This window comes from Geodermatophilus sp. SYSU D00815 (genome assembly GCF_054050035.1).
In genome coordinates this window covers 111,029-166,891 of the sequence record NZ_JBJGYO010000008.1, presented here as the reverse complement: position 1 = coordinate 166,891, position 55,863 = coordinate 111,029, and the positions used below count along the sequence as shown (strand labels likewise).

Below are 55,863 nucleotides of genomic sequence, written 5' to 3'. Positions count from 1 at the left end.
GTCAGCAGGTCGCGGCGGGTGGCCTTGAGGTCCTCCAGCTGGGTGGCGAGGAAGCCGTGCCGCTCCTCCAGCGCCGCGAACTCCTCCAGCGCCAGCGGGTTGACCTTGCCCAGGGTGGCCAGGTCGCGCTCGGCCTTCGCCGCGCGGCGCTCCTGGGCGGCGCGGTCGTAGGGGGTCGGGCCGGGCTCGGGCTGCCCCGCCGCCTCGGCCGCGGCGAGCCGCTCCGGCGTCGGCGGCACCGGCGCGGCGGGGCCGTACTCGGCGATCAGCGTGGGCAGGTCGACGCCGAACTCCTCGGCGGCCCGGGCCTCCAGCGCCTCGATCCGGTAGCGCTGCTCGGTGCGGGCGACCTCGTCGCGGTGCACCTCGTCGGTGAGCCGGTCCAGCTCCGCGGTGGCGGCGCGGACCTGCCCGCGCACCTCGAGCAGCTCGGCCTCGCGGGCGGAGCGGGCGGCGGCCAGCGCGTCGCGCTCGGTGGCGGCGCGGGCCAGCGAGATCTGCAGCGCGGCGAGGGCGGCCTCGGCGTCGGCGCGGACGCGGGCGGCCACGCGCGCGCCCCGCTCGCGGGCGGCCCGGGCGGCGGCGGCCCGCTCGCGGGCGGCGCGCTCCTGGCGGGCCTGCCGGCGCAGCGACTCGGCCCGCCCGGACAGCGCCCGCGCCCGCTCCTCGGCCGTGCGGACGGCGAGCCGCGCCTCGGTCTCGGACTGCCGGGCGGCGGCCACCTCGAGGCGCAGCCGGTCGCGCTCCTCGGTCGACGGCTCCTCCTCGACCGGCTCGGCCTCGGCGGCGGCCAGCCGCGCCTCGAGCTCGGCGAGCCGCGCGGCCGTCGTCTCCAGCGCCTGCTCGGCGCGCACGCGGGCGGCCGCGGAGCGCTCGGCCTCCGCGGCGGCGGACCGCGCGGCGGCGCCCAGCTCGGCGAGCGCGGCGGCCTCGGCCGACCGGCTCTTCTCGGCCGCCTGGCGCGCGGCCAGGGCGGCGTCGACGTCGGCCGAGCGCGCGGTGGCGACCTCGCGGGCCGCCGCCAGCTCCTCCGCCAGCTCGGCGGCGCGTGCCGCGGCGTGGTGGAGCTCGGCCTCCGCCTCGTCGACGCGGGCCCGCACCTCCAACCCCGACGGCGCGTCCTGCTGCCCGCCGACCGCCCAGTCGGCGCCGACCAGGTCGCCGCCGCGGGTGACCGCCCGGACCCGCGGGTGGGTGCGGACCAGCGTGACGGCGGCGTCCCGGGTCGGGACGACGGCGACCCGCTCGAGCGCCCGGGCCAGGGCGGGGCGCAGGTCCTCGGGCGCCTCGAGCAGGTCCAGCGCCCACCGGACGCCCTCGGGCAGCTCGGGCCACCCGTCCCGGGGCACCGGCGGCAGGCCGGCGGTGACCAGCAGGCCGGCGCGGCCGCCGGCCGTCTCCTCCAGGTGGGCCAGCGCGGCGGCGGCCTCGGCGACGCCGGCCACGACCACCGCCTCGGCCATCCCGCCCAGCGCGGCGGCGACGGCGACCTCCCAGCCGGGGGCCACCGACAGCTGCTCGGCCACCGGGCCCAGCACGCCGGGCAGGCCGGCGGCGAGGACGGCGGCGGCGCCGTCGACCGGGGCGAGCCCGAGGGCCAGCGCGTCGCGGCGGGCCTGCCAGGAGGCGCGGTCGCGCTCGGCGCCGCGCTCGGCCTCGGCCAGCTCGGTGACCGCCGCGGCGGCGGCCCGGTGCGCGGCCACGGCGTCCTCGTGCGCCGCGACCAGCGCGACGTCGGTGCCCTCCTGCTCGGCGACGGTGCTGCGCCGCTCGGCGAGCCGATCGGCCGCCACCTCGGCGCGGTCGGCGGCCTCCCCCGCGGCGAGGGCCAGGCGCTCGATCTCGGCCTCGCCGGCGCCGACCTTCGACCGCGCGGCGGCGACCTCGCCGGAGAGCCGCGCCAGCTTCTCGCGCCGGTCGGCGATCGCGCGGGCGGCGGCGACGACGGCGCGCTCGGCGTCGGTGAGCGCGGTCTCGAGCGCGGCGCGCTCGGCGACGACGGCCGCCAGCCGGCCGCGCTCGGCCTCGAGCTTCGCGGCGAGCTCGGCCTCGGTGGCGGCGACCCGGTCGGCCTCCGCCTCGAGCTGGTCGGGGTCGCGCCCGGTGCCGGCCACCGGCGGCGCGGCGGAGAGGTGGCGGTGGCGCTCGGCGGCCAGCTGGCCGATGCCGCGGAAGCGCTCGCCGAGGGCGGAGAGGCGGTACCAGGTGTCCTGGGCGGTCTGCAGCCGGGGCGCGTCGGCGGCGAGGGCGGACTCCAGCGCCGACTCGCGCCGGGACACCTCGGCCAGCTGCGCCTCGACGGCGCCGCGCCGGGCGCGGGCGGCGGCCTCGTCGGCGACGTCCTTGTCCAGCGCGTCGCGCAGCTGGACCAGGTCGTCGGCGAGCAGCCGCAGCCGGGCGTCGCGGAGGTCGGCCTGCACGCCGGCCGCCCGGCGGGCCACCTCGGCCTGCTTGCCCAGCGGCTTGAGCTGGCGGCGCAGCTCGGCGGTGAGGTCGGCGAGCCGGTCGAGGTTGGCCTGCATCCCGTCGAGCTTGCGGAGCGCCTTCTCCTTGCGCTTGCGGTGCTTGAGGACGCCGGCGGCCTCCTCGATGAAGGCGCGGCGGTCCTCGGGGCGGCCGGAGAGGACGGCGTCGAGCTGGCCCTGGCCGACGATGACGTGCATCTCCCGGCCGATGCCGGAGTCGCTGAGCAGCTCCTGGACGTCGAGCAGCCGGACCTTGTCGCCGTTGATCTCGTACTCGCTCTCGCCGGAGCGGTACATGCGGCGGGTGATCGACACCTCGGTGTAGTCGATCGGCAGGGCGCCGTCGGCGTTGTCGATCGTGAGCGTCACCTCGGCCCGGCCCAGCGGCGGGCGGCCGGCGGTGCCGGCGAAGATGACGTCCTCCATCTTGCCGCCGCGCAGGCTCTTGGCGCCCTGCTCGCCCAGGACCCAGGCGATGGCGTCGACGACGTTGGACTTGCCGGACCCGTTGGGCCCGACGACGGCGGTGATCCCCGGCTCGAGCCGCAGCGTGGTCGCCGACGCGAAGGACTTGAAGCCCTTCAGCGTGAGGCTCGACAGGTGCACGAGATCGGGATCTTAGCCGCGATCAGCCCTCCGACCTCGCTCTTCCGAGGGCGGAGGGTGCGGTGGTGCGACTGTGACGGACGGGTTCAGGCCAGCGCCGGCTCGGCGCTCTCACCCGCCAGCTTCATCAGTTCCTGGGCGATGTGCGCGTCGCGCTCGGCGCGCAGCTGAGCGACTTCCTGCTCCAGCCGGCGCACCTTGGCCCGCAGGACGGCGTTCTCCTCGACTACTCGGAGCTCCGCGGGTGCGACGACGTGACCGAACAGGGCCTTGGCCATGACTGGGGCGGCCTTTCCGCAGCGTGAAGACGGTCCCTGCGCCCCGGGAAGCGGTCGGCGCGGGAGTGGTGACTCCAGGGTGACAGGGCAGGACACGCAGGTCAACGCCCAGAATGCCTACTCACCGTGTCGTCGTGGTGTCACGTTTGTCACAGCACCGTGAAGCCGGAACTCCCCCGCACGGGCTCGCGCCGGACGTCGACGCGGGCCGGGCTGCCGGGCGCGCGCGGGCCGTCGAGCTGCGCGATCACGCCGCGCACCGTGTCGTCGGGACCCTCCAGGACCACCTCGACCCGCCCGTCGGGCAGGTTGGTCGCCGAGCCGGTCAGCCCGGCCTCCGCGGCCAGCCCGCGCACGAAGTAGCGGTAGCCCACGCCCTGCACGTGGCCGGAGACGACGGCGACCGCGCGGACGTCGGTCACCGGCGCGCGGCACGGGGCCGGGGCTGGCACCGCGGGCAGCTGTAGCTCGACCGGTTCATGAACGCCTCGCGCCGGATCGGTGTGCCGCAGCGCGGGCACGGGCGGTCGGCCTGCCCGTACACGGCCAGGAAGCGGGAGAAGTACCCGCTCTGCCCGTTGACGTCGACGTACAGGGAGTCGAACGACGTCCCGCCCTGGGCCAGGGCCTCGCCGAGCACGTCGCGGACGCCCTCGAGCAGGGCGGCCACCTGGGGGCGGGTCAGCTTGTCGGTGGGCCGGGCGCCGTGCAGCTGGGCGCGCCACAGCGCCTCGTCGGCGTAGATGTTGCCCACGCCGCCGATCAGCGTCTGGTCGAGCAGCGCGCGCTTGACCTCGGTGTGCCGGCGGCGCAGCCTCTCGCTGAACCCGGCCTCGTCGAACGACGGGTCCAGCGGGTCGATCGCGATGTGCGCCAGCCGCGCCGGGATCGTCTCGCCGTCGGACTCCTCCACCGCCAGCCCGCCGAACGTGCGCTGGTCGACGAAGCGCAGCTCGCGGCCGCCGTCGGTGAAGGTGAACCGGGCGCGCAGGTGGGTCTCGTCGGGCTGCGAGGGCTTCTCGACCAGCAGCTGCCCGCTCATGCCGAGGTGGCCGACGAGCGCGCGCCCGCTGGGCGTGCCGTCGGGCTCGGCCAGCGGGAGCCACAGGTACTTGCCGCGGCGGTGCGCCGCGGTCAGGGTGCGGCCGGTGAGCGCGGCCACGAAGTGGCCGGTGCCCTCCAGGTGCCGGCGGACGGCGCGCGGGTGGCGCACCTCGACGGTGGCCACGGTGCGCCCGGCGACCCACTGCTCCAGCCCGCGACGGACGACCTCGACCTCGGGCAGCTCGGGCACGGGATCAGCCCTCCGCGGAGATGGCCCGCCACGCGGCCTCGGCGGCCTCCTGCTCGGCGGCCTTCTTGGTGCGGCCGGAGCCCGTGCCGTACACGGTGCCGGCGAGGAGCACGGCGGCGGTGAACGTCTTGGCGTGGTCGGGTCCGTCGTCCTCGACGAGGTAGCTGGGCGGGCCGAGCCCGCGGGCGGCGCCGAGCTCCTGGAGGCTGGTCTTCCAGTCCAGGCCGGCGCCACGGGTGGCCGCCTGCACCAGCAGCGGGTCGAACAGCCGGTGCACGATGGCGCCCGCGGTGTCCAGGCCGCGGCCGAGGTGGATCGCGCCGATCAGCGCCTCGAGGGCGTCGGCGAGGATCGAGTCCTTCTCCCGGCCGCCGGTGGTCTCCTCGCCGCGGCCCAGCAGCAGGTGCGGGCCGATGCCGCCGTCGCCGAGCGAGCGCGCGACGCGGGCCAGGGAGGTCATGTTCACCACCGAGGCGCGCAGCTTGGCCAGCTGTCCCTCGGGCAGGTCGGGCTGGCTGCGGTACAGCTCGTCGGTGACCACCAGGCCCAGCACCGAGTCGCCGAGGAACTCCAGGCGCTCGTTGGTGGGCAGGCCGCCGTGCTCGTAGGCGTAGGACCGGTGGGTCAGCGCCAACGCGAGCAGGCCGCCGGGCAGCACGACCCCGAGGGCGTCGTGCAGCCAGGCGGCCGCGCGGTCGGCGTGCTCCCGCCCGGCCGGTGAGGTGCCGGCGTCGGCACCCGCGGGCGCGGACGGCTCGACGACGGGGCTCCCCACGGCGGGCGGGTTCAGCGGATCAGACCGACAGGACCTGACGGCCGGCGTACTGGCCGCAGTTCGGGCAGGCCACGTGCGGGGGCTTGAGCTCGCCGCAGGCCCGGTTCGGGCACGGGGTGAGGGACGGCGCGGAGGCCTTCCACTGCGAGCGCCGGGCGCGGGTGTTGGCGCGGGACATCTTCCGCTTCGGGACGGCCACGTCAGTTCTCCTCTGGGTTGTCCTCGCCGGGGGTGCCCGACGGGGAGGCGAATCGGTCGGCGAGCCCCGCCCAGCGGGGGTCGACGACCTCGTGCGAGTGGTCGGGGGGCAGCTCGTCGAGCCGCTGGCCGCAGTCGACGCACAGCCCCCGGCAGTCCTCGGAGCAGACCGGGGAGAGCGGCAGGGACAGCACGACGAGGTCGCGCACCATGGGCTCGAGGTCGATGCGGTCGTGCTCGACGAGGCGGACCTCGTCCTCCTCGCTCGTCTCCTCGGTCGTGGAGCCCTCGTAGGCGAACAGCTCCTGGACGTCGAGCTCGAGGGTGTCCTCGACCGGCTCGAGGCAGCGCGCGCAGGAACCGACGACCGGGACGTCGAGCTCGCCCGAGACCAGCACGCCCTCCATGACCGACTCGAGGCGCAGCCGCAGCTGGACCTCGGCGCCCTCGGGGACGCCGATCAGCTCGACCTTCCAGCCCTCCGGGGCGGGCAGCGTCTTCTCGAAGCGCAGCAGCGACCCGGCCCGGCGGCCGAGCTCGCGCAGCTCGACGACCCAGGGGTTGCCTGCGGGGCGCCGGGCGTCGGGGGACGCGGCGCCTGTGCGGTGCGGAACAGGGGCAGGCATGTCGGTACTCGCGGTCGGGATCGGGGAGGTCGGCCGGCCGGGCGGGGTGCCGCCGGCGCTCGGACCGGTCTACGAGACTACCTGACCGCGACGCATCGGAGCGGCCGCCCTCCAGGGGCCCTCCGTCAGTGCCGGAGGCTGCCCCGGGCCGCCTCGACCGAGCGGAGCATCCGCTCCAGGGTGCCCCCGAAGTCGGCCAGCCGGGTGTCGACGTACTCGTCGACCTCGGTGCGCATGCGGGTGACCTCGGCGACGGTCTGGGCGCCGAGCTCGTCGGCGCGGGCGACCGCGGTGCGGTAGACCTCGGTCTCGGTGACCAGCCGGTCGTGCTCGGCCTCGGCCGCGGCGATCATCTGCTCCTGCTGCTCGCGGGCCTGCCGCAGCAGCGCCTCCGCGGCGGCGCGCGCCTCCGCGACGATCCGCTCGGCCTCGGCGTCGGCCCGGGCCAGGACGTCCTCGGCCTCCGCCTGGGCCTCGGCGATCAGCTCGTCGCGCGACCGGCGGGCCATGCCCAGGACCTCGTCGCGGGTCTGCTCGGCGGAGGCGATCATCTCCTCGCTGTCGAGCCGCGTGCGCTCGGTCAGCCGCTCGGCCTCGGCCTGGGCCTGCTCGAGGATCTCGGTGCGCTGCTCGACGATCCGCCCGGCCCGCTGGACCTCGGCCGGCAGCGTCTCGCGCAGGTCGTCGAGCAGGTCGAGGAGATGGTCGCGGGGCACCATGCAGGAGCCCGACATGGGCACGCTGCGGGCGTTCTCGATGACCGTGGTCAGCTCGTCGACGGTCTCGTACAGCCGGTACACGACCTCGGTCGAGTGGCTCCTGGTCACGCCTCACCCCTGCCGGTGCGGTGCTGCACGAGGCGGTCGAGGACCGCCTTGGGCACGAGGCTGGAGACGTCGCCGCCGAACTGCGCGATCTGCTTGACCAGGCTCGAGGACAGGTGGCCCACCTGCGGGGCCGTGGGCACGAACAGCGTCTCCACGCCGGCGAGCTCACGGTTCATCTGCGCCATCTGCAGCTCGTACTCGAAGTCGCCGACCGCCCGCAGGCCCTTGACGATCACGGGGATGCCGTGGCTGCGGCAGTAGTCGACGAGCAGCCCGCGGAAGCTGTCGACGCGCACGTTGGGCATCTCGGACACCGCGTCCCGGAGCAGCTCCATGCGCTCGTCCACGGTGAACAGCCCCGCCTTGCCCGGGTTGACCAGCACCGCGACGACCAGCTCGTCGTACAGCGCGGCGGCCCGGGCGATGACGTCGACGTGGCCGTTGGTGACCGGGTCGAACGATCCGGGGCAGACGGCACGCCTCACGGCAAGCGACCGTACCGGAGCAACGCCTCCCCGTAGCGGCGGTCGCGCAGTCCCGTCAAGGGTGTCGGCCACTCCCAGGGCTGCTCGCGGGCCGACCGCTCGACCACGACGACGGCGCCGTCGGCCAGCCAGCCGCCGCCGACCAGCGCGCGGAGCACGCCGAGCACCTCGCCGGCGGGCGTGGCGTACGGCGGATCGGCGAGCACGAGGTCGAAGGCGGCCGGCGCCGGGCCGGTGACGACGGTCGGCACCGAACCGGCGAGGACGCGGGCGCCCGGCAGGCCGACCGCGGCCACGTTCGCCCGGAGCACCGGCAGCACCCGCGGGGCGGACTCGACGAGCACCACCTCGGCCGCGCCGCGGGAGAGCGCCTCGAGGCCCAGCGCCCCCGAGCCGGCGTAGAGGTCGAGGACCCTGGCGCCGTCGAGGTCGAGCAGCGAGCCGAGGGAGTTGAACAGCCCCTCGCGGGCGCGGTCGCCGGTGGGCCGGACGCCGGACGGCGGCACCTTGAGCCGCCGGCCGCCGGCCGCGCCGGCGATCACCCGCGTCATGCCTTCTCCAGCCACTCCGCGCGCTCGTCGGTGGCCAGCGCGGCCACCTCGGCGGCCAGGCCGGGGTGGTCGGCGAGACCGCGGTCGGTGGCGAGCAGGGCGTTCGCCTCGGCCCGGGCGGCGGCGATCAGCTCCTCGTCCTCCAGCAGCGAGAGGAGCCGGACCCCCGACCGGCTGCCGGACTGCGCGGCGCCCAGGATGTCGCCCTCGCGCCGGGTCTCGAGGTCGAGGCGGGCGAGCTCGAAGCCGTCGGAGGTGGCGGCGACCGCGGCCAGCCGCTGCCCGGTGCGCGACGACGTCGGCGCATCGCTGACCAGCAGGCACAGCCCCTGGTGCCGGCCCCGGGCGACGCGGCCGCGCAGCTGGTGCAGCTGGCTCACGCCGAACCGGTCGGCGTCCATGACGACCATCACGGTGGCGTTGGGGACGTCGACGCCGACCTCGACGACGGTGGTGGCGACCAGGACGTCGGTCTCCCCGGCGGCGAAGGCGCGCATCCGGGCGTCCTTCTCCTCGGGCGTGAGCCGGCCGTGCAGCACGTCGAGCCGCAACCCGGCGAGCGGGCCGCTGCGCAGCAGCTCGGCGACGTCCAGCACCGCCAGCGGGGGGCGGCGGTCGCCGCCCTGGCCCTCGTCGTCGGCGGGGGCGCCGTCGTCGGGGTCGGGCTCGTCGGCGTCGGCGCCGTCCTCGCCGATGCGCGGGCAGACGACGTAGGCCTGCCGGCCGGCGGCGACCTCCTCGCGCAGCCGCGCCCAGGCCCGGTCCAGCCACGCCGGCTTCTCGGCGGCCGGCACGACCGAGGAGGCGACGCCGCCGCGGCCGCTGGGCAGCTGCCGCAGGGTGGAGGTCTCCAGGTCGCCGTAGACGGTCATGGCCACGGTGCGCGGGATCGGCGTCGCCGTCATGACCAGCACGTGCGGTGGCCGGCTGCCCTTGGCCCGCAGCGCGTCGCGCTGCTCGACGCCGAAGCGGTGCTGCTCGTCGACGACGACCAGGCCGAGGTCGGCGAAGTCGACGCCCTCCTGCAGCAGCGCGTGGGTGCCGATCACGATGCCCGCGCTGCCGTCGGCGACCGCGGCCCGGGCCTCGCGGCGGGCGGCGGCCTTCTGCGAGCCGGTGAGGAGCACGACCCGCGTGCCGCCGGGGTCGCCGTCGAGCTCGCCGGCCCGGCCGAGCGGGCCGAGCAGCGCGGAGATGCCGCGGTGGTGCTGGGCGGCGAGCACCTCGGTGGGCGCCAGCAGCGCCGCCTGCCCGCCGGCGTCGACGACCTGCGCCATGGCGCGCAGCGCCACGACGGTCTTGCCGGAGCCGACCTCGCCCTGCAGCAGCCGGTGCATCGGCTGCTCGCGCTCGAGCTCGGTGGCCAGCTCCTCCCCCACGGCCCGCTGGCCGTCGGTGAGCGCGAACGGCAGCGCGGCGTCGACGGCGTCGAGCAGGCCGCCCTGCTTCCGCGGTCGGGCGACGCCCGGCTCCAGGGCCGCGGCGCGGCGGCGGGCGGCGAGGGTGAGCTGCAGGACCAGCGCCTCGTCGAACTTGAGCCGGTGCTCGGCGCGCTCGACGTCCTCCGCCGAGGTGGGGCGGTGGATGTCGAGCATCGCCGCGGCCAGCGGCAGCAGGCCGTGCCGCGCGCGGACGTCCTCGGGCAGCGGGTCGGTGACCAGCGCGCCGAGACCGCCCGGGGAGTCGAGCAGCATCTTGACCGAGCGCTGGATCACCCAGCTCGAGACGTCCTTGGTGGCCGCGTAGATCGGGATGAGCGCCCGCGCCCAGTCCTCGTCGTCGTCGCCGGTGAGCAGGTGGAAGTCCGGGTGGGCGAACTGCTTGGACCGCCGGTACTCCCCCACCGTGCCCGCGAACAGCCCCCAGTCGCCCGGCTTGAGCTGCCCGTGCCGGCGGTTGAAGAAGACCAGCTGCATGGAGTTCGCGCCGTCGCTGACGGTGACCTCGGTCATCGACCCGGGCCGGTTGCGCATCCTGCGGCTGTTCACCGTCTTCACCTGCGCCAGCACGGTGACCCGGTCGCCGACCTGGAGGTCCTCGAGCCGGGCGAGCTCCCCGCGGCGGGCGTACCGGCGCGGGTAGTGCCGCAGTAGGTCGCGCACCGTGCGCAGCTCCAGCGAGGACTCCATCGCCTCCGCCGTCTTCGGCCCGAGGACCTTCGACAGCGGGGTGTCCATGGTGATGCCGACCTTCACTCGACCCCCACGAGCAGCGGGACACCGGCCGGGGCGCCGTCGTAGCGGGCCACCTCGACGGTCGGGTGCACCGAGGCGAGGTGGGCGCAGACGGCGTCGCCGAGCGCCTGGTCCGGTCCGACGACGACGGTCGCCAGCTCGCCGCCGGCCGAGAGCAGCCGGTCCAGCAGCTCGCAGGCGACCGCGGGCAGCTCCGCCCCGACCACCACGACGTCGCCCTCGGCCGAGCCGAGCGCGTCGCCGGGCCGGCAGCGGCCGGCGGAGGTGAGCGCCTCCTGCTCGGCGACGGTCACCTCGGCCCACCGGGTGGCCGCGGCGGCCTCGGCCATGGCGATGACGTCGTCGCCGAAGCGGCGCCCCGGGTCGGCGACGGCGACGGCGGCCAACCCCTGCACCGGTGAGCGGGTGGGGACGACGGCGACGTCGCGGCCCTCCTCGCGGGCGCGCGCGGCGGCGCGGGAGGCCGCCGGGGTGAGGGCGGCGTCGTTGGGCAGGACGACGACGTCGGCGGCGGTGCAGCCGAGCACCTCGGTGAGGACGTCGTCCTCGGTGACGCCGTCGGGACCGCAGGTGAGCACCCGCACGCCCTCGGCGGAGAACAGCTCGGCCAGGCCGGGGCTGGGGACGATCGCGACGACGGCCCGGCTGCCCGGCACCGGCGCCGGCGGCCGCACCGGGGCGAGCGGGGTGACCGAGATCCGGTAGGGGCGGCCGGCCTCGATGCCCGCCTCGATGGCGGCCCCGACGTCGGCCACGTGCACGTGCACGTTCCACTCCCGGCCGGTGGGGGTGTCGACGCCGACCACCACCAGGCTGTCGCCGAGCGCCGCGAGCCGCTCGTGCAGCCGCGCCACGGCCTCCTCGTCGGCGCCGGCGAGCAGGTACTGCACCTCGCTGCCGGAGCCGGCCGGCGGCTGGTGCGGCGGGTCGTCGTGGGCGTGCGCGTGCGGGTGCGCCCGGCGGGCCAGCGGCGGACGGGCCGGCTCCACGCCGGTGACGGTGGTGACCAGGGCGTCGAGGACCAGGCACAGGCCGGCGCCGCCGGCGTCGACCACGCCGGCGTCGCGCAGCACGTCGAGCTGGTCGGTGGTGGCCTCGAGGGCCGCGCGGGCGCCGTCGGCGGCGGCCCGGACGACGTCGGCGAGCCCGGTGCGGCCCTCGTCCACGGCCGCCACCGCGGCCCGCGCCCCGCCGCGGGCGACGGTGAGGAAGGTGCCCTCCTCGGGATCGGCGACCGCGGTGTAGGCGGTGTCGGCGGCCTTCTGCAGGGCGAGGGCGAGCGTGGGCCCGTCGGCCGGTCCCTGGCCCGCGAGCTGGTCGGCCAGGCCGCGGAACAGCTGGGCGAGGATGGTGCCGGAGTTCCCGCGGGCCCCGAGGACGGCGCCGCGGGCGAGCACCGCCCACCGCGACTCGGGGGCGGGGTCGCCGGCCTCGTCGAGCGCGGCCAGCGCCGCCCGGGCGGTGAGCAGCAGGTTGGTGCCGGTGTCGCCGTCGGGCACGGGGAAGACGTTGAGGTCGTCGAGGCGGGCGCGGGCCTCGTACAGCGCGGCGCAGGCGGCCCGGCACCAGCGGCCGGCCGCCTCCTCGTCGAGCGCCGTCAGCACGGCCGGAGGGTACCCAGGGAGGACGACGGGGCCGCCGGATCGCGGGCGGCGGCGCCCGCTCGGGTGCCTGCGGCGACGTCCCCGGCGCGGAGCGGTTACACTGACCGGCGGACTTCTTCGCGGGCGCTCTCGCGCACCGCTGATCTGCAACGACCTCCTGGGAGTGATCCACCGTGGCTGCCAACTGCGACGTCTGCGGCAAGGGACCCGGTTTCGGCATGTCGGTGTCGCACTCGCACCGCCGCACGCCGCGCCGCTGGAATCCGAACATCCAGTCCGTGCGGGCGCTCGTCGCCCCCGGCAACCGCAAGCGCATCAACGCCTGCACCTCGTGCATCCGCGCGGGCAAGGTCGTCCGCGCCTGACGGAGGACCCGTCGTCCCCGGACGGGGACCGGGCCCGAGGACCCCGGAGGTCGGCGACCTCCGGGGTCCTCCGCGTTCGCGGGGCGGCCGCCGCGGGTCAGCGGGGGGCGATGCCCCGGCCCTGCGCGGCCTGCACGACGAGCTCCACCACCGTCTCCAGGGGCAGGGCGGTGCTGTCGACCACCAGGTGGTAGTGCCGGGCCGAGGCGGGGTCGCACCGGTAGAAGTGGCGCACGTAGGCCTCGCGGGTGCGGTCGGCGGCCTCCATCTCGCGCCGGACCTCCGCCTCCGGGCGGCCCGCGCGCGCCACCGCCGCGGCGAGCCGCCGCTCGGGCGGCCCGTCGAGCCGCACGTGCAGCGCGTCCGGCCGGTCGCCCAGCACCAGCGCGGCCGCCCGGCCGAGCACCACGCCGCCGGCGCCGTCGGCCACCTCGAGCAGCACCTTCTCCGTCTGCTGCCGGTACGCCCGCTCGTCGGGCAGCGACGACGAGGGCACCACGCCGCCCACCGGGTCGGGCATGGTGCCCAGCGAGGCGACCAGCCGCCACAGCCCGCGCACGACCGTCTCGTCGTTGGCCTCCGCCTCGGCCACCGGCACGCCGAGCCGGCCGGCGACCTGGGCGGGGATCGCCCGGTCGTGGAAGGGCAGCCCCAGCCGCTCGGCCACCGCCGGCGCCACCTCGGCGCCCGCGGCCCCGTACGGCGCGGAGATCGTCACGACGCCCACGGCTGCTCCTCCTCGCGCGGGTCGAGCGGCAGCTCCCGGCCGAGGAACACCGCGTCCGGCGCCCCGGCGTACACGCCGTACCCGGGCACCGGGCCGTACCCGGCCCCGGCGTAGAGCGCCAGGGCCTCCGGCTGCCGCTCCCCGGAGTTCAGCACCACCGCGCGGTGCCCGGCGCGGGCGGCGCTGCGCTCCAGCGCCGTCAGCAGCACGCGGGCCAGCCCGAGCCGGCGGAACCCCGGCTCGACGTACATCCGCTTGACCTCGACCACGCCGTCGGCGTGCACGCGCCAGGCGCCGCACCCCGCGGGGACGCCGTCGACCTCCGCCACCAGGAACACCCCGGCGGGCGCCAGGAACTCCGCCGGGTCCACGACGGCCTCGTCCGGCCCGCCGTAGCGCACCGTGTACTCCCGCTGCACCCGGGCGACCAGCTCGCGCGCGACCGGGTCGTCGTAGGGCACCGCCCGCAACCGCACCGGGCGGCCGTCGCGCAGCACCGCCTCGTCAGAAGTGGACATGCCCCGGCGCCTCCGCTCCGGCCGCCCGCGCGGCCTCGGCCGCCGGCTCTCCGCTCACCTGCACCGCCGGATCCTCCCCCGCCGCGTGCACCGCGCCCACGGCCACCCACCCCTCGGGCAGCTCCGCCTCCCCCGGGAAGGTGGCGAGCAGGGCGTGGTCCTCGCCCCCGGTGAGCACCCAGGCCATGGGATCGGCGCCGAGCGCGGCCGCCACCTGCTGCAGCGGGCCGGGCGGCTCGAGACAGGCCCGCACCAGCGCCGCGCGGTCGAGGTCGAGGACGACCCCGCTGGCCCGGGCGATGTGCCCGGCGTCGGCCAGCAGCCCGTCGCTGACGTCGCACATCGCGGTGGCGCCCGCGGCGGCCGCGGCGGGCCCCGCCGCGTACGGCGGCGCCGGCCGGCGGTGCGCGGCCACCGCCGCGAGCGGGCTGCTGAAGCCGCGGCGCAGCACCGCGAGGCCGCAGGCCGACCACCCGAGCCGCCCGGCCAGCGCCACAACGTCCCCCGGCCGCGCGCCCGACCGCAGCACCGGGGCCCGGCCGCCGAGGTCGCCCAGCGCGGTCACCGACAGCACGACGCCGCCGCTGTCGGGCGCGGAGGCCACCGTGTCGCCGCCGACCACGGCCGCGCCCAGCGGCGCGCACTCCTCGGCCAGGCCCGCGGCGACGCCCTCCAGCCAGGCCGTCGGGGTGTCCGGGGGGCAGGCCAGCCCGACCAGCAGCGCCGTCGCCACCCCGCCCATCGCCGCGACGTCGGCGAGGTTGGCCGCGGCGGCCTTGTGCCCGACGTCCTCGGCGGAGGACCAGTCGCGGCGGAAGTGCCGGCCCTCCACGAGGACGTCGGTGGTGGCCACCACACGGCCGTCCGGGGCGCGCAGCACCGCGGCGTCGTCCCCCGGCCCGACCTCGGCGGCGGCGGTGCTGCCCGACCGCGCGACGACGCGGGCGATCACGCCGAACTCCCCCACCACCCGGACGCTGTCGGCCGGATCGGTGCGCGGGACCAGCGGGCGCGGGCGACTCACCGGGTGACCCCCGTCGCTCCCGTAAGGTTGCGCAGCGGCCGGCGCACCGCCGGCCCCGCACCACCGCACGTCGCACGCTCGCTCGCTCGCACCGCCCCATGGCAGCGCTGCCCCAGGAAGGGTCTTCCGTGGTCCACGCCTACATCCTGATCCAGACCGAAGTCGGCAAGGCCGCGCAGGTCGCCTCGACCATCAGCGAGATCGACGGCGTCACCAAGGCCGAGGACGTGACCGGGCCCTACGACGTCATCGTCCGCGCCGAGGCCGAGACCGTCGACGAGCTCGGCCGGCTCGTGGTGGCGCGGGTGCAGTCGGTGGACGGCATCACCCGGACCCTGACCTGCCCGGTCGTCAACCTCTGACGTCCTGAGCACGCTGACCACGCCCGGCACCACCACCTCCCACGAGGACCGGCCGCGGGATCCCTTCCGCCGCCTGGCGCTGATCGCCACCGCCGTCCTCGTGCCGGTGGTGGTCGCCCTGGTGGTGCTGGTCAACGTCCTGGGCGGCCGCGGGTCCGACGACGTCGCGCAGGTCGAGGGCGCCCCCACGCAGCAGCGCGAGGACCTGCCCCCGCTGACCGTCGAGGCGCCCCCGGTGGCCCCCGAGGCCGAGGCCCCCTGCACCTCGCTGCTCGGCGCGCTGCCCCTGGAGCTGGCCGGTGAGCTGTCGCGGCCGGTGCGCTCGGAGTCCCCGTTCGTCTACGCGTGGGGCGAGCCGCCGGTGGTGCTGGCCTGCGGGGTCGACCGGCCTGCCGGGTTCGACGCGACGGCCAGCCTGATCCAGATCAACGCCGTGCAGTGGTTCGTCGACGACTCCGACCCCGACGTCGTCGTCTGGACCGCCGTCGACCGGCCGGTCCACGTGCGGGTGAGCATCCCCAGCTCGATCGACAGCGCGCCGGCCACCGCGCTGAGCACGATCATCGCCGCCACCCTGCCGTTCCAGGAGCCGCAGCCGGCGGGGTAGGTCAGGACGGCGGCAGCCGCTCCAGCTGGGCCGTGAGCACCGCGGCCACCTCGTCGGCCGCGGCGTCGACCGTCCCGGCCACCGCGGTCACCGAGACGCTGAAGACCCCCGACCCGCACCGGGCCAGCACCGCCGGCGCGGGCAGGCCGTCGGCGGGCTCGGTCACGGTGAGCATCCGGCAGCCCTCCGGCAGCCGGGGCGGGTCGGAGTGCAGCACGCCGCCGTACTTCTCGGCGTCGTTGCCGGCCAGGTCCTCGGCGTAGGCCGACGCGCCGTCACGCGTGTCGAACTGGTAGACGAGCACGCTGGTCACCGGCCCGTGCGCGGCGTCGGTGCCCCAGAAGCGCTCCCAGCCGAAGCGGAAGCCGTAGCCGGCCAGCGCCTGCCGCTCGTCGTCCGGGTCACGGGCGTACGCGGCGACGTCGGGCGGCCACTTCTCACCCGCGGGCGGCGAGAGGGCGTCGTCGGGCAGCCGCGGCAGCCCCGAGGGCACCGCGGTCACGACCAGCCGCTCGAGCTCCTCCGGCGCCGCGGGGACGGCGGTCGAGGCCTGCGAGGGCTGCGCGGCGGGCTCCCCGCTGCTCGCCTGCCCGCAGCCGCCCAGCGCGGGGACGGCGCCGACCAGCAGGGCGGCCAGCACCCCGGAGAGCCTGCCCCGGCCGCTCACCCGCTCAGGCCGCGTCGAGGGCGGCGGCGAGGTCGGCGACGAGGTCCGCGGTGTCCTCGATCCCGCAGGAGAACCGCACGAAGCCCGGGGCGACCGCGTCGCCGCCCCACTGCGCCCGGCGGTCGGCGGTGCTGTGCACGCCGCCGAAGCTGGTCGCCGCCGTCCACAGCCGGCTGGCCGCCAGCACCCGCCCCACGGCGTCCTCCGAGGCGAGGGTCGCCGAGACGACGCCGTTGGGCCGCAGCATCTGCCTCGCCGCGAGCGCCGCCGAGGGGTCGCCGGCCCGCCACGGCCAGCGCACCTCCGCGACGGCGGGGTGGGCGGCCAGCAGGTCGGCCACCGCCGCGGCGTTGGCCGCCTGGCGGGCCAGGCGCAGGTCCAGGGTGCTCATCGACCGGTGGCCGAGCCAGGCCTCGAACGGCCCGGGCACCGCCCCGGTCGCGTCCCGCCAGGCCTTCATCCGCGCGTGCAGGTCGTCGTCGGTGGTGCTCACGTGGCCGAGCAGCAGGTCGCTGTGCCCGGTCAGCGCCTTGGTGTCGCTGCCGATGGTGACGTCGGCGCCCAGCTGCAGCGGCCGCTGGCCGAGCGGGGTCGCCGTGGTGTTGTCCACGGCCAGCACCGCACCCGCCGCGCGGGTCGCCGCGGCGACGGCGGCGATGTCGCAGACGTCCAGCTGCGGGTTGCTCGGCGTCTCGAGCAGGACCAGCCGGGCACCCTCGAGGTCCCCGCGGGCGGCCACCTCGCCGATGCCGGTCGTCGGGACGAGGTCGACCCGCACGCCGAAGCGGGCCAGCTCCCCCGAGGCCAGCACCCGGGTGGCGTAGTAGCCGTCGGAGGGCAGGACGACGCGGTCGCCGGCGCCCACGCAGGCCAGCACCGCCGCGCTCACCGCCGCCATGCCCGAGGCGAACGACAGGCAGCGGCCGCCGTCGAGCTCGCCGATGGCGTCCTCGAGCAGGCGCAGGGTGGGGTGCTCGGTGCGGGCGTACGCGTCGGCGCCGCCGGTGCGCGGCGGGACGTCGCCCAGGTGGAAGGGCGCGGCGAAGACCGGCGAGGGCCGCAGCGGCGCGCCCGGGACGCCGGGGGGCTCCCCCGCGCGGACGGCGCGCGTGCCGTCCCCGTACGTGGAAGTCACTCGGGCTTGGCCTCCCGGCTCATGATCTCGCGGACCAGGTTCTCCGGGGACTCGCCCTCGTGGCAGACCCGGACGACGGCCTCGGTGATCGGCACGTCCACCCCGTGGGCACGGGCGAGGTCGAGCACTGAGCGGCAGCTCTTGACGCCCTCCGCAGTCTGCCGCGTGCTGCGCTGCACCTCCTCGACGCTCATCCCCCGCCCCAGCTTCTCCCCGAACGTGCGGTTGCGCGACAGCGGGGAGCTGCAGGTGGCGACGAGGTCGCCGAGGCCGGCCAGGCCCGCGAAGGTCGTGAGCTCCGCGCCCAGCGCGAGCCCCAGCCGGGCGGTCTCGGCCAGGCCGCGGGTGATCAGGGAGGCGCGGGTGTTGTCGCCGAAGCCCAGGCCCTCGGCGATGCCGGCGGCCAGCGCGATGACGTTCTTCACCGCGCCGCCGAGCTCGCAGCCCACCAGGTCGGTGTTCGTGTACGGCCGGAGGTAGCGGGTGCGGCAGGCGGCCTGCAGCGCCGCGGCCCGGCCGGTGTCGGCGCAGGCGATGACGGTCGCGGCCGGCTGCTCCTCGGCGATCTCCCGCGCCAGGTTGGGCCCCGACAGCGCGGCCACCCGGTCGGGTCCGGCGCCGGTCACCTCGCAGATGACCTCGCTCATGCGCTTGGTGGTGCCGAGCTCGATGCCCTTCATCAGCGACAGGAGGCTGGCGTCGGGCGGCAGCAGCGGCGTCCACTCGCCGAGGTTGTCCCGCAGCGTCTGCGAGGGGACGGCGAGGACGACGACGTCGGCGTCGACCAGCGCCTCGCCGGCGTCGGCGGTGGCGCGCACGGCCCCGGGCAGCCGGATGCCCGGCAGGTAGTCGCGGTTCTCGCCGTCCTCGGTGATCGCCTTGGCGAGGTCGGGTCGGCGGGCGAACAGCGCGACGTCGCACCCGGCGTCGGCGAGCACCTTGGCGAACGTCGTCCCCCACGAGCCCGCGCCCAGCACCGCGGCGCGCGTCACGCCGCGCTCCCCGAGACGTCACCGGGCAGCTCCCGCCGCGGGCGGGGGTGGAAGGCGGTGGGCGGGGTCTCGCCGCGCAGCTCGCCGAGCAGGTCGCGCACACGGGACATGATCAGGTCGGTGGTCTCGCGCAGCAGGTCGGGCGTAAGGTCACGCCCGGCGGCGACCTCGGCGCGCAGCGCGGTGAGGTCCACCGGCTCGCCGACGAGGTAGTCGGCCGGGGCACGCAGCCGCAGGTGCCACTTCTTCGCGTGGTAGTCGTGCTGCGCCTGCGGTCCCCACTGGGCCACCGGGACGACGACGGCGTCGGTGGTCAGCGCCAGCCGGGCGACGCCGGTGCGTGCCTCCATCGGCCACCAGTCGGGATCGCGGGTGACCGACCCCTCCGGGTAGATCACGATGACGTTGCCGGCGGCGAGGTCGGCCTGCGCCGCCGAGACCGAACCGCGGGCCTCGCTGGTGAAGCGGGCCACCGGGATCTGGCCGGCGTGCCGCAGGATCACGCCGGCGATCCCCTTGAACAGCGACTCCTTGGCCAGGAAGTGCGGGATCCGTCCGCTGTCGAACACCAGCCGCGCGCAGGCCAGCGGGTCGAGGATCGAGACGTGGTTGGCGACCACCAGCACCGGGCCGGTCGGCGGGATCCGCTCGGCGTGCCGGTAGCGCAGCCGGAACAGCAGCGAGGCGAACGGGTGGACGACGGCGATGCAGATCGCCAGGCCGACCGGGATCGGCCCGCGGGTCCGCCACTTCGCAGGCCGCGTCTCCTCCGTCACCGGACACACCTCCTCGGCTGTGATCCCGACCATGATCGCCCCTGCCGCGCCGGAGCACCGCAGGCGGGGTCCCCGCGCCGCCCGCCGGACCGGCCGGTCGCGGTGTGGTGACATGGTCGTCCGTGAGCACCGCGTCTGCGACGACCTGGTCGGTGGTGGTACCGGCGAAGCTGCTGGCGCGGGCGAAGACCCGGCTGCGCCCGCTCACCGAGCGGCTCGGCGGCAGCACCCACACCGACCTGGTGCTCGCCCTGCTCGCCGACACCGTGGCCGCCGCGCTGGACTGCCCGCGGGTGGGCCGGGTCCTCGTGGTCACCGACGACCCGGCGGCGGCCGAGACGGTGCGCGCGCTGGGCGCGGCCACCGTGCCGGACGAGCCGGACCGGGGGCTGAACCCCGCGCTGGAGCACGGCGCGCGGGCCACCGGCAGCGATGCCGTCGCGGCCCTCTCCTCCGACGTGCCCGCGCTGCGCCCGGGAGAGCTCGCGGCCGCCCTCGACGCGGCCGCGGGGTCGCCGCGCTGCTTCGTCGCCGACGCGGAGGGCACGGGCACGACCCTGCTCACCGCCGTCGGCACGCCGCTGGACCCGCGCTTCGGCGCCGGCTCGGCGCGGGCGCACGCGGCCAGCGGCGCCCGGCGGCTCGTCGGCGACTGGCCCGGTCTGGCCCTCGACGTCGACACCGCCGACGCGCTGCGGGCCGCCCTGCGCCTCGGCGCCGGCCCGGTCACCACCGAGTTCGCCCGGCGCACCGGCCTGTTCGGCACGGCGTCCTGAGCCACCGGCACGGCGTCCTGAGCCACCGGCACGGCGTCCTGAGCCACCGGCACGGCGTCCTGGGCCGTCCGGCCCGCCGTTCACCTTCGTGCGGCACGATGACGGGGTGGCCCCGGAAACCTCGTCCGCCCGGACCGCTGCAGCTCAGGATCGGCTGCCTCCCGACCGGTTCCTCAACCGCGAGCTGTCCTGGCTGGACTTCAACGCCCGCGTCCTCGAGCTGGCCGAGGACGAGACGAACCCGCTGCTGGAGCGGGTGAAGTTCCTCGCGATCTTCGCCGGCAACCTCGACGAGTTCTTCATGGTGCGCATCGCCGGGCTCAAGCGTCGGCAGAGCACCGGCCTGACCGTGCGCTCCCCCGACGGCCTCACCATCCGCGAGCAGCTGGCCCGGGTGATCGAGCGGACGCAGGACCTCGTGCACCGCCACGCGAACGTCTTCCTCAAGGACGTCGCCCCGCGGCTGGAGGACGCCGGCATCCGGTTCGTCCACTGGGAGGACCTCTCCGACACCGACGCCATGCGGCTGCGCGAGTACTTCCGCGACCAGGTGTTCCCCGTGCTGACGCCGCTGGCCGTCGACCCCGCGCACCCGTTCCCCTACATCAGCGGGCTCTCGCTCAACCTCGCCGTCTCGGTGCGCGAGCCCGAGGCGGGGACGACCCACTTCGCCCGGGTGAAGGTGCCCAACAACGTGCCCCGGTTCGTGCCCGTCGGGCAGGTGGGCGGCGGCGCGACGTTCCTCCCGCTCGAGGACCTCATCGCGGCGCACCTGCCGCAGCTGTTCCCGGGCCTGGAGGTGGTGGCCCACCACCTGTTCCGGGTGACCCGCAACGCCGACCTGGAGGTGGAGGAGGACCGCGACGAGGACCTGCTCCAGGCGCTGGAGCGGGAGCTCGCGCGGCGCCGGTTCGGCCCGGCGGTGCGCCTCGAGGTGACCGACACGATGGACCCGCAGATCCTCGAGCTCCTGCTCTCCGAGCTCGAGATCGCCCGCGAGGACGTCGTCGAGGTGCCCGGCCTGCTCGACCTGGCGTCGCTGTGGGGCCTCTACGACCTCGACCGCCCGGAGCTGAAGGACGAGCCGTTCGTCCCCGCCACCCACCCGCGGCTGTCGGAGGGCGAGACGCCCAAGAGCGTGTTCGCCACCCTGCGCGAGGGCGACGTGCTCGTGCACCACCCCTACCACTCGTTCGCCACGAGCGTGCAGCGCTTCATCGAGCAGGCTGCCGCGGACCCGAACGTGCTGGCCATTAAGCAGACGCTGTACCGCACGTCGGGCGACTCGCCGATCGTCAACGCGCTCATCGACGCCGCCGAGGCGGGCAAGCAGGTCGTCGTCCTGGTCGAGATCAAGGCGCGGTTCGACGAGGAGGCCAACATCAGCTGGGCGCGCTCGCTGGAGCGTGCCGGCTGCCACGTGGTCTACGGGCTGGTGGGGCTCAAGACGCACTGCAAGACCGCGCTGGTCGTGCGCCGCGAGGGCAGCGTGATCCGCCGGTACTGCCACATCGGCACCGGCAACTACAACCCCAAGACGGCGCGCACCTACGAGGACCTCGGCATCCTGACCGCCGACCCGCGGGTGGGGGCCGACCTCACCGACCTGTTCAACACCCTCACCGGCTACTCCCGGCAGACGACGTACCGGACGCTGATGGTCGCTCCCCGCGGCATCCGCAGCGGGCTGGTCGACAAGATCCGGCGGGAGGTCCGGCACGCCGAGGAGGGGCGCCCGGCCGGCATCCGGATCAAGGTCAACGCCCTGGTCGACGAGCGGATCATCGACGCGCTGTACGAGGCCTCGAACGCCGGCGTGCCCGTCGACCTGCTCATCCGGGGCATCTGCGCGCTGCGGCCGGGCGTGCCCGGGCTGTCGGAGAACATCCGGGTCCGCTCGATCGTCGGGCGCTTCCTGGAGCACTCGCGCGCCATGGCCTTCGTCAACGGCGGCGAGCCCGAGTTCTGGCTCGGCAGCTCCGACCTGATGCACCGCAACCTGGACCGGCGCGTCGAGGTGCTGCTCAAGGTGTGCGACGAGGTGGCCCGCCAGGAGCTGCAGGCGATCTTCGACAACGCCATGTCGCCCGACGTCCGCTGCTGGCAGCTGGGCCCCGACGGCGCGTGGGCCCGCGTCGGCGAGCGCGACTACCAGGCCGAGCTGCAGCTGCGGGCCGGTGAGCACGCTGGCTGAGCGGGTGGTGCTGGCCGCCGGCGGCGCGGTCTGGCGCCCCACGCCCGACGGCGGGCTCGAGGTGGCGGTGGTGCACCGGCCGAAGTACGACGACTGGTCGCTGCCGAAGGGCAAGCTCGACCCCGACGAGCACCCGCTGCAGGCCGCGGTCCGGGAGGTGGGCGAGGAGACCGGGCTGGCGGTCGTCGCCGGCCGCCGCGGCGTGCGGACCCGCTACGAGGTCCCGGAGGGCGACAAGCAGGTCGACTACTGGCTGATGCAGGCCGTCGGCGGGGAGTTCGCCCCCAACCGCGAGGTCGACGAGCTGCGCTGGCTGCCCGTGGACGAGGCCGCCGACCTGCTCAGCCACGACCACGACCGCGCCGTCCTGGCCGACCTGGCCCGCGACGACGTCCCGCGCGCGCCGTCGCTGCTGCTGGTGCGGCACGGCAGCGCGGGCGACAAGCACGAGTGGGACGGTCCCGACGACCTGCGGCCGCTGGACGTCAAGGGCCGCCGCCAGGCGGCGCGGCTGTCCGAGGTGCTGCCGCTGTTCGCCCCGACGGCCGTGCTGTCGGCCGAGCGGGTGCGGTGCACCCAGACCGTCCAGCCGCTGGCCGCGCGGCTGGGGCTCGACGTGCTGCCCTGCCGCGAGCTGGGCGAGGAGGAGTACCACGAGGACCCGCAGGCCGGGCTGGCGCTGGTGGAGCGGCTGCTCGCCCCGCGCGACCCCGGCGTGACGGTGGTCTGCAGCCAGGGCGGCGCCATCCCGTCGGTGCTGTCGAGCCTGGGCGTGCGCCGGGAGGGCGCGGTCGGCGCCTCCTGGCCCCCGGCCGCCAAGGGCAGCACGTGGGCGCTCGGCGGCAAGCCCGGCGCGCTGGCCGCGGACTACTACCGCGACTTCACGCCGCCGGCGCCGTAGGCGGCACGGGCACAGGAGGCTGTGCACGCGGGATCGGGCTCGAAACCGTGTGCACAGCCTCCTGAGTCTGACCCCTGCCGGGCGTCAGCGGGCGGGGAGGGCCGCCGGCTTCCAGGACGGCCGCTGCGCCTCGTAGGCCTCGATGTCGGCGAGGTGCCGCTCGGTGAGGCCGACGTCGTCGAGGCCCTCGAGCAGCCGCCAGCGGGTGTAGTCCTCGATCTCGAACGGCACGACCTCCTCGCCGTAGGAGACGGTCTTGGCCTGCAGGTCGACGGTGACCTCGGTGGCCGGGTCGGCCTCGATCGCCGTCCACAGCGCCTCGACCTCCGGCTGCGGCAGCAGCACCGTGAGCAGCCCGGACTTGGTCGAGTTGTTGCGGAAGATGTCGGCGAACCGGGAGCTGATCACGACCCGGAAGCCGCCGTCGAGCAGCGCCCACACGGCGTGCTCGCGGGAGGAGCCGGTGCCGAAGTCGGGGCCGGCGACCAGGATCGACGCGTCGGCGTGCTCCGGCCGGTTGAGCACGAAGTCGGGCTCGTTGGTGCGCCAGGCGACGAACAGGCCGTCCTCGAACCCGGTGCGGGTGATCCGCTTGAGGTACTCGGCCGGGATGATCTGGTCGGTGTCGACGTTGGTCCGCCGCAGCGGGGCCGCGGTGCCGGTGTGGGTGGTGAAGGCGTCCATGGGGTTCAGACTCCAGCGGTCGCGGGGACGTCGGACAGGTCGGCCGGGGCGGTCAGGCGGCCGGTCAGCGCGGTCGCGGCGGCGACGGCCGGGGACACGAGGTGGGTGCGCCCGCCCTTGCCCTGCCGGCCCTGGAAGTTGCGGTTGCTGGTGGAGGCCGACCGCTCCCCCGGCTTGAGCTGGTCGGGGTTCATGCCCAGGCACATGGAGCAGCCCGCGCCGCGCCACTCCGCGCCGGCCTCGAGGAAGACCTGGTCCAGGCCCTCGGCCTCGGCCTGGTTCTTCACGCCCACCGAGCCCGGGACGACGAGCATCCGGGTGTTCGGGTCGATCTTCCTGCCGCGCAGCATCTCCGCGGCCACCCGCAGGTCCTCGATGCGGCCGTTGGTGCACGAGCCGAGGAAGACCGTGTCGACCGCGATCTCCCGCAGCGGCGTGCCGGCGGTCAGGCCCATGTAGGCCAGCGCCTGCTCGGCGGCGCGGCGGTCGTGCTCGTCGGCGAAGTCGGCCGGGTCGGGCACGCGCTCGGAGATCGGCAGGCCCTGCCCGGGGTTGGTGCCCCAGGTGACGTACGGCGTGAGCGACGAGGCGTCGATGCGCACCTCGCGGTCGAAGACGGCGTCCTCGTCGGTGCGCAGCGTCCGCCAGTACTCGACGGCGGCGTCCCAGTCCTCCCCCTGCGGGGCGTGCGGGCGGCCCTTCAGGAACTCGAACGTCGTCTCGTCCGGAGCGATGAGCCCGGCGCGGGCGCCGGCCTCGATGGACATGTTGCAGATCGTCATCCGGGCCTCCATCGAGAGCTTCTCGATGGCGCTGCCGCGGTACTCGATGACGTGGCCCTGGCCGCCGCCGGTGCCGATCCGGGCGATGACGGCCAGGATGACGTCCTTCGCCGAGACGCCCGGGGGCAGCTCGCCGTCGACGGTCACGGCCATCTGCTTGGGGCGGTACTGCGGCAGGGTCTGCGTGGCCAGCACGTGCTCGACCTCGCTGGTGCCGATGCCGAACGCCAGGGCGCCGAACGCGCCGTGGGTCGAGGTGTGGCTGTCGCCGCAGACGATGGTCGTGCCGGGCTGGGTGAGCCCCAGCTGCGGGCCGATCACGTGCACGATGCCCTGGTCGCGGTCGCCCATCGGGGCCAGCCGGATGCCGAACTCGGCGGCGTTGCGGCGCAGCGCCTCGACCTGCGCGCGGCTGATCGGGTCGGCGATCGGCTTGAGGATGTCCAGCGTCGGGACGTTGTGGTCCTCGGTGGCCATCGTCAGGTCGGGCCGGCGGACCTTGCGCCCGGCCGCGCGGAGGCCGTCGAAGGCCTGCGGGCTGGTGACCTCGTGGACGAGGTGCAGGTCGATGTAGAGCAGGTCCGGCTCACCGGCGGCGCTGCGCACGACGTGGGCGTCGTAGACCTTCTCGGCCAGGGTCTTCGGCACGGCGGGTCCTTCCGGGGGATCTCACTGGCCATCCCATTCTCTGGGATGCGAGTATTGCTGTGTGGGACAGCCTAACCCCGTCGCGGTTCTGGACAAAGCAGTGGCCATCCTCCGGGCCGTCGCCGAGGAGCCGGCCACGCTCGCCGACCTGGTCGCGCGCACCGGTCTGCCCCGCGCGACCGCGCACCGGCTGGCCGTCGCGCTCGAGGGGCACCGGCTGGTGGAGCGCACCGACGCCGGCGCCTGGGCCACCGGTCCGGGACTGCGGGAGCTGGCCCGCAGCGGCCCCGACCTGGCCGAGCTGGCCGAGCGCCACCTGGTCACCCTGCGCGACCTCAGCGGCGAGAGCGCCCAGTTCTACGTCCGCGACGGCGCCTCCCGCGTCTGCATCGCCGCCGCCGAGCGGGCCCACGGGCTGCGCGACACGGTGCCGGTGGGCGCCCGCCTGCCGCTGACCGCGGGGTCGGCCGCGCACGCGCTGCTGGCCTTCGCCCCGGCCGACGAGGTGACGCCGCTGCTGCCCTCGGCGAGCTTCACCGCCCGGACGCTGCTCGACGTCCGCCGGCGAGGCTGGGCGCACAGCGTCGCCGAGCGGGAGGCCGGCGTCGCCTCCCTCTCGGCTCCCGTGCGCGACGGCGTCGGCGGCGTCCTCGGCGCGGTCTCCATCTCGGGACCGGTCGAGCGGCTGGGCCGCCGTCCCTCCCCCGAGGTCGTGGGCGCCGTCCTCGACGCCGCCGCGGCGATCTCCCGCGCCGCGCGGTAGGCGGTACCGCAGCGGGCCGGAACGGGCCAGACTCGGTGGCCCTCCACCGATCCGTCCGAGGAGGAGCCATGGTGACTCCCGGAGCCGACGCCCCGGTCCCCGCCTTCTCGACGCCCTACGCCCGCGCAAACCCGCTCCACCGCCTCGGACGCTTCCTCGCCGGGACCGGCCCGGTGTCGCGGGTGTACATCCGGGTGCTGCACCACCTCGACCGCGCCGTCTTCCGCGCCACCCGCGGCCGGGCCACGTTCGCCTCGCTCGGGACCGGGCTGCCGGTGATCATGCTGACCACCACCGGCGCGCGCAGCGGGCAACCGCGCACGGTCCCCGTGCTGGGCGTGCCCCTCGACGCACCGCTCCCCTCGGCCCGCGGCTCGGCGCGGGGGGCGCCGGGCCGGATGGTCGTCCTGGCCTCCAACTGGGGCCAGCGCTCCCACCCGGGCTGGTACCACAACCTGGTCGCGCACCCCGACGCGTCGGTGGCGACCGGCGGCCACCGCTGGGCCGTGCGGGCCCGCCCGGTGGAGGAGGACGAGCGCGAGCGGCTCTGGCGGGCGGGACTGGCCGTCTACCCGGCGTGGGCCGCCTACGCCCGCCGGGCCGCCCCGCGCACGATCCCGCTGCTCGTGCTCGAGCCGGCGTGACCGCGGGGACCCGACCCCGCTTCCCCTCCCCCGGCCGGCGGGCGAACACTGCTCCCATGACCGCCACGGAGACGCACGCCGGCCGCGCCCGCATCGCCGAGCCGGGTGAGGGCATCGGGCTGGACGAACTCGCCCTGGCCACCCGCAACCACGGGATGCCGCTGGAGGCGCTGCGCTACGACGTCACGCCGCCGGGGCTGCACTACGTGCTCACCCACTACGACATCCCGGCCGTCGACCCCGGCACCTGGCGGCTCGAGATCGGCGGCGCCGTCGAGCGCCCGGTCGCCCTCGGGCTGGACGAGCTGCGGCGCCGTCCCCAGGTCACCGCGCGCGTGCTGCTGGAGTGCGCCGGCAACGGCCGGGCCCGCTACGAGCCGCGGCCGGTCAGCCAGCCCTGGCTGCTGGAGGCGGTCGGGACGGCGGAGTGGACGGGCACACCGCTGGCGCCGCTGCTGGAGGAGGCCGGCGTCTCCCCCGGCGCGGTGGACGTCGCCTTCACCGGGGCCGACCACGGCGTCGAGCGCGGCGTGGAGCAGGACTACGCACGCGGGCTGCCCCTGGCCGAGGCGCTGCGGCCGGACGTCCTGCTCGTGTGGGGCATGAACGGCGCGCCGCTGCCGCCCCAGCACGGCGCCCCGCTGCGGCTGGTCGTCCCGGGCTGGTACGGCATGGCCCACGTGAAGTGGTTGCGCCGGATCGAGGTGCTCGACCGCCCCTTCGAGGGCTTCCAGAACGCCACGGCCTACCGGATCAAGGTCGACGCCGACGACCCGGGCGAGCCGGTCACCCGCATCCGGCCGCGCGCCCTGCTCGCCCCGCCCGGGTGGCCGGACTTCATGACCCGCGAGCGGTTCGTGCGGGCCGGCGCGGTGACGCTCTCCGGTCGGGCGTGGTCCGGCCGCGCCCCGGTCACCCGGGTCGAGGTGAGCACCGACGGCGGCGCGACCTGGGCCGACGCCGTCCTCGCCCCGGCCGACCCCGGGCACCCGTACGCCTGGCGCGCGTGGAGCCACGAGTGGACGGCGACCCCGGGCCGCGCCGAGCTCCTCGCCCGCGCCACCGACGAGGCCGGCGACACCCAGCCCGTCGAGCAGCGGTGGAACCGGCAGGGCATGGCGAACAACCTCGTCCAGCGGGTCCCGGTCACCGTCCTCGAGGCCTGAGGGGCGTCCCGCACCGGCAGCCCGTTCAGTGGGCGGGGCGGTCGCCGTCCTCCGCGCGGGCCCTCGCCAGCTCGGCCTCGTCGACGACGACCGGGCGCAGCCGCGCCCACAGGAAGAACGCGAGGGCCACCACGACCAGGCCGATCCCGGTCCACAGGTTCGCGTTGACGCCGCCGGTCTTCTCGGTCTCGGGGTCGGCGAACAGGCCCATGAGGACCAGCACCACGCCGTAGAAGCCGATCAGGCCCGCGATGACGACCCGGACGTCGAACGCGCCCGCCTTGTGCTCCGTGCTGCTCATGTCCGGACTCCTCATCGGAAGATCACGTTCAGGGCGATGACCAGGACCAGGGCGATGCCGGCCAGCTTGGTCGGTGACTGGTACCAGGGCAGCCGGGCGGCGTCGGGGTCGGTGCGCTGCTCCCGCGGCGTCTCGGAGTAGACGAGGCCGACCAGCTCGGCGACCGGCTTGGGCCGGGTCACCATGGTGACGACGACGCTGACCACGATGTCGACGACGAACGCGGCGCTGGCGGCCACGAAGCTCGCCCCCTGGCCGCTGAGCGGGATGACGCCCTGCGAGGCCGCGCCGAGCGCGTCCTCGCTGAGCACCGCCACGAGCACCGCGGCGAGCGTGCCGGACACCAGGCCGGTCCAGCCGGCGGTCGCCGTCATCCGCTTCCAGAACATGCCGAGGATGAAGGTGGCGAACAGCGGCGCGTTGAAGAACCCGAACAGCGTCTGCAGGTAGTCCATCAGGTTGCTGTAGCCGGAGGCGATCAGCGCCGTCCCGATGGCGACCACGGTCGCCCCGACCGTGGCCCAGCGGCCCACGCGCAGGTAGTAGTCGTCGGGCCGGTCCTTCTTCACGTACTGCTGCCACAGGTCGTAGCTGAAGACCGTGTTGAAGGCGGAGATGTTGGCCGCCATGCCGGCCATGAATGCCGCCAGCAGGCCGGCGATCGCGATGCCCAGCAGGCCGTTGGGCAGCACCTCCTCGATGAGCGCGAGCATCGAGTCGTTGTAGGTGAGGTCGCTCTCCTGCCCGGCCTTGAGCTGCGCGATCTCCGGCACGAGGACGCCGGCGATGATGCCCGGGATCACCACGATGAACGGCACGAACATCTTCGGGAACGACCCGATGATGGGGGTGCTGCGCGCCGCCGACATCGACTTGGTCGCCATCGCCCGCTGCACCTCGACGAAGTTCGTCGTCCAGTAGCCGAACGAGAGCACGAAGCCGAGGCCGAACACGATCCCGATCACCGACCACACCGGGCTGTCGAAGGTCGACAGCTCCGTGCCGGGCCAGGACCGCAGCTGCTCCTCGTCACCCGCCTCGGTGACCCGGTCGATCAGCCCGCCGACCCCGCCGACGCGGTGCAGGCCGATCAGGGTCAGCGGCAGCAGCGCCGCGACGATGACGAAGAACTGCAGCACCTCGTTGTAGATCGCCGCCGAGAGCCCGCCGAGGGTGATGTAGCTGAGCACGACGGCCGCCGCGACGACCAGCGACACCCACAGCGGCCAGCCCAGCAGCGACTCGACGATCGTCGCGAGCAGGAACAGGTTGATGCCGGCGATGAGCACCTGGGCCACCGCGAAGGACAGCGCGTTGACCAGGTGCGCCCCGGTGCCGAAGCGGCGCCGCATGAACTCCGGGACGCTGCGCACCTTCGACCCGTAGTAGAAGGGCATCATCACGACGCCCAGGAAGAGCATCGCGGGCACCGCGCCGACCCAGAAGTAGTGCATGGTCGGCATGCCGAACTGGGCGCCGTTGGCCGACATGCCGATGATCTCGACCGCGCCGAGGTTCGCCGAGATGAACGCCAGACCGGTCACCCACGCCGGCAGCGACCTGCCGGAGAGGAAGAAGTCGAGGCTGTCGGAGACCCGGCGGCGGGCGGCGAACCCGATGCCCAGGACGACGGCGAAGTAGACGAGGACGAGCGCGTAGTCGACGAACGTGGCGTCGAGCCGCAGGGTGTCCACGAAGGCCTTCTTCCTCCCGCGGACGCGGGGTTCACACGAGTCGCCGGGCTCCCGCGGACGGGACGGCGACGAAGCTGCGCGGAGGCGGGGCCCCCTCGCGACCGAACCTCTCGGTGACGGCCGCGACCACCGCGTCCACCCGGTCGGCGTCGACCAGCGCGATCGCGCTGCCCCCGAAACCGCCGCCGACCATGCGAGCGCCGTACGCCCCCGCGGCCGTCGCCGACTCCACCACCGCGTCGAGCAGCGGCGTGGAGATCTCGAAGTCGTCGCGCAGGGACGCGTGGCCGGCGGTGAGCACCGGCCCGATCGCCCGGACGTCGTCCTTACCCCGCAGAGCGGCGACAACCTCCAGCACACGCGCGTTTTCCGTCACGATGTGCCGGGCCCGGCGCAGCAGGACGGCGCCCTCGGCCGTGCCGTCGTCGAGGACGGTGAGCGTGCCGACGTCGGAGACCTCGCGGAGCAGCCCGACGCCGAGGCGCTCGGCGGCCTGCTCGCACTCCCGGCGGCGGTCGCCGTAGCCGCCGCCCGCGTGCTCGTGCGTCTGCCCGGTGTCGACGACGAGCAGCGCCAGCCCCGCCGCGGCGAGGTCGAAGGGCACCTGCTCGCTGCCGCGGTCGCGGGTGTCGAGGAACAGCGCGTGGCCGGCCGTGCAGAGCACCGAGGCGGACTGGTCGAGGATGCCGGTCGGGGCGCCGACGAAGTCGTTCTCGGCCCGGCGCGCGACGTCGACCAGGTCCGCGGGGCCCAGGTCCGGCGCGCACAGGTCGCGCACGGCGAGGGCGACCGCGCACTCCAGGGCCGCCGACGACGACAGCCCCGCGCCGGCCGGGACGTCGCTGTCGACCAGCACCGAGAGCCCGCCGCCGGCGGCCACCGCCGTGCGCAGCTCGTGCACCACGCCGGCCGGGTAGCCGGCCCAGCCGCCGGGGTTGCCCGGCGCGAGCTCGGCGAGGGGGACGGCGACGTCGTCGTCGGGCTGCTGCACCGAGGAGAGCGCGACGACGCCGTCGGTGCGCGGGGCCACCGCCGCGCGGGTGGTGTGCGGCAGGGCCATCGGCAGCACGAAGCCGCCGTTGTAGTCGGTGTGCTCCCCGATGACGTTGACCCGCCCCGGCGCGGCCCACACGCCGGCGGGCTCGCCGCCGAACCGGGCGCGGAACGCCTCGACCGCCGTCCGGGCCGCCTGCTCGTCGCTCACGGGACCACCACGGCTCGCAGCTGCTCCGCCACGTCCTCGGGGTTCGTGTCGGTGATGAACGCGCCCATGCCCGACTCGGAGCCGGCCAGGTACTTCAGCTTGCCGGGCGCCCGGCGGATGGAGAACAGCTGCAGGTGCAGCCACCAGTCGTCCCGGCCGTCCCGGACCGGCGCCTGGTTCCACGCGGCGATGTAGGGCATGGGCGTGTCGAACCGGTGCGCGAAGCGGCCGAGCACGTCGAGGTAGACCTCGACGAAGGCGTCGCGCTGCTCGTCGTCGAGCGCGGGCAGGTCGGGCACCCGGCGGGTCGGGAACAGCTGGACCTCGTACGGCCAGCGGGTGGCGGCCGGCACGAACGCCGTCCAGTGCTCGTTGGCGGTGACCACCCGCGGGCCCGTCCGCTCGCTCTCGACCACCTCGGCGAACAGGTCGCCCCCGGTGCGCTCGCGGTGCCGGCGGACGGAGTCGAGGATCTTCGCCGGCCGGGGCGGCAGGTACGGGTAGGCGTAGATCTGCCCGTGCGGGTGGGAGAGGGTGACGCCGATCTCCTCGCCGTGGTTCTCGAACGGGAAGACGTGCTCGATGCCGTCGATCGCGCCCAGGGCGGCGGTGCGGTCGGCCCAGACGTCGACCACCAGCCGCGCCCGGTCGGGACCCAGCTCGGCGAAGACGCGGTCGTGGTCGTCGGTGAAGCAGACGACCTCGCAGCGGCCGAAGCCCGGCCGCAGCTCGGCGAGCGGGGCGCCCGGCGCGGTGGGCGGCACGTCGCGGTCGACGGCGGTGGCCAGCGACGGGAAGCGGTTCTCGAACACGACGACCTGGTAGTCGCCCTCCGGGATCTCGGTGGGCCGCCCCGGCCGCGAGGGGTCCAGCGGGCACTCGTCGGCCGGCGGCAGGAAGGTGCGCGTCTGGCGGTGGGAGGCGATGGCCACCCACTCGCCGAGCAGGGCGTCGTAGCGCAGCTGGGAGCGGGTGCTGACCGCCGGCAGGTCGCGGGTGTCGACGGCGTCGCGGGGCCGGGGGGCGTCGTCGCTGTCGAAGTACAGAATCTCCCGGCCGTCTGCCAGCCGACGGCTCGTCCGGATCACCTGGGCCGACCTCCACGTCCTGAGGGCCGGGGAGTCGGCCCACTGGACGCTATCCCCGCGTCGTGATCACGAGCCACCCGGGGCCGGTCGGATCCCGGACGCGGCAGAGCCCCCGGCCGGGTGGCCGGGGGCTCTGCTCGGAGTAGCCCCGAGGGGATTCGAACCCCCGCTACCGCCTTGAGAGGGCGGCGTCCTGGGCCGCTAGACGACGGGGCCGTGACTCAGGTCGGTGCACCGATCTTCCCATGCCCGCGGGGCAGGGGGGACACCGGGTGCCGGAGAACGCCGAGCGCCCCCGGTCGCGGTGGACCGGGGGCGCTCGGACGGTGCGTAGCCCCGAAGGGATTCGAACCCTCGCTACCGCCGTGAGAGGGCGGCGTCCTGGGCCGCTAGACGACGGGGCCGTGCGGGTGGTGCAAGAGGAACCAGGCTTCCTCGCTGGGGTACCAGGACTCGAACCTAGACTAACGGAGCCAGAATCCGTCGGGCTGCCAATTACCCCATACCCCAAGGGTGGCGCGGCACCTCGCGGCGCCAGGAAGAGACGATACCTGACGTTCCGCGGGGGGCGGTCACCACCCCCCGGGCGTGGCGCCGGCCGGCTGCCCGGCCACCGGCTGCCGCAGGTCCAGCGCGGCGGTGCGCAGCTCCGGCCGCAGCTTCTTCCGCGACACCGCCACGACGGCGACGTAGGCGCCCAGGGCGAGCAGGTCCAGCAGGACGACGAGCAGCCCCGGGCCGGAGACGTCCTCGGTGGCGACGGCGTCCCCCAGCGCCCCCGCCAGCAGGAAGACCAGCACGTTGTTCACCGCGTGCAGCACGATCGCCGCCTCCAGGCCGCCGGTCAGCCACACCACCGCCGAGGCCGCCAGGCCGAAGCCGAAACGGCTGAGGAAGGTCAGGAAGTCCGGCGGGACGTGGGCCAGCGAGAACAGCGCCGCGGTGACCACGCCGGCGACGACCGCACCGGCGGTGGGGTGCCGCACCCACCCGGCGATCGCCTGGCTGAGGTAGCCGCGGAACAGGTACTCCTCGGCCGCCGACTGCAGCGGCGTGGTGAGGATCACGACGACGAGCAGCCAGCCGAACCCCTCCACCGGCCCGCTGACCGACTCCGGGTCGATGGCCACGGCGATGCCGACGGTCAGGGCGATGCCGACCCCCAGCGTGGCCAGGGCGCGCAGCGTGAACGGCAGCACCAGCCGCCAGCGCAGCCGCGCCAGCACCGACGACGACCAGCCGGTGCGCATGCCGTGTGCCACGCCCCAGGCCAGCCACACCGTGGGGATCGCCGCGATCAGCGTGAGGTTGGTGACCAGCAGCGTCGCCGGGTCGACGAGGTCCTGCATCGCCAGGTCCACGCCGACCGTGGTCACCAGTGCGACGAGGACCACGATGACGTTCGCCACGGCGAACACGACGCCGAACAGCAGCAGCCCGAGCAGCGGCCGCCACCAGCGCCAGTCCCGCGACCGCATGGCGTGCAGGAAGGGCTGGGGGACGTCGTGCGGCGGTGTGCCCGGCGGCGGCTCCCAGCGCACGCCGGGCGGCGGCGGCCAGGGGGCCGGCGGCGGCCACGGGACCGGGGCCGGCGGCCACGACGGCGGCGGGGGGCCGGCCCACGGCCCGGGCGCCCACGGCGGCTGCGGCGCGGGCACCGCCGGCACCGGCGGCGGGGAACCGGTCCACGGCGCGCCGATCCCGGCCACCGCGGGCGGCGCGCCGTAGGGGCCGGTCGGCGGCGGCCCGGTGTAGGGCTCCGGCTCGGACGCGCTCACCCCGGCTCCCTCCACGGTTCGGCGGCTACTCGCCGCCGGCGAGCTTGCGGGCCCGCTCCAGCCGGGCCAGGGTGCGCTCCCGGCCCAGCAGCTCGATGGACTCGTACAGCGGCGGCGACACCGTGCGGCCGCTCACGGCCACCCGCACGGGTCCGAAGGCCTGCCGGGGCTTGCGACCCAGGCCGTCGACCAGCGCCGCCTTCAGCGCCTCCTCGATCGCCGCCGTCGACCAGTCCGCCAGCCCGGACAGCGCCGCCGACGCCGCGTCGAGGACCTCGGCCGCGCCGTCGCCGGCCAGCTGCTTGCCGGCCGCGGCGGGGTCGATCTCGACGTCCTCGGTGAACAGGAAGCCGAGCAGCCCGACGGCGTCGGAGAGGACGACCACGCGCTCCTGGGCCAGCGGCGCGATCGCCTCGAGCACGCGGCTCTGCTCGGCCGTCGGCGGGTCGGCGACCAGCCCGGCGCCGGCGAGGAACGGGGTCACCCGCCGCACGAACTCCTCGACCGGGAGCGCCCGCAGGTGGGTGGCGTTGATGGCCTCGGCCTTCTTGAGGTCGAAGCGGGCCGGGTTGGCGCTGACCCGGGTGACGTCGAAGGCCTCCACCATCTCGGCGACGGAGAAGACGTCGCGGTCCTCGGCGATCGACCAGCCCAGCAGCGCCAGGTAGTTGGCCAGCCCCTCGGGCAGGAAACCGCGCTCGGGGTAGACGTCGAAGTTGGCCTGGGGGTCGCGCTTGGACAGCTTCTTGGTGCCCTCGCCCATGACGTAGGGCAGGTGGCCGAAGCGCGGGGTGCCGGTGGCGACGCCGATGTCGGTGAGCGCGGCGTAGAGCGCCAGCTGCCGCGGGGTGGAGGGCAGCAGGTCCTCGCCGCGCAGCACGTCGGTGATGCCCATCAGGGCGTCGTCCACCGGGTTGACGAACGGGTAGAGCGGGACGCCGTTGCCGCGGACCAGCACGAAGTCGGGGACCGAGCCGGCCGCGAACCGGACCTCGCCGCGGACGAGGTCGTCCCACACCAGGTCGGTCTCGGGCATCTTCAGCCGGAGCACGGGCTGGCGGCCCTCGTCGCGGAAGGCGGCCTTCTGCGCGTCGGTGAGGAAGCGGTCGGCGTTGTCGTAGCCGAGCTTGGGGTCCTGGCCCGCGGCCAGCCGGCGGGCCTCGACCTCCTCGTTGGTGGAGAACGACTCGTAGGCGTGCCCGGACTCCAGCAGCCTCGCCGCCACGTCGCGGTAGATCTCGTGCCGCTCGGACTGCCGGTAGGGCCCGTGCGGGCCGCCGACCTCGGGCCCCTCGTCCCAGTCCAGGCCCAGCCAGCGCAGGCTGCGCAGCAGGTGCTGGTAGGACTCCTCGGAGTCGCGGGCGGCGTCGGTGTCCTCGATGCGGAACACCAGCTGACCCCCGCTGTGCCGGGCGTGCGCCCAGTTGAACAGGGCCGTGCGCATGAGGCCGACGTGCACCATGCCCGTCGGGGACGGGCAGAACCGGGTGCGGACGGTGGCCGGCGGGGTCATCGAGGCGACCCCGCCGTCGAGGTGCGGTCGGCGTCGGTGACCGGGTTGGACAGGGTGCCGAGGCCCTCGATCGTGACGTCGACCCGCTGCCCGGGGGCGATCGGCCCGACACCGGACGGGGTGCCGGTGAGCACGACGTCGCCGGGCAGCAGCGTCATCACCTCGGAGATGTAGGAGATCAGCGTCGGGACGTCGAACAGCAGCTGGCTGGTGCGGCCGGACTGGCGCAGCTCGTCGTCGACGGTGCAGGTGACCTCGAGGTCGGCGGGGTCCTTGCCCAGGCCGGCCAGGTCGGTCTCGATCCACGGGCCGAGCGGGCAGAACGAGTCGAAGCCCTTGGCGCGGGTCCACTGCCCGTCGCTCCTCTGCATGTCCCGCTCGGTGACGTCGTTGCCGATCGTGTAGCCGAAGATCGACCCGGCGACCTGGTCCGGGCGCACGTGCCGGGCGCCGCGGGCGCCGATGACGACGGCGAGCTCCGCCTCGTGGTGCACGTTGGTGCTGCCCGGCGGGATGCGGATGGCGTCGCCGGGGCCGATCACCGAGGTGGACGGCTTGAGGAACAGCAGCGGCTCCTTCGGGGCGTCGCCGGTGTTCATCTCCTTGACGTGCTCGGCGTAGTTCTTGCCGACGCAGACCACCTTGCTCGGCAGGATCGGCGAGAGCAGCCGCACGTCGGCCTGGGCGTACCGGGCGCCGGTGAAGCTGATCTGGCCGAACGGGTGGCCCTCGATCTGGGCGACGTTGCCGTCGCCGTCCAGGACGCCGAAGGACATGCCCTGCGGGCTCGCGAAGCGGACGATGCGCACGTCGTCGAGGCTACGTCCCGGGGCCGTAGGTTCTCCCTGTGGCCTGTCGCTTCACCGAGCTCGTCGTCGACTGCCGCGACCCGGAGGCGCTCGCCTCCTTCTGGGCCGCCGTCCTGGACTACCGGGTGCTCTCCCGCGAGGAGGACGAGGTCGAGATCGGGCCGGAGGCCGGGTTCGGCGGCGCGGCGCCCACCCTGGTGTTCGGCCGCGTGCCGGACCCGACCCCCGGCAAGCTGCGGCTGCACATCGACGTCTCCCCCACCGACCGAGACCAGGACGCCGAGCTGCAGCGGCTGCTCGACCTCGGCGCCCGCCCGGCGGACGTGGGGCAGACGGGCGAGGAGAGCTGGCACGTGCTCCAGGACCCCGAGGGCAACGAGTTCTGCCTGTTGAGGAACCGCCAGAGCCCGTGAGGAGCGGGGCCCGGAGGGTCCCCGACGAACGGGGCGGCCGAGCGGCTCAGCGCTGGTCGGGGACGGCGCCTGGGCGCGGTGTCGACCGGGGGTCGACGGTGTTGCGGTGCCGCACGGCGTACGTCAGGGCGTCGACCAGGGCGTGCCAGGAGGCCTCGACGATGTTGTCGTGGACGCCCACGGTGGTCCACTCCCCCACGCCGTCGGTGGTGTCGATGAGCACCCGGGTGGTGGCGCTGGTGCCGCCCTTCCAGCCGAGGATGCGCACCTTGTAGTCGGCCAGCGCGACGTCGGCCAGCTGCGGGTAGCGGCTCCGCAGCGCCTGCCGCAGCGCGTTGTCCAGGGCGTTGACCGGGCCGTTGCCCTCGGCGGTGCTGATGATCCGCTCGCCGTCGACGTGCACCTTCACCGTCGCCTCGCTGACCACGACGCCGTTGCCCCAGTGCTCGACCGAGGTCTTGTAGCTCTCGAGCTCGAACAGCGGCGCGGGGGCGTCGGGCAGGGCGCCCCGCAGCAGCAGCTCGAAGGAGGCGTCGGCGGCCTCGAACGACCAGCCGTCGGCCTCGAGCACCTTGACCTGCTCGACCACCTTGCCGACGACGTCGGCGTGGCCGGCGAGGTCGACCCCGAGCTCGCGACCCTTGAGCTCGACGGAGGCGCGGCCGGCCATCTCGGTGACCAGGATCCGCATGTCGTTGCCGACCACGGCCGGGTCGAGGTGGTTGTACAGCTCGGGGCTGACCTTGATGGCGCTGGCGTGCAGGCCGGCCTTGTGGGCGAACGCCGAGGCGCCGACGAAGGGCTGGTGGTCGTCGGGGGCGATGTTGGCCAGCTCGGCGATCGCGTGGCTGACCCGCTGCAGCTCCGGCAGGCACTCCGGCGGCACGACCTGCAGGCCCATCTTGGTCACCAGGTTGCCGATCAGCGCGAAGGTGTCGGCGTTGCCGGCGCGCTCGCCGTAGCCGTTCGCCGTCCCCTGGACGTGGGTCACCCCGGCCTCCACGGCGGCGAGGGTGTTGGCGACGGCGCAGCCGGTGTCGTCCTGGCAGTGGATGCCCAGCCGGCCGCCGACCCGGGCGCGGACGTCGGCGACGACGCGGCCCACGCCCATCGGCAGCATGCCGCCGTTGGTGTCGCACATGACGCCGACCTCGGCGCCCGCGGCGAACGCCGTCTCCAGCACGCGCACGCCGTAGTCGGGGTCGGCCCGGTAGCCGTCGAAGAAGTGCTCGCAGTCGAGGAACACCCGCCGGCCGTGGCCGGTGAAGAAGGCGACGGTGTCGGCCACCATCGCGAGGTTCTCCTCCAGTGTCGTCCGCAGGGCCTCGCGCACGTGCCGGACGTCGGACTTGGCGACCAGGCAGACGACCGGCGCCTCGGAGTCGAGCAGCGCGCGGACCTGGGGGTCGTCCTCGACGCGCACCCCGGCCTTGCGGGTGGCGCCGAAGGCCACCAGCTGGGCGTGGCGGAGCTTGAGCTCCGTGCGGGCGCGGGCGAAGAACTCGGTGTCCTTGGGCAGGGCCCCGGGCCACCCGCCCTCGATGAAGCCGACCCCGATCTCGTCCAGCAGCCGCGCGACGGCGAGCTTGTCGGCGACGGAGTAGCTGATGCCCTCGCGCTGGGCGCCGTCGCGCAACGTGGTGTCGAAGACGTGGAAGTCCGTGCTGGTGACAAGGGCGGTGGCCACGACGAGCTCCTGGGGTGGGGGCGGGGCGTTCCCGGCAAACAAAAAGACCCCCCGGGTACGGGAGGTCTGCGCGCAGTCGGGAACGGACTGCGCGCTAGGCGATGATGATCGTGCGGTGGTGGGACATCGCCGCCGAGTAAAGCACGTCGACCGGCCGTCGTGGAGCACCGGCGGCGAAAACCGCGTGATCGGGCGGGCGCCCGCCTGCTACTCCTCTGCGGTGATCCCGACCTCCTGGACCCCCGTGCACCGCCCGTCCGACGGCGAGCACGTCGGGTACCTGGCGCCCGACGGCGCGCCCGGTCTCGTCGTGCCCACGGCCCTCACCGGCGCGCCCCTGGGCCCCGCCGCCGAGCGGCCGGACGCCGAGGCGCTGCTGGTGGAGCGCGGGTTGCGCAGCCTGGACCGCCGCTGGTGGTGCCGGTTGCCCGACCGGCTGCCCGAGGGCGGGCTGTCCGCGGCCGACCCCTCGCCGGGGTGGGGCTGGCACCCGGTCGTCCTGGTCGAGGTGTCCCCTCAGGGCTGCACCGTCCGCCTGGAGATGGCCGAGCCGGCGCAGCTGCGGGCGCGCGCGACCCTGCCCGTCCCGGTCGGCGACCTGCTGCGGGAGGAACCGCCCGGCTGAGCCCCTCAGCGCTCGGCGGGCAGCCCCTCGATCACCGCGGCCATGTCCGCCGGGGCGCCCGCCAGGCGGGTCCGCGCCGCCTCCATGGTGTCGACGACGGCGGCGGCCAGCCGGTCGGACAGCCCGAGGTCGGCCAGGGCCGAGCGGATGAGCCGCCCGTCCTTGATCGCGCCGTCCAGGGAGAAGCTGACCGGGTACTCGCCGGCCAGCATGGCGGCGCCCTTGGCCCTGGCCAGCGGCGCGTCCTGCGGGCCGCCGTCGATCGCGGCGAAGAAGTCCCGCGGGTCCAGGCCGAGGGCGCGCGCCAGCGCGACCGACTGGGCCACGCCCGCCGTGAGCGTGAGCACCCAGGCGTTGCAGGCCAGCTTGAGCCGGCTGCCGGCCCCCGCCGGGCCGAGCCACAGCGTCTTGCGCCCGATCGCCCCGAGCACCGGGGCCAGCCGTTCCCGGGCCGCCTCGTCACCGGAGGCGAGCACGACCAGGGCGCCGTCCTCCGCCGGCTTCCTGGTGCCCAGGACCGGCGCGTCCACCAGCGGCAGGCCCAGCTCGGCGGCCACCGCGGCGGTCCGCTCGGCGCCGTCGACACCCACCGTCGAGCACTGCAGCCAGATCGTGCCCGGCGCCGGCGCCGCCCGCCGGAGCACGTCGACCACCGCGTCGGCGTCGAGCAGCATCGTGAGCACGACGTCGGCGCCCTGCGCGGCCTGCGCCGGGGAGTCGCAGGCCCGCGCGCCCGGTCCGGCCAGCGCGCGCGCCTTGCTCGCGTCGCGGTTCCACATCCGCACCGGGACGCCGGCGCGGACCAGGGAGCGGACCATGCCCGCGCCCATCGTCCCCGTGCCGAGCACGGCGACGACGGGCGCGGGCGTGCCGAGGTCGCCGGTCACCCGACCAGCGCCACCGCGCGCGTCGGGCCGCCGTGCGCGCCGCGCACCTTCAGCGGGAAGCCCACGAAGGTGAACCGGGTGTTCACGACCTTGTCCAGGTTCGCCAGGTTCTCGTAGTGGGTGATGTGCTCGCGCCGGCACATCATGTGCACCGGGTAGGTCTTGCTGGCCGGGTTGTCCGGCGTCGGGCTGTCCACCCCGAACGTCTTCACCCCGCGCTCGACGATCCACTCCGCGGCCGACGCCCCGAGGCCGGGGAACTCGGTCAGGTAGCGCTTGTCGCCGACGTAGCGGTTCCACGTCGCGGTGTGGAACAGCACGATGTCGCCGCGCTGCACGTCGACCGGCGACTCGGCCACGATCCGGTCGAGGTCCTCGGCGTCGATGTCGGTCTGCGGGGCGAACCCGGTCACGTCCAGGCAGACGGCGGGGCCGTAGAACAGCTGCAGGTCCATCTGGTCGATCGTCTCGGCGCCGGGCGCGGGGTCCAGGTGCGAGAAGGAGTCCACGTGGGTGGGGCCGTTGTCGTTGAGGATGAAGCCGGTCGTCTGGAACGAGAACCCGCCCTCGAACCGCGGGGCCGTCTCCTCGTGGGTGGCGTGCTCGAACTGCACCGTCTTCAGGTGCCCGGGGTAGACCTTCATCCCCTCGTAGATGTCCTGCGACAGGTCGATGATCTGCATGCGCGCTCCTCAGGAGTGGGGACGGCGGGACCGTCCGGTCTCGATCACGGTTCGAGCCGCTCGACCGAGCCGCTCAGCGCCGACCGGGTGATCGCCTCGAACGCGCGCACGTTGGCGCGGATCTCGGCGGGCGGCACCGGGTAGTCGGCCGCGCCTTCGACCGCCGCCGCGAAGCACTCGAGGTTGTCGCGGACGGCGGGGCTGGGGGGCACGAACCGCGTGCTCGGCTCGCTCCCCCGGAAGCAGGTGGTGACGTCCCACCCGGTGGGGTTCTCGGGGTGGCTGCGGTCGCGGATCTCCACCCACCCCTCGGAGCCGAGGACGCACAGGCGGCCCATGAACGGCGTGGTGAGGACGGCGGTGATGGCGGCCGTCGGCCCGTCGGGGAAGCCGAGGGTGACCGACAGCGTGTCCCCGTTCGCGAACCGCGTGGCCCGCGTGGCCAGCCGCGCCCACACCTCGTCGGGCGGGCCGAAGATGCTGATCGCGAGGTCGACCAGGTGGATGCCGGTCGCCGACAGCGGCCCGACCGGGGCCTCGGTGGCCGAGAGCCGCCAGTTGTCCGGCGGCAGGGCGAGGAACTTGTCCTGGCTGAAGTTGCCCTCCAGCACGAGCAGGGTGCCGAGCCGGCCGGAGCGGCACAGCTCCTGCAGCTGCTGCACCGGCGCCTCGAACCGGCGCTCGTGCCCGATGCCCAGCTGCACGCCGGCCGCGGCGACCGCGGCGAGCGCCTCGTCGGCCTCGGCCGCCGTGGTGCAGAACGGCTTCTCGCAGAACACGTGCTTGCCCGCCCGCGCGGCCGCGACGATCTGCGCCGAGTGGAAGCGGTGCGGCGAGCACAGGACGACGGCGTCGATCCCCGGGTCGTCCAGCGCGTCCTGCAGCTCGGCGGTCACCGCCAGCCCCCGCGCCTGCGCCCACTCGCGACCCCCCGGGGCGACGTCCACCCCGAGCACCGGGCGGATCCGCTCGCTGCCGGCCAGCAGGCCGACGACGTTGCGACCCCACCAGCCGAGGCCGACCACGGCGACGTCGATCACCGGGTCAGCCCTCGAGCTTGAGCAGCTTGTGCGCCGTCGCGCTGCGCACGAGCTCCTTGTCCTCGTCGCTGAGCCCGCGGACGCCGTCGATCTGGCCCAGGGGGTCGTAGTGGCCCATGTCGAACGGGTAGTCGGTGCCGATGACCACGTGGTCGGCGCCCATCTGCTGGACGAGGAACTCCAGGTGGACCGAGTCGAAGACCAGGCAGTCGACGAACACCTGCTTGAGGTAGGTGCTCGGCGGCCGGGTGATGTGGTGCCGGCCCTCGGGGCGCAGCTCGTAGGAGTGGTCCATCCGCGACGAGTAGAACGGCAGGTAGCCGCCGCCGTGCACGAGCACCAGCTTGAGCGCGGGGTGCTCCTCCAGGACGCCGCCGTGGATGATGCGGTTGATCGCCACCGTGGTGTCGAGCGGGTTCCCGATCACGTTGGTCATGTAGTACTTCTGCAGCCGCTCGCCGTGGGTGAACCCGTTGGGGTGCAGCATGACGACGACGTCGAGCTCCTCGGCCTTGGCGAAGAACGGCCGGAACCGGGGGTCGTCGAGGTCGAGGCCGAAGATGTTGGTGTTGATCTCGACCCCGCGGAAGTCGAGGTCGCGCACGCAGTGCTCGAGCTCCTTGATCGCCGAGGACACGTCCTGCATGGGGACGGTGGCCAGGCCGACGAACCGGTCGGGGTGCGCCTGCACCATCGAGGCCAGGTTCTCGTTCTGCATCCGGGCGAGGGTGCGGCCCAGCTCGACGTCGGTCCAGTAGTAGTACTGCGGTGGGGCCACCGAGAGGGCCTGCACGTCGATGCCCATGGCGTCCATGTCGGCCAGCCGCACGTCGATGTCGGTCGCCTTGGGCATGATCTCGGCCGTGTGCTTGGCCTGGTATGCGAGGGTCTCCGCGCCCGCCCAGTAGAAGAAGGGCTCGTACTGCGGCTCCATCAGCCCCTTGGCCAGCTCCAGGCAGGCGGGGGTGATGACGTGGGCGTGGATGTCCACGGTGCGGCCGTTGCTCCGGCTCATGGGGCGGGGTCCTCTCGGTCGGCGTGCGGGGCGGGACGGGGCGGTCGGCGGCGGGAGCAGGGGGTCAGGACGCCGGCGCGTACGTGCCGGGCGCCCACGGCAGCGGTGCGCCGGCGTACTTGGCGGCCCGGACGTCGCCCGAGCGGGCGTGGCCCTCGAACAGCTCGATCCGGGAGGCGCGGCCGCACAGCTCGCCGAGAGCGGCGCTGGCCCGCTGGTCGGTGACCTCCTGGTAGGTGACGGTGCGCAGGTACTTGCCGACCCAGAGGCCGCCCGTGTAGCGCGCGGCGCCGCGGGTGGGCAGCACGTGGTTGGTGCCGATGCACTTGTCGCCGTAGGAGACGCAGGTGCCCTCGCCGAGGAACAGCGCCCCGTAGTTGCGCATCTTCCCCAGCGCCTCGCGCGGCCGGGCGGTGAGGATCTGCACGTGCTCGCTGGCGAACGCGTCGGCGAGGCGGTAGGCCTCGTCCAGGTCGTCGACGACGTGGATCTGGCCGTGGTCGCGCCAGGCCGGCCCGGCCATGTCGACGGTCGGCATCTCGGGCAGCAGCCGCTCCACGTGAGCCAGCGCGGCGCGCGCGACCTCCTCCGACGTCGTGATGAGCACCGCCGGTGAGTCCGGGCCGTGCTCGGCCTGGCTGAGCAGGTCGACGGCGACCACGAACGGGTCGGCGGTGTCGTCGGCGACGACGAGGATCTCGGTCGGTCCGGCGAACAGGTCGATGCCGACCTCGCCGAACAGCTGGCGCTTGGCCTCGGCGACGTAGGCGTTCCCCGGCCCCGCGAGCAGGTCGACCTTGCCGATCGTCTCGGTGCCGAGGGCCATCGCGGCCACCGCCTGGACGCCGCCGAGCAGCAGGACGTCGTCGGCACCGGCCAGGTGCATCGCGGCGACGGTCGCGGCCGGGATCTCGCCCCGGATGGGCGGCGTGCACGTGGTCACCCGCCCGACGCCGGCGACCTTCGCCGTCAGGATCGTCATGTGCGCCGACGCGGTCAGCGGGTAGCGGCCGCCGGGCACGTAGGCGCCGGTCGCCGCGATCGGCAGGTGCTTCTGCCCCAGGAAGACGCCGGGCTCGGTCTCGACCTCGAACTCGCGCATCGACCCCAGCTGGTGCTCGGCGAACCGGCGCACGTTCGCCTGCACCGCCCGCAGGTCGTCGAGCACCTCGCCGGGCACCCGGCCGACGATCTCGTCGATCTGCTCGGCGCTCAGCCGGAAGGACTCCGGCGACCAGTGGTCGAACTTCTCGGAGTACTGCCGGACGGCGTCGTCGCCGCGGGTCCGGACGTCCTCGATCACCTCCGCGACCACGCGCGCGACGTCGGAGAGTTGCTGCCGCTGCGCCCCCGTGGACGCCGCCGCTTTCAGCTGCCAGCTCATGCGAGTGCTCCAGATCACATCGGGGTCACGAATCTTGTTGTGCATACGCATGCATGTCAAGCGGGCAAGTCCGCGTCGATCTCCGCAGTCACGACCCCGCGCTCCGGTCCGTCGACGTAACCGCAGGTGGAGCGGGTGCCGAGCGGTTGCGGGACGCGCTGGGACAGGATCTGCGCCCCGCGGGGTGGGCGCCGGGCACACCCGGGGAGCCCTCCCGACTTCTTGACGTATGCATCGGATTGCAGGCACAGTCCCCCCGTATACGCGTGGGCTACGTCACATCCGGCCGGCGCACAGCACCAGCAGGTCTCGCCCGTGGAGGCGCGAAGGGGCGCCCGCAAGAGAGGCAGGAACATGGGGATCACAGCAAGCGGCAGCCGCACCGGCGGGCTGCGCTGGATTGCCGGTCTGGCCGTGCTGGCCGTCACCGCGTCGGCGTGCGCGTCGGGCGGCGGGTCGAGCCAGCAGGCCGGCGAGGCCGAGGACGCCAACGGCGTCATCAACATGGTCATGGCGCCCGACCCGGTCTGGAAGTGGCTCGAGGACCAGGGCATCAAGCAGGAGATGGAGGAGGAGGCCGGCATCCAGGTCCTCACCTCCTCGTCCTGGGACGAGTTCGGCGTCTACGCCGGCGGGCACGCGGACGTGATCTCCGCAGCCACCTACGAGGTCCCCGACCTCGCCGAGGCGACGGGCGAGCCGGCCACGGTGTTCGGGGCCTACAACACCGACCGCAGCATCCTGGCCGTCAACCCGAACGTGGCCGCCGAGACGATCTGCGACCTCGAGGGGAAGAGGATCGCCACCTTCACCTCGGTCAGCATCACGCTGATCTGGGGCATGTACGCCAAGGAGATGTGCGGCCTCGACCTCCGGGAGGGCGAGGGCGACTACGAGCTCGTCGTCACCGACATCCAGAACCTGGCCAGCCTGGTCGCGCGCGGCGACGCCGACGCGTGCCTGTGCCTGCCCGACTTCGCCATCCCCGAGCTGTCCACCAACCAGATCCGGCCGCTGTACGACGCCAAGTCGGCCGCGCAGATGTGGGCGGAGAACTACAGCAGCTTCCCCGACGACGTCACCCACCCGCAGACCAACGTCTTCGTGGCCCGGGAGGCGTGGGTGGAGCGGAACCAGGACGAGGCGGCCTTCCTGATCGCGCTCTGGGACCGCGGGATCCAGGAGTGGCAGGAGCACCGCGACGAGATCATCCGCGCCTACCCGGAGGACTTCGCCGTCCGCACCGACGAGGAGTTCGCCTTCCTCACCAACTGGCTGGACACCAGGTTCGACTGGTTCGTGCCCACCACCTACCTCGACGACGACTGGGTCGAGGGCGAGCGCGAGGTCTTCGACCTGATGAAGGAGACCGGCTTCATCGAAGAGGACGTGGAGGAGCCCAGCTTCACCACCCTCGAGCCGACCTCCTGACCGCGGAACCGCAGAGGAGATCGACACCATGTCGAACCCCGTGATCGAGGCCCCCGAGGCGGGGCCCGCGATCGCCTGGCAGGAGGGCGAGGCGCTGGCCCGCCGGACGTCGGCGCGCAACAAGCGCAAGCGCCTCGCCCTCCTCGTCGCCGGCTGGGTCGCCATCTTCACCGTGTGGCAGATCGCGGCCTACTACCTGCCGTTCGGCACCCTGCCGAACCCGCTCGAGGTCGGCGTCGAGATGTGGGAGATCGTCGCCAGCGGCGCGCTGGTCTCCGACTTCTTCGCCAGCGTGGTGAAGACCTTCGCCGGCTTCGGGGTCGCCGTGCTCGTCGGCGCCCCGATCGGCTACCTGATGGGCCGGTACGACTACTGGCGGTCGTTCTTCCGCGACGGCATCACCGTCGCCGGCACGATCCCGGCGCTGACGTACGCGGTCCTCTCGCTGATCATCTTCGGGCTGTCCGACCTCGGCCCGGTGCTGGCCGTGGCCCTGGTCTCCGTGCCCTACGTGGCGATCAACGTGGCCGAGGGTGTGCGGGGCGTCGACCCGTCGCTGGTGAAGATGAGCCAGGCGTTCGGCCGCTCGCCGCAGCAGATCCGGCGCGAGGTGTTCATCCCGACGCTGGTGCCGTACGTCTTCGCGGCGGTCCGGATGTCCTTCGCGGTCGCGTGGAAGGTCGAGGCCCTCACCGAGGTGTTCGGCGGCACCAACGGCGTCGGTTTCCAGATCCGCAACGAGTACCAGCTGTTCAACATCACCGGCGTCATCGCCTGGATGGCCCTGTTCATCGTGTTCATGCTCATCATCGAGCGCCTCGTCCTGCGCAAGCTGGAGAACCGGGTGCTCGCCTGGCGTCCGGAGGAGCGGGTCCGATGACGGCGACCCTGACCCCCCGCAGGTCGGCCGAGGAGATCGCCTCGGCACGTCCGCAGTGGCAGCGGCGGCTCACCTCCAACACGGCCGCCCGCATCAGCTTCTACGTCCTCGCCTTCCTGCTGTGGCTGGCGCTGGCGGGGCTGTTCGAGCGGATCCCGGGGCCGGCCGCGGTGGTCGACCGGCTGGTCGAGGAGTTCCGGCGCGGTGAGGTGTTCGGCAACTTCGCCGACACCTTCTACCGGTTCGGCATCGGTGTGGCCCTGTCGATCGTCGTCGGCATCGTCGTCGGCGTCCTGATCGGGCTGTCGCCCATGGCCCGGGCCTTCCTCGAGAGCCCTGTCATGGTGGCCCTGTCGATCCCGGCGATCATGTGGGCGTTCCTCACGGTCATGTGGTTCGGCTTCGGCCACACCTCGCCGATCGTGACCACCTTCCTGACCGCCGTGCCGTTCATGGTCGTCAACGTCGCCCAGGGCGTGTCCGGCGTGTCGCGGGACCTGCGCGACATGTCGTCGTCCTACGGGGTGCCGATGGGCCGGCGGGTCAAGGACCTGGTCCTGCCCGCGGTCATGGGCTACGTGATGGCCGGCATCCGGTTCGTGGTGATCATGGGCTGGAACGGCGTCCTGCTCGCCGAGTGGTTCGGCGGCTCGGGCGGCGCCGGCTACCGCGCCCGCTACTGGTACGACGCGAACCAGTTCGCCGGGTTCGCCGCGTGGGTCGTGCTGTTCGTGGGCGTGATCGTCGTCCTCGACCAGCTCATCTTCGAGCGCCTGTCGCGGCGCGCGTTCCGGTGGCGGGACGCCACCCGCTGACCGCCGGGGGGGGGGGGGGGGGGGGGGGGGGGGGGGGGGGGGGGGGGGCCGCCCCCCCCCGCGGCCCCCCGGGCCGCCCGGGCCCCCCCCCCCCCCCCCCCCTCCCCTCCCCCACCTCGCCCCGAGTTGCGAACCGAGAGGCACTGACATGGCCGTCCTGACGGTGAACGACCTCTGCAAGACCTTCGGCGCCGGCACCCCCCGCGCCAACCGGGTGCTCGACCACATCACCTTCGACGTCCGCGGGCAGACGTTCGTCTCGATCGTGGGCCCGTCGGGCTGCGGCAAGAGCACGCTGCTCAACATCATCTCCGGCGTGGAGACGCACACCTCCGGCTCGATCGCGGTGACCAGCGACGAGGGCCGGCCGGCCCGGCTGGGCTACGTCTTCCAGGACCCGCGGCTGCTGCCCTGGCGGAGCGTGCGCCGGAACATGATGTACGTGCAGGACGCCGACGACGAGGCGACCCGGAAGCGGGTGGACAAGTACCTCGACATGGTCGGCCTGGCCAAGCACGGCGACTTCTTCCCGGGCCAGCTCTCCGGCGGCATGCAGCAGCGCGTCGGCATCGCCCGCGCCTTCGCCGTCGAGCCGGACCTGCTCATCATGGACGAGCCGTTCAGCCACCTGGACGCGATCACCGCTCGCGGTCTGCGGGCGCAGCTGCAGGACATCTGGGCGCAGTCCAGGAAGACGGTCGTGTTCGTGACCCACGACGTCGTCGAGGCCGTGGAGCTCTCGGACCGCATCATCGTGCTGCAGCCGGGCGGCCGTATCTTCGAGGACATCAGGATCGACCTGCCGCGCCCCAGGCGGCAGTCGGACCCGGCCGTCGCGACGCTGCAGGCCGAGATCCTCGCCCGCCTGGAGAACATGAAGGCGATGCAGCCGCAGATCGCCGCGGCCGGCTGAGGGCGTCCTGCGTCCCGGCGGGGGACCGCCCCCCGCCAGGACCTCGTCGTGTGCCGACGCCCGCCGCGGGCACGGCCGAACCCGGACCCTCGAGGGGAATGCCGATGCCTGACCACCCGTCCGCCGCGGTCCCCGGCCGCCCGTCGCCCGACGGGGACCGACCGTGACGGCCGAGTCCCCCGCCTTCGAGGAGCCCGGGGAGCCGCTCCCGGCCCGCCCGGTGCGGTCGTCCGGGGCGTCCCCGGTCGCGGGCGGCGAGGCGCCGCGTCCCGGCGCCGACGGCTCGGCGTCACCCACCAGCTGGACCGTCGCCCGGGCCGCCGGGGTCTCCCAGTCGACCGTCTCGCGGGCGCTGCGGGGAGATCCGCGGGTGCGCGAGGAGACCCGGCGCCGGGTGGACGCGGCGGCTCGGCGCCTGGGGTACGTGCCGAACTCGCTGGCCGCCGGGCTGGTCTCGCGCTCGACCCGCACCGTGGCGGTCGTCGTCTCCGACCTGGCCAACCCCTTCTTCCCCGCGCTGCTCACGCCGGTCTACGACGAGCTGCAGCTCATGGGCTACCGCGTCGTCCTGTTCACCGAGCGGACCGACATCCCCACGGGGCAGGAGTCGCTGCGCCGCCTGCTGGACCGGTCCATCGACGGCGTGCTGGTCACCACGGCCACGCTGGACTCCCGGTTCGCCGCCGAGCTGCAGCAGCGCGGCCTGCCCACGGTGCTGCTCAACCGATACATCGACGGCATGGACGTCGACCGGGTGATCAGCGACAACCGGGGCGGCGCGGTCATCGGCGGCCGGCACCTGATCGAGCTGGGGCACCGGCGGATCGCCGTCATCCGCGGCCCCGGCAACACCTCGACCAGCCGCGACCGGCTGGCCGGGCTGGAGGACGCGTTCGCCGAGGCCGGCGTGCCGCTGGACCCGGGCCTGGTGCGCGAGGGGACGTACTCCCACCAGAGCGGCTACCAGTACACCCGGGAGCTGCTGCGGCTGCCCGATCCGCCCACGGCGATCGCGTGCGGCAACGACGTGGTCGCCTTCGGCGCGATCGACGCCGCCCTCTCGCTCGGGGTGCGGGTGCCGGAAGACGTCTCCATCCTCGGCTTCGACGACATCCCCATGGCCTCGTGGGAGGTGTTCCAGCTCAGCACGCTGCGCCAGCCCATCGGCGACATGGCCCGGGCCGCGGCCCGGATGCTGGCCGAGCGCATCGAGAGCCCCACGGACATCGGACCGGGCAGGGAGAAGATCTTCGCGACCAGCCTGGTGCGCCGGACCACCGTGGACAAGCCACCCGCCGGGTGAGCGCACCGGGCGGCCGCCACGCCGCACGGGCCGTGCTCAGGCGGTCGGACCGTCCGCGCGCACGGCGCTCCCGACGGCGTCGACCACCTCGTCGAGGTCGGGCAGGACCAGCGCGTCGTCGGTGACCCACCGGTAGCGCACGGTCCCCGACCCGTCGATGACGAAGACCGACCGCTTGGCGAGCCCGCGGTGCCCCTTCCAGACGTCGTACCGGACGCCGTAGGCCGCGCAGACCTCGCGGTCCCAGTCCGACAGGAGGGGGAAGTCGACGCCGAGCGACTCGGCGAAGGCCTGCTGGGAGAAGGTGGCCGTCACCGCCACCGCGAGGACGTCCGCGCCCAGCGCGCGGATCTCCCCGGCCCGTCGTCCCAACTGGGACAGCTCGGAGCCCTAGTAGCCGCCGAAGTCGAAGACGTAGAAGGCGAGGACGACCGGTCCCCGCCGCAGCGTCTCGGCCAGGTCGACCGACCGCTCGAACGTGTGCCGCAGCCGGAAGCCCGGTGCGCGGTTCCCGACGTCGACCATGCCCTCACCTCACCGGAGCGGGTGCAGCGGCAGGGGGTCGAGGACCCGCGCGGTGATGGCGCCCAGGAGGTCGGCCTCCAGGCGCACCTCGTCACCCGGCCGGAGCCACGGGTACCGGTCCCCGCCGTGCACGGTGGACAGCTCGAGGATGCACCCCGTCCCCACGGTGCCGCTGCCGATGACGTCGCCGGTCACCACGCGGGTCCCGCGGGACGCGTAGGAGATCATCTGGCCGAAGGACCAGTACAGGTCGGCCGCGTCGCCCTTGCTGTAGAGCTCGCCGTTGACCCAGGCGCGCATCTCCAGGTCGAAGGCGTTGCCCTTGCGCAGCGGCTCCAGCTCGTCGGGCGTGACCAGCCAGGGGCCGAGGCTGGTGGCGGTGTCCTTGCCCTTGACCGGGCCGAGGCTGTGCCGGACCTCGCGGGCCTGCAGGTCGCGGGCGCTCCAGTCGCAGAAGAGGAGGTAGCCGGCGATGTGCTGCTCGGCCTCCTCCGGGGTCAGGTTGGTCCCGCCGCGGCCGACGACCGCGCCGAACTCGAGCTCGTAGTCGAAGTTCGTGCAGCCCGGGGGCAGCTCGACGTCGTCCCGGGCGCCGCGGATCGCCGCCGGGTTCTGGAAGTAGAAGACCGGCAGCTCGTACCAGTCGGGGTCCATCGTCTGGCCGTTGGCCTCGCGGTAGGTGCGGACGTGGGTCTCGTAGGCGTAGAAGTCGCGGACCGAGGGCGGGACGGGAACCGGCGCGCGCAGCCGGGCCTCCACCTCCGGCAGCACGTCCAGCGGATCGGCCAGCGCCTCCTCGGCCGCGGCCGCCAGCCGCTCGCCGTCGTCGCCCAGCAGGTCGACGAGGCGGGTGGCCGTGCGCAGGCCCTGCAGGGTGCCGTCGGTGAGCAGGGCCGGGTGCTCCTGGCCGTCCGTGGGCGAGACGTACGTGGTCCAGCGCATGCGGGTTCCTTCCGGTCGGGCGGAGCGGGAGGGGCCGGGGTGCTACAGCAGCGGCTCGGCGACGCGCAGGTCGGGGGCGCGGCCGTCGGCCGGGACGGCGTCGTCGTCGAGCCCGTCGAGCAGGTGGCCCAGCCGCCGCTGCTTGGTGCGCAGGTAGACGAGGTTCTCGGGGTTGGGCGGGACCTGCAGCGGCTCGCGGCCGACGATCTCGAGCCCGTAGCCGGCCAGGCCGCCGTACTTGGCCGGGTTGTTGGTGAGCAGCCGCAGCCGCCGGGCGCCGAGGTCGGCGAGGATCTGGGCGCCGATGCCGTACTCGCGGCTGTCGACGGGCATGCCGAGGTCGAGGTTGGCGTCGACCGTGTCCCGCCCGGCGTCCTGCAGGCCGTAGGCGCGCAGCTTGTGCCCGAGGCCGATGCCGCGTCCCTCGTGGCCGCGGAGGTAGACGACCGCCCCCCTGCCGGCGGCGGCGATGCGGGCCATCGCCGTCTCCAGCTGGGCGCCGCAGTCGCACCGCAGCGAGCGGAAGATGTCGCCGGTCAGGCACTCGCTGTGCACCCGGACGAGCAGCTCCTCGGGCCCGGCGACGTCGCCCATCGCGAACGCGACGTGCTCGGTGCCGTCGATCAGCGAGCGGTAGGACAGGCAGCGGAACTCGCCCCACGGCGTGGGCAGCCGCGCCTCCCCGGTGCGCTCCACCAGCCGGTCGGTGCGCCGCCGGTGCTCGACGAGGTCGGCGATGGTGACCATCGGGATCCCGTGCCGGGCGGCGAACCGCACCAGGTCGGCGCGGCGCGCCATCGTGCCGTCGTCGTTGACGACCTCGCACAGCACCCCGACCGGCGGCAGCCCGGCCAGCCGGGCCAGGTCGACCGCGGCCTCGGTGTGCCCCGCCCGCTTGAGCACCCCGCCGTCCCGGGCCCGCAGCGGGAAGACGTGGCCGGGCCGGTGGAAGGCCTCGGCGGGGACCGTCTCGTCGGCGAGCGCGCGGATGGTCGCCGCCCGGTCCGCGGCGGAGATGCCGGTCGAGGTGCCGGCGGCGAGGTCGACGGTGACGGTGAACGCCGTCCGGTGCGGCTCGGTGTTCGCGGCGACCATCTGCGGGAGGTCCAGGGCGTCGCAGCGGTTCCCGGGCAGGGCGACGCAGACGACGCCGGAGGTGTGCCGGACGAGGAAGGCGAGGTCGGCCGCGGTCGCGTGGGCCGCCGCCATGATGAGGTCGCCCTCGTTCTCGCGGTCCTCGTCGTCGACGACGACGACCATGCCGCCGTCGGCGATCTCCTGCAGCGCCTGCTCGATCGAGGCGAAGGGACTGGGGTCGTCGGTCACAGCGCTCCTGCCCGGGACGGTGCGGACTCGGACGGCGGCAGGCCGCAGTACCGGCCCGCGTGGAAGACGAGGGGGCGCACGCCCTCGTCGGACTCGAGGTGCACCACCCGGCCGAGGACGATCACGTGGTCGCCGGCGTCGACCTCCCGGAACAGCGCGCAGTCCAGGGACGCCGCCAGGCCAGGGAGGACCGGCGCCCCGGTGGCGCCCAGCCGGTAGCGGACGCCCGCGAACCGGTCGGCGTCCTTGCGGGCGAAGCGCCGGCACAGCTCGGCGGAGGACTCGCCCAGGACGTTGACGCTGAACGCGCCGGCGGCGCGGACCAGCGGCCAGGTCGTCGACGTGCGCGCCGCGCAGAAGGAGATCAGCGGCGGGTCGAGCGAGACCGAGGTGAAGGAGTTGACCGCCATCCCGGCCGGTCCGGCCGGCGTCGTCGCCGTGATCAGCGTGACGCCGGTCGGGACGTGCCCGAGGACCCGGCGGAACCGCCGGGCAGCGGCCATGTCGACGGGCCGGGCAGCGGCCGTGTCGACGGGCCGGGCGGCGGCCGTGTCGACGGGCCGGGCGGCGGCCGTGTCGACGGGCCGGGCGGCGGCCGTGTCGACGGCCCGCCCGGCGGCGACCCCGTCCCCCGGCACCGGCGCGGTCGCCACGTCAGCCCTCGTAGGTGGTCATCTCGTCGAGCGCGGGCTTCACGTGCTGCATGAACAGCTCGATCTGCCGCACCACGCTCTCGGCCGGCTGCTGCGCCCAGTGGTAGATCAGCACGACGTACTCGGCCGGCAGCTGCCGCCACAGCTCCACGTACTGGTCGCGCACCTGGTCGGGCGTGCCGACGACCCAGAGGCCGGAGTTGACGACCGAGTCGACCGGGTTGGCCGGGTCGAAGCGCATCGGGGTCGTGCCGGCGTAGAGGTCGCGGAAGATGTCGACGTCGTACTCCGCGACCTGGCGGCGGGCCTCCTCCTCGGTCTCGGCCATCTGGCCCCAGCGCACCAGCGCCTGGTTCTGGCCGAGGGCGTAGGTGCGCCCCGCCGTGGCGGCGGCCTCCACGTAGGCCGCGCCGAACTCCGCCGCCCGCTCGATCTTGGAGAAGTAGGTGGGGATGAACCCGCGCGGGCCGCAGTACTCGATCGTCTCCTTGCTGGCGTTGCTGGAGACGAAGACCGGCGGGTAGGGCTTGGTCAGCGGGCTCGGGACGACGCTGACCCGGCGGATCCTGTTGTTCTCGTCCATCTCGCCCGGCGCCCCGAGCTCGCGGGTCGCCGTCATCGTCCAGTCGACGCCCTGGTCGTAGGGGTAGGGCACCTGCCAGCGCCCCTTGGCCTCCACGCTGTCCTGCGTCCACGACTGCAGGACCAGCTCGACGTTCTCCTCGAATATCTCGCGGTTGATCTGGTCGTCGGAGACGCGGGCGGCGCGGGTGGCCTCGTCGAGCTCGGCCATCTTCTCCTGGTTGCCCGACGGCGACAGGGTCGCCCGGGTGCCGAGGTGCTGGCCGAGGATGTTGGTCCAGCGCGCCTGGTAGCCGCGGGAGAACCCGCAGAAGGACCGGCCGCCGGAGAGGTGGTCGATGATGGCGACGTCCTCGGCCACGCGGAACGGGTTCTGCGCGCTCATCGTGTAGCCGAGCTGGCCGACCCGGATCCGCTTGGTGATCGCGGCCCAGTACGCGTCGAGCAGCCCCGGGTTGGGTCCCACCTCGTAGCCCTCGCTGTGGAAGTGGTGCTCGATGGAGGAGATCCCCCACAGCCCCAGGTCGTCGGCCGCCCGCACGATCGTCGGCATCTCGCGGATGAGCGCCTGGTACCGCTCGGCGTCGCGCCCCAGGGGGCGCTGGTCGATGCGCTCCTGGCGCGTCGCCGCCACCTGGGGGTAGAGCTGCAGGATCACCTTCACCATGTCCGCCGCCTCCGCTGGCTCGTGCGGTGTGTGGGGTGCGTCACCCCTGTTCGCCAGCGCACGCTACGGATCGGGGACGGCGGAGACATGTGGGTCGCCGACAGTCCTTCGCCACGATCCTTTGTGACCGCGCACAAGGCGGCGCCGACCGGAGTCCCCGGATCCGACGGGGACGAGGCGCGTCGGGCGTGCGCGCGAGCAGGCCCCCGGGCGCGCCGCGCGGGGCCGGCGCGGGGCGGGCCGGGGCCCGCTTTCGAGTAACCACCGGTTCCGCGGCCGGTCCACCCGTGACTTGGATTTATAGAATGCAAAGGTGATCCCCGTCCCCGCCGGCGCCGGTCCGCAGGAGTCGTCGTGAAACCGCTCGGCCACTTGACCGCACACGAGTACGCGCTGGCGCAGCTCCGGGCCGAGATCCTCCGGGGGGAGCTCGTGGGCGGGCAGCGGCTGCGCCAGGCCGACATCGCGGCGCGGCTCGGCGTCAGCACCACCCCCGTGCGCGAGGCGCTGCGCGACCTGGCGACCGAGGGCCTCGTCAAGTTCGACAGCAACCGGGGTGCCGAGGTGACGTCGATCAACATGGGTGAGGTCCGGGACCTGTGGACCCTCCGGACCGTGCTGGAACCGCTGGCCATGCGGATCGCCTGCGAGCGGATCACCTCTCAGCAGCTGGCGGAGGCCGAGGAGATCCTCGACCGGATGGACGCCGAGGACGACACCGCGGTCTGGCTGCAGCTCAACCGCGAGTACCACAACGTGCTCCAGCAGGCGACGCGGATCCCCGCGCTGGAGAAGACGCTGCGACTGGTCCAGGACCAGTCGGCGATGTACCTGGCCCAGCGCGTGGAGGAGGCACCCAACCGCCCCAAGGCCGGTCAAGCGGAGCACCGCGAGCTGCTCGAGGCCCTGCGCGCGCGGAACGCGGACCGGGCGGCAGACGTGGCGCAGCGGCATCTGGAAGCCATCCTCGTGGGCATGGCGGACGTCGCCGACCAGGGCGGCGCCGGCCCGCTGGCAGCGGCCGGCATCACCGCGCGTCCCGACTGAGCCGGCTGCCGCTCAGGAGCCTGACCCCGGCCAGGCCGGGGAAGTGGCAGCCCAGGGCGACGGCGTCGTGCGCCTCGAGGTCGCGGCGGAGCCAGGCGCGCGTCCTGGCGGCCAGCCGCGGATCGACGTCGCCGACGGCGCCCCAGTCCGCCCGGGTCAGCTGCTGAGGGCAGTGGACGGCGTCCCCCAGGAGAACGGCTCGCTCCCCGGCGTCGTGGATCACGAAGACCGTGTGGCCGGGCGTGTGCCCGGGAGCCGGGACCGCGGTGACCGCCCGGGAGATCGGCCGCTCGCCGTCCAGGAGGACCAGTCGGTCGCGGGCGCCGAGGTGGACGAGGCCCTCGCGCACGTGCTCGTCCAGCGCGCCGGCACGCGACTCGACGAAGTGGCGCCACTCCCCCTCGGCCAGGTGGACGCGCGCGTTCGGGAAGACGGGTTGCCCCTCGGTGGTCGCCAGCCAGCCCACGTGGTCCGGGTGGAGGTGGCTCAACGCGATCGAGCGGACGTCGGCCGGCCCGTAACCGGCCCGCCTGAGGTCGGCGAGCAGCCGACCCCCCGTCAGGAGCGAGTTCTCGCGCGGGCCGAAACCGAGGTCGATCAGCAGCGGCTCGTCACCCGGGACCAGGAAGGCGCCGACCGGCAGGCGCACCGCACCGTCGGCACCGGCGAGCAGGCGGTGGGGGGTCGGATCGGTGAGGAAGTCCGCCGGCATGCGGAACACGCCGTCGTCCAGAGCCAGCACTGCCACGTCCCCCACGCGCACCGAGGGGACGGCGCCCCGCTCCGCCGTCACGACGTTCCCCGTCCTTCGACCCGGCCGCGTCTGGCGGAGCGCTTTCTGCAATCTATAGGATCTGCGTCACATCTCCCGACGCCCACGCCCGCGGGCCCGTCGAAAGGACTGCCGTGACGCAGACCGCCTTGATCACAGGTGGCGCCGGTTCCATCGGACCCGCGCTGGCCACGTCCTTCGTGGACGCCGGGTTCGAGACGTACATCCTGGACATCTCCCCGCGGATCGAC

59 protein-coding genes and 3 tRNA genes (2 of these 62 only partly in view) are annotated in these 55,863 nt (G+C 74.7%); 18 read left to right on the top strand and 44 right to left on the bottom strand.

All coding sequences use genetic code 11. The features are described 5' to 3' along the window. From smc to ACI78S_RS12160, 12 genes are all read right to left on the bottom strand, one after another. Positions 1–3,071: the 5' portion of a chromosome segregation protein SMC gene (smc, locus tag ACI78S_RS12215; RefSeq protein WP_456973557.1), read on the bottom strand. Its footprint begins 502 nt before the window's first position; only the first 3,071 of its 3,573 coding nucleotides appear in the window; its start codon is at positions 3,069–3,071; its stop codon lies off the left edge, out of view. A gap of 86 nt (positions 3,072–3,157) precedes the next feature. Then, complete coding sequence (locus ACI78S_RS12210; protein WP_456973555.1) at positions 3,158–3,349, bottom strand: hypothetical protein; 192 nt, start codon at positions 3,347–3,349, stop codon at positions 3,158–3,160. A gap of 149 nt (positions 3,350–3,498) precedes the next feature. Next, entirely contained in the window at positions 3,499–3,771 is a 273-nt protein-coding gene (locus ACI78S_RS12205) for an acylphosphatase (RefSeq protein ID WP_456973553.1), read from the bottom strand. Beyond that, positions 3,768–4,643, bottom strand: a complete 876-nt coding sequence (gene mutM / locus ACI78S_RS12200; protein ID WP_456973551.1) for a bifunctional DNA-formamidopyrimidine glycosylase/DNA-(apurinic or apyrimidinic site) lyase — start codon at positions 4,641–4,643, stop codon at positions 3,768–3,770. Before mutM ends, ACI78S_RS12205 begins: the two co-directional genes overlap by 4 nt. A 4-nt stretch (positions 4,644–4,647) precedes the next feature. After that, complete coding sequence (gene rnc, locus ACI78S_RS12195) at positions 4,648–5,418, bottom strand: ribonuclease III (RefSeq protein WP_456973549.1); 771 nt, start codon at positions 5,416–5,418, stop codon at positions 4,648–4,650. A 19-nt stretch (positions 5,419–5,437) separates the two neighbouring features. Continuing rightward, positions 5,438–5,617, bottom strand: coding sequence for a 50S ribosomal protein L32 (rpmF, locus tag ACI78S_RS12190; protein WP_456973547.1), 180 nt, complete (start codon positions 5,615–5,617; stop codon positions 5,438–5,440). A 1-nt stretch (position 5,618) separates the two neighbouring features. Then, complete coding sequence (locus ACI78S_RS12185; RefSeq protein ID WP_456973545.1) at positions 5,619–6,242, bottom strand: YceD family protein; 624 nt, start codon at positions 6,240–6,242, stop codon at positions 5,619–5,621. A 125-nt stretch (positions 6,243–6,367) separates the two neighbouring features. Then, positions 6,368–7,069 carry a hypothetical protein gene (locus ACI78S_RS12180; protein ID WP_456973543.1) on the bottom strand — a complete coding sequence of 234 codons (702 nt, stop codon included), beginning with the start codon at positions 7,067–7,069 and terminating at the stop codon, positions 6,368–6,370. Further along, a complete protein-coding gene (coaD, locus tag ACI78S_RS12175; protein ID WP_456973541.1) occupies positions 7,066–7,554 on the bottom strand; it encodes a pantetheine-phosphate adenylyltransferase in 489 nt (162 codons plus the stop codon). Before coaD ends, ACI78S_RS12180 begins: the two co-directional genes overlap by 4 nt. Beyond that, entirely contained in the window at positions 7,551–8,105 is a 555-nt protein-coding gene (gene rsmD / locus ACI78S_RS12170) for a 16S rRNA (guanine(966)-N(2))-methyltransferase RsmD (RefSeq protein WP_456973539.1), read from the bottom strand. The genes coaD and rsmD overlap by 4 nt, the downstream gene beginning before the upstream one ends. Then, positions 8,102–10,300 carry an ATP-dependent DNA helicase RecG gene (gene recG / locus ACI78S_RS12165; RefSeq protein ID WP_456973537.1) on the bottom strand — a complete coding sequence of 733 codons (2,199 nt, stop codon included), beginning with the start codon at positions 10,298–10,300 and terminating at the stop codon, positions 8,102–8,104. Before recG ends, rsmD begins: the two co-directional genes overlap by 4 nt. Beyond that, positions 10,297–11,904, bottom strand: a complete 1,608-nt coding sequence (locus ACI78S_RS12160; protein WP_456973535.1) for a DAK2 domain-containing protein — start codon at positions 11,902–11,904, stop codon at positions 10,297–10,299. The genes recG and ACI78S_RS12160 overlap by 4 nt, the downstream gene beginning before the upstream one ends. A 173-nt stretch (positions 11,905–12,077) precedes the next feature. Here ACI78S_RS12160 and rpmB point away from each other — a divergent pair, with 173 nt between their 5' ends. Next, positions 12,078–12,269 carry a 50S ribosomal protein L28 gene (gene rpmB, locus ACI78S_RS12155; RefSeq protein ID WP_456973533.1) on the top strand — a complete coding sequence of 64 codons (192 nt, stop codon included), beginning with the start codon at positions 12,078–12,080 and terminating at the stop codon, positions 12,267–12,269. A 97-nt stretch (positions 12,270–12,366) separates the two neighbouring features. On the opposite strand, the gene ACI78S_RS12150 is transcribed toward rpmB, so the two are convergent. From ACI78S_RS12150 to ACI78S_RS12140, 3 genes are read right to left on the bottom strand one after another with little or no spacing between them, the layout of a single operon-like run. Further along, complete coding sequence (locus ACI78S_RS12150) at positions 12,367–12,996, bottom strand: cytidylate kinase-like family protein (RefSeq protein ID WP_456973531.1); 630 nt, start codon at positions 12,994–12,996, stop codon at positions 12,367–12,369. After that, positions 12,984–13,514, bottom strand: a complete 531-nt coding sequence (locus ACI78S_RS12145) for a GNAT family N-acetyltransferase (RefSeq protein ID WP_456973529.1) — start codon at positions 13,512–13,514, stop codon at positions 12,984–12,986. Before ACI78S_RS12145 ends, ACI78S_RS12150 begins: the two co-directional genes overlap by 13 nt. Further along, the gene (locus ACI78S_RS12140; RefSeq protein ID WP_456973527.1) at positions 13,501–14,538 is read right to left on the bottom strand and encodes a thiamine-phosphate kinase; all 1,038 of its coding nucleotides are present in this window, start codon (positions 14,536–14,538) and stop codon (positions 13,501–13,503) included. The genes ACI78S_RS12145 and ACI78S_RS12140 overlap by 14 nt, the downstream gene beginning before the upstream one ends. 128 nt (positions 14,539–14,666) lie before the next feature. Between ACI78S_RS12140 and ACI78S_RS12135 the strand changes: the two genes are divergently transcribed. Together ACI78S_RS12135 and ACI78S_RS12130 are read left to right on the top strand one after the other, a co-directional pair. Then, positions 14,667–14,900, top strand: coding sequence for an Lrp/AsnC ligand binding domain-containing protein (locus tag ACI78S_RS12135; RefSeq protein ID WP_179715053.1), 234 nt, complete (start codon positions 14,667–14,669; stop codon positions 14,898–14,900). Positions 14,901–15,000: 100 nt separating this feature from the next. Next, complete coding sequence (locus tag ACI78S_RS12130) at positions 15,001–15,507, top strand: DUF3515 domain-containing protein (protein WP_456973525.1); 507 nt, start codon at positions 15,001–15,003, stop codon at positions 15,505–15,507. Position 15,508: 1 nt separating this feature from the next. Here the strand turns inward: ACI78S_RS12130 and ACI78S_RS12125 are convergent, their stop codons facing one another. Genes ACI78S_RS12125 through ACI78S_RS12110 form a run of 4 tightly spaced genes read right to left on the bottom strand, consistent with a single transcriptional unit; the run spans position 15,509 to position 19,077 of the window. Then, a complete protein-coding gene (locus ACI78S_RS12125; protein ID WP_456973523.1) occupies positions 15,509–16,174 on the bottom strand; it encodes a DUF7373 family lipoprotein in 666 nt (221 codons plus the stop codon). Positions 16,175–16,178: 4 nt separating this feature from the next. After that, complete coding sequence (locus ACI78S_RS12120; protein ID WP_456973521.1) at positions 16,179–17,309, bottom strand: cystathionine gamma-lyase; 1,131 nt, start codon at positions 17,307–17,309, stop codon at positions 16,179–16,181. Beyond that, positions 17,306–18,301, bottom strand: a complete 996-nt coding sequence (locus ACI78S_RS12115; protein WP_456973519.1) for an NAD(P)H-dependent glycerol-3-phosphate dehydrogenase — start codon at positions 18,299–18,301, stop codon at positions 17,306–17,308. Before ACI78S_RS12115 ends, ACI78S_RS12120 begins: the two co-directional genes overlap by 4 nt. After that, positions 18,298–19,077 (bottom strand): lysophospholipid acyltransferase family protein, encoded by a 780-nt coding sequence (locus ACI78S_RS12110; protein ID WP_456973517.1) that lies wholly within the window; start codon positions 19,075–19,077, stop codon positions 18,298–18,300. The genes ACI78S_RS12115 and ACI78S_RS12110 overlap by 4 nt, the downstream gene beginning before the upstream one ends. Positions 19,078–19,199: 122 nt before the next feature. Between ACI78S_RS12110 and cofC the strand changes: the two genes are divergently transcribed. From cofC to ACI78S_RS12095, 3 genes are all read left to right on the top strand, one after another. Beyond that, positions 19,200–19,853 carry a 2-phospho-L-lactate guanylyltransferase gene (gene cofC, locus ACI78S_RS12105; RefSeq protein WP_456973515.1) on the top strand — a complete coding sequence of 218 codons (654 nt, stop codon included), beginning with the start codon at positions 19,200–19,202 and terminating at the stop codon, positions 19,851–19,853. 106 nt (positions 19,854–19,959) lie between these two features. After that, complete coding sequence (locus tag ACI78S_RS12100; RefSeq protein WP_456973513.1) at positions 19,960–22,047, top strand: RNA degradosome polyphosphate kinase; 2,088 nt, start codon at positions 19,960–19,962, stop codon at positions 22,045–22,047. After that, positions 22,031–22,948 (top strand): NUDIX hydrolase, encoded by a 918-nt coding sequence (locus ACI78S_RS12095; RefSeq protein ID WP_456973511.1) that lies wholly within the window; start codon positions 22,031–22,033, stop codon positions 22,946–22,948. Before ACI78S_RS12100 ends, ACI78S_RS12095 begins: the two co-directional genes overlap by 17 nt. 84 nt (positions 22,949–23,032) lie before the next feature. Here ACI78S_RS12095 and leuD read toward each other — a convergent pair whose 3' ends face one another. Next, entirely contained in the window at positions 23,033–23,632 is a 600-nt protein-coding gene (gene leuD, locus ACI78S_RS12090) for a 3-isopropylmalate dehydratase small subunit (protein WP_456973509.1), read from the bottom strand. A 5-nt stretch (positions 23,633–23,637) separates the two neighbouring features. Then, entirely contained in the window at positions 23,638–25,062 is a 1,425-nt protein-coding gene (gene leuC / locus ACI78S_RS12085; protein ID WP_456973507.1) for a 3-isopropylmalate dehydratase large subunit, read from the bottom strand. 100 nt (positions 25,063–25,162) lie between these two features. On the opposite strand from leuC, the gene ACI78S_RS12080 reads away from it, so the two are divergent. The 3 genes from ACI78S_RS12080 to ACI78S_RS12070 all read left to right on the top strand — a co-directional run bounded on the left by ACI78S_RS12080 (position 25,163) and on the right by ACI78S_RS12070 (position 27,635). Further along, positions 25,163–25,825, top strand: coding sequence for an IclR family transcriptional regulator (locus tag ACI78S_RS12080; protein ID WP_456973505.1), 663 nt, complete (start codon positions 25,163–25,165; stop codon positions 25,823–25,825). 68 nt (positions 25,826–25,893) lie between these two features. After that, a complete protein-coding gene (locus ACI78S_RS12075) occupies positions 25,894–26,469 on the top strand; it encodes a nitroreductase family deazaflavin-dependent oxidoreductase (RefSeq protein ID WP_456973503.1) in 576 nt (191 codons plus the stop codon). A gap of 56 nt (positions 26,470–26,525) precedes the next feature. Further along, positions 26,526–27,635, top strand: a complete 1,110-nt coding sequence (locus ACI78S_RS12070) for a sulfite oxidase (RefSeq protein WP_456973501.1) — start codon at positions 26,526–26,528, stop codon at positions 27,633–27,635. Positions 27,636–27,660: 25 nt separating this feature from the next. On the opposite strand, the gene ACI78S_RS12065 is transcribed toward ACI78S_RS12070, so the two are convergent. The 10 genes from ACI78S_RS12065 to ACI78S_RS12020 form a co-directional block, all read right to left on the bottom strand. Next, positions 27,661–27,936 (bottom strand): hypothetical protein, encoded by a 276-nt coding sequence (locus ACI78S_RS12065; RefSeq protein WP_456973499.1) that lies wholly within the window; start codon positions 27,934–27,936, stop codon positions 27,661–27,663. Positions 27,937–27,947: 11 nt separating this feature from the next. Further along, the gene (locus ACI78S_RS12060; protein ID WP_456973497.1) at positions 27,948–29,630 is read right to left on the bottom strand and encodes a sodium:solute symporter family protein; all 1,683 of its coding nucleotides are present in this window, start codon (positions 29,628–29,630) and stop codon (positions 27,948–27,950) included. 31 nt (positions 29,631–29,661) lie between these two features. Beyond that, the gene (galK, locus tag ACI78S_RS12055; protein ID WP_456973495.1) at positions 29,662–30,834 is read right to left on the bottom strand and encodes a galactokinase; all 1,173 of its coding nucleotides are present in this window, start codon (positions 30,832–30,834) and stop codon (positions 29,662–29,664) included. Beyond that, entirely contained in the window at positions 30,831–31,922 is a 1,092-nt protein-coding gene (gene galT / locus ACI78S_RS12050; protein WP_456973493.1) for a galactose-1-phosphate uridylyltransferase, read from the bottom strand. The genes galK and galT overlap by 4 nt, the downstream gene beginning before the upstream one ends. A gap of 143 nt (positions 31,923–32,065) precedes the next feature. Continuing rightward, a tRNA-Glu gene (locus ACI78S_RS12045) sits at positions 32,066–32,138 on the bottom strand. Positions 32,139–32,253: 115 nt separating this feature from the next. Beyond that, positions 32,254–32,326 (bottom strand) — tRNA-Glu (locus tag ACI78S_RS12040). A gap of 34 nt (positions 32,327–32,360) precedes the next feature. Then, positions 32,361–32,432, bottom strand: a tRNA-Gln gene (locus tag ACI78S_RS12035). 62 nt (positions 32,433–32,494) lie between these two features. Further along, positions 32,495–33,700, bottom strand: a complete 1,206-nt coding sequence (locus ACI78S_RS12030; RefSeq protein ID WP_456973491.1) for a CPBP family intramembrane glutamic endopeptidase — start codon at positions 33,698–33,700, stop codon at positions 32,495–32,497. 25 nt (positions 33,701–33,725) lie between these two features. Further along, a complete protein-coding gene (gltX, locus tag ACI78S_RS12025; protein WP_456973489.1) occupies positions 33,726–35,213 on the bottom strand; it encodes a glutamate--tRNA ligase in 1,488 nt (495 codons plus the stop codon). Beyond that, a complete protein-coding gene (locus ACI78S_RS12020; protein WP_456973487.1) occupies positions 35,210–36,022 on the bottom strand; it encodes a fumarylacetoacetate hydrolase family protein in 813 nt (270 codons plus the stop codon). The genes gltX and ACI78S_RS12020 overlap by 4 nt, the downstream gene beginning before the upstream one ends. Positions 36,023–36,060: 38 nt before the next feature. Between ACI78S_RS12020 and ACI78S_RS12015 the strand changes: the two genes are divergently transcribed. Continuing rightward, positions 36,061–36,435, top strand: a complete 375-nt coding sequence (locus ACI78S_RS12015; protein ID WP_456973485.1) for a VOC family protein — start codon at positions 36,061–36,063, stop codon at positions 36,433–36,435. 46 nt (positions 36,436–36,481) lie between these two features. Here ACI78S_RS12015 and cimA read toward each other — a convergent pair whose 3' ends face one another. Beyond that, positions 36,482–38,122 (bottom strand): citramalate synthase, encoded by a 1,641-nt coding sequence (gene cimA, locus ACI78S_RS12010; protein ID WP_456973483.1) that lies wholly within the window; start codon positions 38,120–38,122, stop codon positions 36,482–36,484. A 220-nt stretch (positions 38,123–38,342) separates the two neighbouring features. On the opposite strand from cimA, the gene ACI78S_RS12005 reads away from it, so the two are divergent. Next, on the top strand, positions 38,343–38,747 hold the full coding sequence (locus ACI78S_RS12005) for a hypothetical protein (RefSeq protein WP_456973481.1): 405 nt from the start codon (positions 38,343–38,345) through the stop codon (positions 38,745–38,747). Between the two features lie 5 nt (positions 38,748–38,752). Here ACI78S_RS12005 and ACI78S_RS12000 read toward each other — a convergent pair whose 3' ends face one another. The 5 genes from ACI78S_RS12000 to hisD form a co-directional block, all read right to left on the bottom strand. Next, positions 38,753–39,634: an NAD(P)-dependent oxidoreductase gene (locus ACI78S_RS12000; RefSeq protein ID WP_456973479.1), complete on the bottom strand. Its 882-nt coding sequence runs from the start codon at positions 39,632–39,634 to the stop codon at positions 38,753–38,755. Next, on the bottom strand, positions 39,631–40,317 hold the full coding sequence (locus ACI78S_RS11995; protein ID WP_456973477.1) for a cyclase family protein: 687 nt from the start codon (positions 40,315–40,317) through the stop codon (positions 39,631–39,633). Before ACI78S_RS11995 ends, ACI78S_RS12000 begins: the two co-directional genes overlap by 4 nt. Before the next feature lie 44 nt (positions 40,318–40,361). Continuing rightward, the gene (locus tag ACI78S_RS11990; RefSeq protein ID WP_456973475.1) at positions 40,362–41,357 is read right to left on the bottom strand and encodes a Gfo/Idh/MocA family protein; all 996 of its coding nucleotides are present in this window, start codon (positions 41,355–41,357) and stop codon (positions 40,362–40,364) included. A 4-nt stretch (positions 41,358–41,361) separates the two neighbouring features. Continuing rightward, a complete protein-coding gene (locus ACI78S_RS11985) occupies positions 41,362–42,372 on the bottom strand; it encodes an amidohydrolase family protein (protein WP_456973473.1) in 1,011 nt (336 codons plus the stop codon). Between the two features lie 64 nt (positions 42,373–42,436). Further along, positions 42,437–43,756: a histidinol dehydrogenase gene (hisD, locus tag ACI78S_RS11980; RefSeq protein ID WP_456973471.1), complete on the bottom strand. Its 1,320-nt coding sequence runs from the start codon at positions 43,754–43,756 to the stop codon at positions 42,437–42,439. Between the two features lie 354 nt (positions 43,757–44,110). Between hisD and ACI78S_RS11975 the strand changes: the two genes are divergently transcribed. The 5 genes from ACI78S_RS11975 (at position 44,111) to ACI78S_RS11955 (ending at position 49,098) form a co-directional block, all read left to right on the top strand. Continuing rightward, the gene (locus ACI78S_RS11975) at positions 44,111–45,187 is read left to right on the top strand and encodes an ABC transporter substrate-binding protein (protein ID WP_456973469.1); all 1,077 of its coding nucleotides are present in this window, start codon (positions 44,111–44,113) and stop codon (positions 45,185–45,187) included. Positions 45,188–45,215: 28 nt separating this feature from the next. After that, on the top strand, positions 45,216–46,067 hold the full coding sequence (locus ACI78S_RS11970) for an ABC transporter permease (RefSeq protein ID WP_456973467.1): 852 nt from the start codon (positions 45,216–45,218) through the stop codon (positions 46,065–46,067). Next, positions 46,064–46,882, top strand: a complete 819-nt coding sequence (locus tag ACI78S_RS11965) for an ABC transporter permease (protein WP_456973465.1) — start codon at positions 46,064–46,066, stop codon at positions 46,880–46,882. Before ACI78S_RS11970 ends, ACI78S_RS11965 begins: the two co-directional genes overlap by 4 nt. 148 nt (positions 46,883–47,030) lie before the next feature. After that, the gene (locus ACI78S_RS11960) at positions 47,031–47,795 is read left to right on the top strand and encodes an ABC transporter ATP-binding protein (RefSeq protein WP_456973463.1); all 765 of its coding nucleotides are present in this window, start codon (positions 47,031–47,033) and stop codon (positions 47,793–47,795) included. A 163-nt stretch (positions 47,796–47,958) separates the two neighbouring features. Continuing rightward, entirely contained in the window at positions 47,959–49,098 is a 1,140-nt protein-coding gene (locus ACI78S_RS11955) for a LacI family DNA-binding transcriptional regulator (protein WP_456973461.1), read from the top strand. 36 nt (positions 49,099–49,134) lie between these two features. Here ACI78S_RS11955 and ACI78S_RS11950 read toward each other — a convergent pair whose 3' ends face one another. Genes ACI78S_RS11950 through ACI78S_RS11925 form a run of 6 tightly spaced genes read right to left on the bottom strand, consistent with a single transcriptional unit; the run spans position 49,135 to position 53,793 of the window. Next, on the bottom strand, positions 49,135–49,470 hold the full coding sequence (locus ACI78S_RS11950) for a redoxin domain-containing protein (RefSeq protein WP_456973459.1): 336 nt from the start codon (positions 49,468–49,470) through the stop codon (positions 49,135–49,137). Between the two features lie 18 nt (positions 49,471–49,488). Continuing rightward, positions 49,489–49,623 (bottom strand): hypothetical protein, encoded by a 135-nt coding sequence (locus tag ACI78S_RS11945; RefSeq protein WP_456973457.1) that lies wholly within the window; start codon positions 49,621–49,623, stop codon positions 49,489–49,491. 9 nt (positions 49,624–49,632) lie between these two features. Continuing rightward, positions 49,633–50,565: a fumarylacetoacetate hydrolase family protein gene (locus ACI78S_RS11940; protein ID WP_456973455.1), complete on the bottom strand. Its 933-nt coding sequence runs from the start codon at positions 50,563–50,565 to the stop codon at positions 49,633–49,635. Positions 50,566–50,607: 42 nt separating this feature from the next. Continuing rightward, complete coding sequence (locus ACI78S_RS11935) at positions 50,608–51,891, bottom strand: bifunctional 3,4-dihydroxy-2-butanone-4-phosphate synthase/GTP cyclohydrolase II (RefSeq protein WP_456973453.1); 1,284 nt, start codon at positions 51,889–51,891, stop codon at positions 50,608–50,610. Further along, on the bottom strand, positions 51,888–52,544 hold the full coding sequence (locus ACI78S_RS11930; protein WP_456973451.1) for a flavin reductase family protein: 657 nt from the start codon (positions 52,542–52,544) through the stop codon (positions 51,888–51,890). The genes ACI78S_RS11935 and ACI78S_RS11930 overlap by 4 nt, the downstream gene beginning before the upstream one ends. A 1-nt stretch (position 52,545) precedes the next feature. After that, positions 52,546–53,793, bottom strand: coding sequence for an LLM class flavin-dependent oxidoreductase (locus tag ACI78S_RS11925; protein WP_456973449.1), 1,248 nt, complete (start codon positions 53,791–53,793; stop codon positions 52,546–52,548). Between the two features lie 372 nt (positions 53,794–54,165). On the opposite strand from ACI78S_RS11925, the gene ACI78S_RS11920 reads away from it, so the two are divergent. Continuing rightward, positions 54,166–54,840: a GntR family transcriptional regulator gene (locus tag ACI78S_RS11920; RefSeq protein ID WP_456973447.1), complete on the top strand. Its 675-nt coding sequence runs from the start codon at positions 54,166–54,168 to the stop codon at positions 54,838–54,840. Here ACI78S_RS11920 and ACI78S_RS11915 read toward each other — a convergent pair. Next, on the bottom strand, positions 54,821–55,633 hold the full coding sequence (locus ACI78S_RS11915) for an MBL fold metallo-hydrolase (RefSeq protein ID WP_456973445.1): 813 nt from the start codon (positions 55,631–55,633) through the stop codon (positions 54,821–54,823). The two genes, ACI78S_RS11920 and ACI78S_RS11915, sit on opposite strands and share 20 nt — an antisense overlap. A 113-nt stretch (positions 55,634–55,746) precedes the next feature. Here ACI78S_RS11915 and ACI78S_RS11910 point away from each other — a divergent pair, with 113 nt between their 5' ends. After that, positions 55,747–55,863: the 5' end (the start) of an SDR family NAD(P)-dependent oxidoreductase gene (locus ACI78S_RS11910; RefSeq protein ID WP_456973443.1), read on the top strand. The gene runs 585 nt beyond the window's last position; 117 of the gene's 702 nt are visible here — the first part of the coding sequence; its start codon is at positions 55,747–55,749; its stop codon lies off the right edge, out of view.

What these genes read in the sequence shown, in the direction of transcription:
- ACI78S_RS12210 (WP_456973555.1), bottom strand. Translation starts at nt 3,349, where the DNA reads ATGGCCAAGGCCCTGTTCGGTCACGTCGTCGCACCCGCGGAGCTCCGA.
- ACI78S_RS12185 (WP_456973545.1), bottom strand. Translation starts at nt 6,242, where the DNA reads ATGCCTGCCCCTGTTCCGCACCGCACAGGCGCCGCGTCCCCCGACGCC.
- rsmD (WP_456973539.1), bottom strand. Translation starts at nt 8,105, where the DNA reads ATGACGCGGGTGATCGCCGGCGCGGCCGGCGGCCGGCGGCTCAAGGTG.
- ACI78S_RS12145 (WP_456973529.1), bottom strand. Translation starts at nt 13,514, where the DNA reads ATGTCCACTTCTGACGAGGCGGTGCTGCGCGACGGCCGCCCGGTGCGG.
- leuD (WP_456973509.1), bottom strand. Translation starts at nt 23,632, where the DNA reads ATGGACGCCTTCACCACCCACACCGGCACCGCGGCCCCGCTGCGGCGG.
- ACI78S_RS12075 (WP_456973503.1), top strand. Translation starts at nt 25,894, where the DNA reads ATGGTGACTCCCGGAGCCGACGCCCCGGTCCCCGCCTTCTCGACGCCC.
- ACI78S_RS12070 (WP_456973501.1), top strand. Translation starts at nt 26,526, where the DNA reads ATGACCGCCACGGAGACGCACGCCGGCCGCGCCCGCATCGCCGAGCCG.
- ACI78S_RS12065 (WP_456973499.1), bottom strand. Translation starts at nt 27,936, where the DNA reads ATGAGCAGCACGGAGCACAAGGCGGGCGCGTTCGACGTCCGGGTCGTC.
- gltX (WP_456973489.1), bottom strand. Translation starts at nt 35,213, where the DNA reads ATGACCCCGCCGGCCACCGTCCGCACCCGGTTCTGCCCGTCCCCGACG.
- ACI78S_RS11995 (WP_456973477.1), bottom strand. Translation starts at nt 40,317, where the DNA reads ATGCAGATCATCGACCTGTCGCAGGACATCTACGAGGGGATGAAGGTC.
- ACI78S_RS11985 (WP_456973473.1), bottom strand. Translation starts at nt 42,372, where the DNA reads ATGAGCCGGAGCAACGGCCGCACCGTGGACATCCACGCCCACGTCATC.
- hisD (WP_456973471.1), bottom strand. Translation starts at nt 43,756, where the DNA reads ATGAGCTGGCAGCTGAAAGCGGCGGCGTCCACGGGGGCGCAGCGGCAG.
- ACI78S_RS11975 (WP_456973469.1), top strand. Translation starts at nt 44,111, where the DNA reads ATGGGGATCACAGCAAGCGGCAGCCGCACCGGCGGGCTGCGCTGGATT.
- ACI78S_RS11970 (WP_456973467.1), top strand. Translation starts at nt 45,216, where the DNA reads ATGTCGAACCCCGTGATCGAGGCCCCCGAGGCGGGGCCCGCGATCGCC.
- ACI78S_RS11965 (WP_456973465.1), top strand. Translation starts at nt 46,064, where the DNA reads ATGACGGCGACCCTGACCCCCCGCAGGTCGGCCGAGGAGATCGCCTCG.
- ACI78S_RS11960 (WP_456973463.1), top strand. Translation starts at nt 47,031, where the DNA reads ATGGCCGTCCTGACGGTGAACGACCTCTGCAAGACCTTCGGCGCCGGC.
- ACI78S_RS11945 (WP_456973457.1), bottom strand. Translation starts at nt 49,623, where the DNA reads ATGGTCGACGTCGGGAACCGCGCACCGGGCTTCCGGCTGCGGCACACG.
- ACI78S_RS11940 (WP_456973455.1), bottom strand. Translation starts at nt 50,565, where the DNA reads ATGCGCTGGACCACGTACGTCTCGCCCACGGACGGCCAGGAGCACCCG.
- ACI78S_RS11925 (WP_456973449.1), bottom strand. Translation starts at nt 53,793, where the DNA reads ATGGTGAAGGTGATCCTGCAGCTCTACCCCCAGGTGGCGGCGACGCGC.